The organism is Bacteroides ihuae (genome assembly GCF_900104585.1).
Lineage (GTDB): Bacteria > Bacteroidota > Bacteroidia > Bacteroidales > Bacteroidaceae > Bacteroides > Bacteroides ihuae.
The window spans coordinates 576,717-634,387 of sequence record NZ_FNVX01000004.1 but is presented as its reverse complement, the minus strand read 5'-3'; the positions used below and the strand labels follow the sequence as shown (position 1 = coordinate 634,387).

At 39.9% G+C, this 57,671-nt stretch carries 52 protein-coding genes, 1 tRNA gene and 1 pseudogene (2 of these 54 cut by a window edge); 28 read left to right on the top strand and 26 right to left on the bottom strand.

The genetic code is table 11. The annotated features are described in order from the left end of the window. From BQ5338_RS03400 to BQ5338_RS03365, 8 genes are all read right to left on the bottom strand, one after another. Positions 1 to 635, bottom strand: the 5' portion of a protein-coding gene (locus BQ5338_RS03400; protein ID WP_071145395.1) for a diacylglycerol/lipid kinase family protein. The gene continues 292 nt to the left of window position 1, outside the view; 635 of the gene's 927 nt are visible here — the first part of the coding sequence; its start codon is at positions 633 to 635; its stop codon lies beyond the left edge, outside the window. Further along, positions 632 to 1,549, bottom strand: coding sequence for a tRNA (adenosine(37)-N6)-dimethylallyltransferase MiaA (gene miaA, locus BQ5338_RS03395; RefSeq protein WP_071145394.1), 918 nt, complete (start codon positions 1,547 to 1,549; stop codon positions 632 to 634). Before miaA ends, BQ5338_RS03400 begins: the two co-directional genes overlap by 4 nt. 76 nt (positions 1,550 to 1,625) lie before the next feature. Next, positions 1,626 to 2,831, bottom strand: a complete 1,206-nt coding sequence (locus tag BQ5338_RS03390; protein WP_071145393.1) for a hypothetical protein — start codon at positions 2,829 to 2,831, stop codon at positions 1,626 to 1,628. 52 nt (positions 2,832 to 2,883) lie between these two features. Beyond that, the gene (locus tag BQ5338_RS03385; RefSeq protein WP_071145392.1) at positions 2,884 to 3,528 is read right to left on the bottom strand and encodes an ATP-binding cassette domain-containing protein; all 645 of its coding nucleotides are present in this window, start codon (positions 3,526 to 3,528) and stop codon (positions 2,884 to 2,886) included. 10 nt (positions 3,529 to 3,538) lie between these two features. Then, positions 3,539 to 5,026 (bottom strand): DUF4836 family protein, encoded by a 1,488-nt coding sequence (locus tag BQ5338_RS03380; RefSeq protein WP_071145391.1) that lies wholly within the window; start codon positions 5,024 to 5,026, stop codon positions 3,539 to 3,541. Positions 5,027 to 5,042: 16 nt separating this feature from the next. Next, entirely contained in the window at positions 5,043 to 5,738 is a 696-nt protein-coding gene (locus BQ5338_RS03375) for a 16S rRNA (uracil(1498)-N(3))-methyltransferase (protein WP_071145390.1), read from the bottom strand. 2 nt (positions 5,739 to 5,740) lie between these two features. Further along, the gene (locus BQ5338_RS03370) at positions 5,741 to 6,295 is read right to left on the bottom strand and encodes a bifunctional nuclease family protein (RefSeq protein ID WP_071145389.1); all 555 of its coding nucleotides are present in this window, start codon (positions 6,293 to 6,295) and stop codon (positions 5,741 to 5,743) included. Between the two features lie 7 nt (positions 6,296 to 6,302). Beyond that, positions 6,303 to 7,532 carry a nucleoside permease gene (locus BQ5338_RS03365; protein ID WP_071145388.1) on the bottom strand — a complete coding sequence of 410 codons (1,230 nt, stop codon included), beginning with the start codon at positions 7,530 to 7,532 and terminating at the stop codon, positions 6,303 to 6,305. A 683-nt stretch (positions 7,533 to 8,215) separates the two neighbouring features. On the opposite strand from BQ5338_RS03365, the gene BQ5338_RS03360 reads away from it, so the two are divergent. The 3 genes from BQ5338_RS03360 (at position 8,216) to BQ5338_RS03350 (ending at position 10,620) form a co-directional block, all read left to right on the top strand. Continuing rightward, on the top strand, positions 8,216 to 9,094 hold the full coding sequence (locus BQ5338_RS03360; RefSeq protein WP_071145387.1) for a hypothetical protein: 879 nt from the start codon (positions 8,216 to 8,218) through the stop codon (positions 9,092 to 9,094). An 80-nt stretch (positions 9,095 to 9,174) separates the two neighbouring features. After that, entirely contained in the window at positions 9,175 to 10,041 is an 867-nt protein-coding gene (locus tag BQ5338_RS03355; protein ID WP_078063381.1) for a hypothetical protein, read from the top strand. Between the two features lie 228 nt (positions 10,042 to 10,269). Next, the gene (locus BQ5338_RS03350) at positions 10,270 to 10,620 is read left to right on the top strand and encodes a hypothetical protein (RefSeq protein WP_071145386.1); all 351 of its coding nucleotides are present in this window, start codon (positions 10,270 to 10,272) and stop codon (positions 10,618 to 10,620) included. A gap of 287 nt (positions 10,621 to 10,907) precedes the next feature. Here BQ5338_RS03350 and BQ5338_RS03345 read toward each other — a convergent pair whose 3' ends face one another. The 3 genes and pseudogenes from BQ5338_RS03345 to BQ5338_RS03335 all read right to left on the bottom strand — a co-directional run. After that, a complete protein-coding gene (locus BQ5338_RS03345) occupies positions 10,908 to 12,092 on the bottom strand; it encodes a class I SAM-dependent rRNA methyltransferase (protein WP_071145385.1) in 1,185 nt (394 codons plus the stop codon). Positions 12,093 to 12,117: 25 nt separating this feature from the next. Next, entirely contained in the window at positions 12,118 to 12,768 is a 651-nt protein-coding gene (locus BQ5338_RS03340; protein WP_071145384.1) for a 3'-5' exonuclease, read from the bottom strand. A gap of 9 nt (positions 12,769 to 12,777) precedes the next feature. Continuing rightward, positions 12,778 to 13,329: pseudogene (locus BQ5338_RS03335) on the bottom strand (DUF5063 domain-containing protein); the annotation flags it as partial. A 627-nt stretch (positions 13,330 to 13,956) separates the two neighbouring features. Between BQ5338_RS03335 and BQ5338_RS03330 the strand changes: the two are divergent. From BQ5338_RS03330 to BQ5338_RS03320, 3 genes are all read left to right on the top strand, one after another. Beyond that, positions 13,957 to 14,178, top strand: a complete 222-nt coding sequence (locus tag BQ5338_RS03330; RefSeq protein WP_071145382.1) for a helix-turn-helix transcriptional regulator — start codon at positions 13,957 to 13,959, stop codon at positions 14,176 to 14,178. A gap of 194 nt (positions 14,179 to 14,372) precedes the next feature. Next, positions 14,373 to 14,729: a type II toxin-antitoxin system MqsR family toxin gene (locus tag BQ5338_RS03325; protein ID WP_071145856.1), complete on the top strand. Its 357-nt coding sequence runs from the start codon at positions 14,373 to 14,375 to the stop codon at positions 14,727 to 14,729. A gap of 2 nt (positions 14,730 to 14,731) precedes the next feature. Then, on the top strand, positions 14,732 to 15,724 hold the full coding sequence (locus tag BQ5338_RS03320) for a type II toxin-antitoxin system antitoxin SocA domain-containing protein (protein ID WP_071145381.1): 993 nt from the start codon (positions 14,732 to 14,734) through the stop codon (positions 15,722 to 15,724). 70 nt (positions 15,725 to 15,794) lie between these two features. Here BQ5338_RS03320 and BQ5338_RS03315 read toward each other — a convergent pair whose 3' ends face one another. Genes BQ5338_RS03315 through BQ5338_RS03305 form a run of 3 tightly spaced genes read right to left on the bottom strand, consistent with a single transcriptional unit; the run spans position 15,795 to position 23,660 of the window. Then, entirely contained in the window at positions 15,795 to 18,659 is a 2,865-nt protein-coding gene (locus BQ5338_RS03315; RefSeq protein WP_071145380.1) for a family 43 glycosylhydrolase, read from the bottom strand. A gap of 30 nt (positions 18,660 to 18,689) precedes the next feature. After that, entirely contained in the window at positions 18,690 to 20,408 is a 1,719-nt protein-coding gene (locus BQ5338_RS03310; RefSeq protein WP_071145379.1) for a RagB/SusD family nutrient uptake outer membrane protein, read from the bottom strand. Positions 20,409 to 20,420: 12 nt separating this feature from the next. Beyond that, a complete protein-coding gene (locus BQ5338_RS03305) occupies positions 20,421 to 23,660 on the bottom strand; it encodes a SusC/RagA family TonB-linked outer membrane protein (protein ID WP_071145378.1) in 3,240 nt (1,079 codons plus the stop codon). Between the two features lie 231 nt (positions 23,661 to 23,891). Between BQ5338_RS03305 and BQ5338_RS03300 the strand changes: the two genes are divergently transcribed. Next, positions 23,892 to 28,247: a two-component regulator propeller domain-containing protein gene (locus tag BQ5338_RS03300; protein WP_071145377.1), complete on the top strand. Its 4,356-nt coding sequence runs from the start codon at positions 23,892 to 23,894 to the stop codon at positions 28,245 to 28,247. A 7-nt stretch (positions 28,248 to 28,254) separates the two neighbouring features. Here BQ5338_RS03300 and BQ5338_RS03295 read toward each other — a convergent pair whose 3' ends face one another. After that, complete coding sequence (locus BQ5338_RS03295) at positions 28,255 to 29,499, bottom strand: MFS transporter (protein ID WP_071145376.1); 1,245 nt, start codon at positions 29,497 to 29,499, stop codon at positions 28,255 to 28,257. Between the two features lie 347 nt (positions 29,500 to 29,846). On the opposite strand from BQ5338_RS03295, the gene BQ5338_RS03290 reads away from it, so the two are divergent. From BQ5338_RS03290 to BQ5338_RS03275, 4 genes are all read left to right on the top strand, one after another. Next, positions 29,847 to 30,614 (top strand): GNAT family N-acetyltransferase, encoded by a 768-nt coding sequence (locus BQ5338_RS03290; RefSeq protein WP_071145375.1) that lies wholly within the window; start codon positions 29,847 to 29,849, stop codon positions 30,612 to 30,614. A 94-nt stretch (positions 30,615 to 30,708) separates the two neighbouring features. After that, the gene (locus tag BQ5338_RS03285) at positions 30,709 to 31,128 is read left to right on the top strand and encodes a VOC family protein (RefSeq protein WP_071145374.1); all 420 of its coding nucleotides are present in this window, start codon (positions 30,709 to 30,711) and stop codon (positions 31,126 to 31,128) included. 113 nt (positions 31,129 to 31,241) lie between these two features. Beyond that, on the top strand, positions 31,242 to 32,177 hold the full coding sequence (locus tag BQ5338_RS03280; protein ID WP_071145373.1) for a helix-turn-helix transcriptional regulator: 936 nt from the start codon (positions 31,242 to 31,244) through the stop codon (positions 32,175 to 32,177). A 19-nt stretch (positions 32,178 to 32,196) separates the two neighbouring features. Next, a complete protein-coding gene (locus tag BQ5338_RS03275; RefSeq protein ID WP_071145372.1) occupies positions 32,197 to 32,580 on the top strand; it encodes a YybH family protein in 384 nt (127 codons plus the stop codon). A gap of 360 nt (positions 32,581 to 32,940) precedes the next feature. Here the strand turns inward: BQ5338_RS03275 and BQ5338_RS03270 are convergent. Further along, positions 32,941 to 33,014 (bottom strand) — tRNA-Thr (locus BQ5338_RS03270). Positions 33,015 to 33,142: 128 nt separating this feature from the next. Here BQ5338_RS03270 and BQ5338_RS03265 point away from each other — a divergent pair. Beyond that, positions 33,143 to 33,709, top strand: coding sequence for a TlpA family protein disulfide reductase (locus tag BQ5338_RS03265; protein WP_078063380.1), 567 nt, complete (start codon positions 33,143 to 33,145; stop codon positions 33,707 to 33,709). A gap of 92 nt (positions 33,710 to 33,801) precedes the next feature. Here BQ5338_RS03265 and BQ5338_RS03260 read toward each other — a convergent pair whose 3' ends face one another. Continuing rightward, on the bottom strand, positions 33,802 to 34,536 hold the full coding sequence (locus BQ5338_RS03260) for a class I SAM-dependent methyltransferase (protein ID WP_071145371.1): 735 nt from the start codon (positions 34,534 to 34,536) through the stop codon (positions 33,802 to 33,804). A gap of 104 nt (positions 34,537 to 34,640) precedes the next feature. Between BQ5338_RS03260 and BQ5338_RS03255 the strand changes: the two genes are divergently transcribed. After that, positions 34,641 to 34,832, top strand: coding sequence for a hypothetical protein (locus BQ5338_RS03255; RefSeq protein WP_071145370.1), 192 nt, complete (start codon positions 34,641 to 34,643; stop codon positions 34,830 to 34,832). Between the two features lie 206 nt (positions 34,833 to 35,038). Continuing rightward, positions 35,039 to 36,226: an IS256 family transposase gene (locus BQ5338_RS03250; RefSeq protein WP_205409934.1), complete on the top strand. Its 1,188-nt coding sequence runs from the start codon at positions 35,039 to 35,041 to the stop codon at positions 36,224 to 36,226. An 84-nt stretch (positions 36,227 to 36,310) separates the two neighbouring features. Here BQ5338_RS03250 and BQ5338_RS03245 read toward each other — a convergent pair whose 3' ends face one another. The 6 genes from BQ5338_RS03245 to BQ5338_RS03220 all read right to left on the bottom strand — a co-directional run bounded on the left by BQ5338_RS03245 (position 36,311) and on the right by BQ5338_RS03220 (position 41,133). Continuing rightward, entirely contained in the window at positions 36,311 to 36,688 is a 378-nt protein-coding gene (locus BQ5338_RS03245) for a VOC family protein (protein WP_071145369.1), read from the bottom strand. A 13-nt stretch (positions 36,689 to 36,701) separates the two neighbouring features. Continuing rightward, positions 36,702 to 37,907, bottom strand: coding sequence for a DUF4468 domain-containing protein (locus BQ5338_RS03240; RefSeq protein ID WP_071145368.1), 1,206 nt, complete (start codon positions 37,905 to 37,907; stop codon positions 36,702 to 36,704). A 13-nt stretch (positions 37,908 to 37,920) separates the two neighbouring features. Next, on the bottom strand, positions 37,921 to 38,652 hold the full coding sequence (locus BQ5338_RS03235) for an MBL fold metallo-hydrolase (RefSeq protein ID WP_071145367.1): 732 nt from the start codon (positions 38,650 to 38,652) through the stop codon (positions 37,921 to 37,923). A 105-nt stretch (positions 38,653 to 38,757) separates the two neighbouring features. Further along, the gene (gene pdxH, locus BQ5338_RS03230) at positions 38,758 to 39,405 is read right to left on the bottom strand and encodes a pyridoxamine 5'-phosphate oxidase (protein ID WP_071145366.1); all 648 of its coding nucleotides are present in this window, start codon (positions 39,403 to 39,405) and stop codon (positions 38,758 to 38,760) included. A gap of 10 nt (positions 39,406 to 39,415) precedes the next feature. Next, the gene (locus tag BQ5338_RS03225; protein ID WP_071145365.1) at positions 39,416 to 40,120 is read right to left on the bottom strand and encodes a pirin family protein; all 705 of its coding nucleotides are present in this window, start codon (positions 40,118 to 40,120) and stop codon (positions 39,416 to 39,418) included. An 11-nt stretch (positions 40,121 to 40,131) separates the two neighbouring features. Next, positions 40,132 to 41,133: a 2-hydroxyacid dehydrogenase gene (locus BQ5338_RS03220; RefSeq protein ID WP_071145364.1), complete on the bottom strand. Its 1,002-nt coding sequence runs from the start codon at positions 41,131 to 41,133 to the stop codon at positions 40,132 to 40,134. Positions 41,134 to 41,436: 303 nt separating this feature from the next. On the opposite strand from BQ5338_RS03220, the gene BQ5338_RS03215 reads away from it, so the two are divergent. Then, positions 41,437 to 42,879, top strand: coding sequence for an OmpP1/FadL family transporter (locus BQ5338_RS03215; RefSeq protein WP_071145363.1), 1,443 nt, complete (start codon positions 41,437 to 41,439; stop codon positions 42,877 to 42,879). Positions 42,880 to 43,372: 493 nt separating this feature from the next. Here the strand turns inward: BQ5338_RS03215 and BQ5338_RS03210 are convergent, their stop codons facing one another. After that, positions 43,373 to 44,560: an IS256 family transposase gene (locus BQ5338_RS03210; protein ID WP_205409934.1), complete on the bottom strand. Its 1,188-nt coding sequence runs from the start codon at positions 44,558 to 44,560 to the stop codon at positions 43,373 to 43,375. A gap of 133 nt (positions 44,561 to 44,693) precedes the next feature. Here BQ5338_RS03210 and BQ5338_RS03205 point away from each other — a divergent pair, with 133 nt between their 5' ends. From BQ5338_RS03205 to queF, 4 genes are all read left to right on the top strand, one after another. Next, a complete protein-coding gene (locus BQ5338_RS03205) occupies positions 44,694 to 45,950 on the top strand; it encodes an NAD(P)/FAD-dependent oxidoreductase (RefSeq protein ID WP_078063379.1) in 1,257 nt (418 codons plus the stop codon). A gap of 141 nt (positions 45,951 to 46,091) precedes the next feature. Next, positions 46,092 to 46,772 carry a queuosine precursor transporter gene (locus tag BQ5338_RS03200; RefSeq protein WP_071145360.1) on the top strand — a complete coding sequence of 227 codons (681 nt, stop codon included), beginning with the start codon at positions 46,092 to 46,094 and terminating at the stop codon, positions 46,770 to 46,772. Between the two features lie 103 nt (positions 46,773 to 46,875). Next, a complete protein-coding gene (queC, locus tag BQ5338_RS03195; RefSeq protein WP_078063378.1) occupies positions 46,876 to 47,628 on the top strand; it encodes a 7-cyano-7-deazaguanine synthase QueC in 753 nt (250 codons plus the stop codon). Positions 47,629 to 47,694: 66 nt separating this feature from the next. Then, positions 47,695 to 48,156, top strand: coding sequence for a preQ(1) synthase (gene queF / locus BQ5338_RS03190; protein ID WP_071145359.1), 462 nt, complete (start codon positions 47,695 to 47,697; stop codon positions 48,154 to 48,156). A gap of 25 nt (positions 48,157 to 48,181) precedes the next feature. Here the strand turns inward: queF and rlmH are convergent, their stop codons facing one another. Beyond that, the gene (gene rlmH / locus BQ5338_RS03185) at positions 48,182 to 48,655 is read right to left on the bottom strand and encodes a 23S rRNA (pseudouridine(1915)-N(3))-methyltransferase RlmH (protein WP_071145358.1); all 474 of its coding nucleotides are present in this window, start codon (positions 48,653 to 48,655) and stop codon (positions 48,182 to 48,184) included. Positions 48,656 to 48,767: 112 nt separating this feature from the next. Here rlmH and BQ5338_RS03180 point away from each other — a divergent pair, with 112 nt between their 5' ends. The 7 genes from BQ5338_RS03180 to BQ5338_RS03150 all read left to right on the top strand — a co-directional run bounded on the left by BQ5338_RS03180 (position 48,768) and on the right by BQ5338_RS03150 (position 53,938). After that, the gene (locus BQ5338_RS03180; RefSeq protein ID WP_071145853.1) at positions 48,768 to 49,160 is read left to right on the top strand and encodes a DUF4783 domain-containing protein; all 393 of its coding nucleotides are present in this window, start codon (positions 48,768 to 48,770) and stop codon (positions 49,158 to 49,160) included. Next, entirely contained in the window at positions 49,153 to 49,992 is an 840-nt protein-coding gene (gene nadC / locus BQ5338_RS03175; protein ID WP_071145357.1) for a carboxylating nicotinate-nucleotide diphosphorylase, read from the top strand. Before BQ5338_RS03180 ends, nadC begins: the two co-directional genes overlap by 8 nt. Positions 49,993 to 50,089: 97 nt before the next feature. Then, entirely contained in the window at positions 50,090 to 50,641 is a 552-nt protein-coding gene (locus BQ5338_RS03170) for an RNA polymerase sigma factor (protein ID WP_071145356.1), read from the top strand. Next, positions 50,625 to 51,695 carry a porin family protein gene (locus BQ5338_RS03165; RefSeq protein WP_071145355.1) on the top strand — a complete coding sequence of 357 codons (1,071 nt, stop codon included), beginning with the start codon at positions 50,625 to 50,627 and terminating at the stop codon, positions 51,693 to 51,695. Before BQ5338_RS03170 ends, BQ5338_RS03165 begins: the two co-directional genes overlap by 17 nt. A gap of 27 nt (positions 51,696 to 51,722) precedes the next feature. Further along, on the top strand, positions 51,723 to 52,250 hold the full coding sequence (locus BQ5338_RS03160) for a DUF4943 family protein (protein WP_071145354.1): 528 nt from the start codon (positions 51,723 to 51,725) through the stop codon (positions 52,248 to 52,250). 16 nt (positions 52,251 to 52,266) lie between these two features. Further along, the gene (locus BQ5338_RS03155) at positions 52,267 to 52,941 is read left to right on the top strand and encodes a DUF4858 domain-containing protein (protein WP_071145353.1); all 675 of its coding nucleotides are present in this window, start codon (positions 52,267 to 52,269) and stop codon (positions 52,939 to 52,941) included. A gap of 58 nt (positions 52,942 to 52,999) precedes the next feature. Next, complete coding sequence (locus BQ5338_RS03150) at positions 53,000 to 53,938, top strand: NAD(P)H-dependent flavin oxidoreductase (protein WP_071145352.1); 939 nt, start codon at positions 53,000 to 53,002, stop codon at positions 53,936 to 53,938. Positions 53,939 to 54,055: 117 nt separating this feature from the next. On the opposite strand, the gene ald is transcribed toward BQ5338_RS03150, so the two are convergent. Further along, entirely contained in the window at positions 54,056 to 55,162 is a 1,107-nt protein-coding gene (gene ald / locus BQ5338_RS03145) for an alanine dehydrogenase (protein ID WP_071145351.1), read from the bottom strand. A gap of 397 nt (positions 55,163 to 55,559) precedes the next feature. Here ald and BQ5338_RS03140 point away from each other — a divergent pair, with 397 nt between their 5' ends. Then, entirely contained in the window at positions 55,560 to 56,906 is a 1,347-nt protein-coding gene (locus BQ5338_RS03140) for an ammonium transporter (RefSeq protein ID WP_071145350.1), read from the top strand. A gap of 138 nt (positions 56,907 to 57,044) precedes the next feature. Beyond that, positions 57,045 to 57,671: the 5' portion of a M23 family metallopeptidase gene (locus BQ5338_RS03135; protein WP_071145349.1), read on the top strand. Its footprint extends 1,014 nt past the window's final position; the window shows 627 of its 1,641 coding nt (coding positions 1-627); the start codon lies at positions 57,045 to 57,047; the stop codon falls past the right edge of the window.

The window sequence follows — 57,671 nt, the reverse complement described above, 5'->3', positions numbered from 1 at the left end:
ACACAAACAGTCATGATGCGCCCACGTATATGTTCATCGTTTATTTTTAGATGAGTTCGATACATTTTTCTCTCAAAGAACAATAAGAATAAGGCTGCCAGATAAGATAGAAACTTCACACCCCAGAAGCGTTTTGTCTGATCGGTTATTCTCACAATACGTGCTCCGAGTCCGATGTTTACTGCATTCAAAAAGTAACGTCGTACATGGTTCTCTCCATTATAGAAGTAGCAATAGCCCACATCAATCTTTTTTTTGCGGTTATTGATCACCCAATTCACAGCTTCTTTGTATTCTAGGTTCAGATTCCAATACCGGGCAAAGTCATTACCTATTCCATTGGGAATGATCCCGATAGCAATCTCACTTTTATCCGGTGCATTGGAATTCATGATACCATTGATGGCATCGTTGAGTGCACCATCTCCTCCCACTACCACAATTGTTCGATAGCCATTATTGGCCAAAATGCCGGCTAGTCGTTCCACGGATCCGAAACCTTCAGATTGCACATAGTCGTAAGACACCTTCTTACTATCCATATATTCCTTAATCTCTTTCCACCGCTTTTGAACTTTGCGTGTTCCGGCTTTGGGATTATATATAATTCCCCATTTTCCTGGTTCTACACTCATATCATTCTTAATCTTTTTACTTCTTCTATTTTTTCTTCTATCGGCAGCGAAGCATTTATCCAATGAATATTGAAACCTCTTCGTTGCATGCCTCTGAACCAAGTCATTTGTCGCTTGGCAAACTGATGGATCGCTATTTCCAATTGCGCAAACATCTCCTCGAAGCTAAGCTTTCCTGTTACATAAAGCGTTAGATATTTATATTCAAGGCCGTAGTAAATCAAATCGTCGGCACTGATGCCTTTGGCTAATAGCCTCTTTATTTCGTCAATCATACCCTCGTCGAGTCGTTGGTGCAAGCGTCGTGTTATCTTTTCACGGCGTAACTCTCTGTCTATGTCAATACCGATGATGAGGCTGTTGAGTGAAGGGAATTCCCTTTTTGACAAGTCATTCGACGCATAATACTCTTCAATCTCTATGGCACGTATGGCACGCTTGGCTGTATCTACATCTGTAGAGTTGTGCAACGTTTTGTACTCTTTGAGAATGGCCGTTAATTCTTCCAAACTCTTATCAGCCAATCGATTCCGAAGTTCAGGGTTTTCGGGTACAGGTATTAGTTGATAACCCTTCAGCACCGACTCCAGATATAAGCCTGTTCCTCCACACAAAACAGGCAATTTACCTTTTTGTTTAATGGTCTCATAAGCATTTAAGAAATCATGTTGAAATTCAAATACATTGTATTTATATCCGGGCTCTGCGATGTCGATGAGGTGATAAGGTATTTGCTTGTCTTTTACCGTGTAGTCGATGATGTCCTTGCCGGTACCGAGATCCATACCTCTATATATCTGGCGTGAGTCGGCACTTATGATTTCCGTATCCAGTTCGTAAGCGAGCGCAGCTGCAAAAGGTGTTTTTCCCGAAGCTGTGGGACCTAAGATTGCGATTAAATCATAGTTAGGCATATTCGTCTAAATTTATCATTTGTACAAAGATATAAAAAAGAAAATGAAATATGCCTTCTCTTTCTTAGAGAAGCAATCAGGATTTGTGCATCCAGATAGAGGCTACTTTCTTTTTTATGGCAATAACGTTTATCAATGACACGGCTGCAAATAGAATGATACCCATAATAATAGCCGGCCAGAAGAATTTCACCTCCATTTGAGGGAAAAGTTGTGTCAACACTTCTGTGTAATAAGTACGCATCCACGCTACAGATCCCAAACTCATGAACAGTACAATTAAATTTAGTCCCAAAGTGAGTATTTGATAGGGAATGGCCACTTTGAGCGGGCTGTAGCCGATGAGTAAAAGGCTTTCCAACTTGGTGGTATTCTTTTGTAGCAACAAGAAGATGCTTAGCATCAGGATATAGAACGATAGGGCACTGATAAATAATCCTACCCCTAGTACGATGCCGGTGATTAAGCGCAGGAAGTAGGTTGTTTTGCCCGCATCCAGTTTGTCGTTCTCTGTGTCGTATCCTTTTTGCTGAAAGTACTTTGCAATGGAGGCATCCGCAGGATTGCTCACTTCAATAATGAGACGAACAGGTTGTGCCTCCGCGTTGGGGGCAAACTCATTATTAGCCCATGACATGAATGTTTGGGGTACCAATATCGTGTTCAAACGATTGGAGAAACCAACGATGTTTCCTTTGAATTGTTCTTTCTCTCCGTTTTCACCGCGCAACACGATGTCCATCTGTATCAATCCCATTACGCCTTCTGATAGTTTGGGTAGGCTACGCGATTGTGCAAAACCGAAATTGTATAAGTTCAGGTAATTGCGGGGGAGAATGATGGGGATGTTGCGACTCTCTTTGTCGAAATGCCATTTGTCGAGACTTACATCGACAAACTGATCAGGTACAGATTCGAAGAACATCTCTGTTGATAAATGAATGCCGGCCTCTTGCATACCAAATCCTGCCGATACTTTAAATTGTGAAGGAGTGAAAGCACCCACATTCTTGGTAAACGACTGTTCTTTCAACGATTTGAGGTCCTCGTCAGAGAACGTGTTGCTTTTTCCTGCAAACGAACCAATGGCACTAATTTTCTTTGTGGCAATGATGTAGTCTTTCTTCATGAAAGTGTCACCTTCGGTGAATACCGGAATGATATCAGTGTAGAACTGTATGCTGAGCAATACGATGATCATGCCGAAGAGGTTTGCCAGGAAGAAACCTGCTAGTTGGCCGATGCTTATGTGTTGACGGAGAAGTTTCCAGAGAAGTTTCATTTTGATTTGCGATTATGCGAATTACAATTTAGTCGTTGTCTGCGGAGATTCATCAAAGTTGCAACACCTTGTTATACTCCAGCTCTATATGTTTTCCGATGGATGTTACGATGATGCCGGCACCCTGTTGACGAGCTTCGGCGGTGAGTAGCTCACCCATAATCTGTCCGTTCACATCGTCAAGGTGACTGATTGGTTCATCCAGAAAGATGAAGTCGAACGGCTGAGAAAGTGCACGGATGAAAGCCACCCGTTGTTGTTGTCCGAAAGAGAGCTTACCTACTTTTTTGTCCAGTTTATCAGCGATGCCCAAAGCCTCGAAGTAGGCCACGATCTCTTTCTTACTCTTATATCCGCTCAGGTTGTTCTTTAGTTGAATGTTTTCGATTGCAGTCAACTCAGGGAACAAACGCAGATCTTGAAAAAGCATGCTGATAGAATGCTTCCTTAATTCCACCCATTGTTTTATCTTCATCGCTTTGATGTTTTGTGCATCGAAACTAATGATTCCCTGATAATCCTTTCTATATCCATAGATAAAGCTACAAAGAGACGATTTGCCGGTTCCCGAAGCTGCCTCTATCAGGTAAATCTCGTTTTTGTTGAATGTAAGATCCTTGTGCCATACTTCCGATTCAATCTTGTCGCGTTCGGCAAAAACCTCAGGCAGTGTTTGTTGCAAATGAATGCTATTCATAATTCGTGTTTTATAGTCCGACAAACTGTTTTGCGAAATCAACAATTTGCTTGAGAGCGTTCTTCTCTTTGTTCTTTAACGTCATGTTCAATTCACCTTTTCCATCCTTTTGTCCGCGCATCTCTATGTATGAAATCTGAGATCCTAAGTTTTGGTACATGGCAAATTCTTCTCCAAATCCGGCCATATTGGCTACCAAAGGTAACTTCAACAAACTTTCCGTATTGATTGCCATGTAGTAAGAGTTTCCTTTGATGTTTTCGGCGAAAGAAGTATTGCTGAGTGGGTCAGTCTGCACCTTTCCGGCAACTGCCATCAGCGCTTTATCATTAGTAATGAATGCCAGTTTGCCGCTTTGCCCCACATACATCGGTATCATGGAAATAGCGGCATATTTACGTAGAGATTTCACTGCCACTTCATCATTGATCTCCGCATAAGCGATGAACGAAGGCATCCCCATCAGCGATGCGTTTGTAATGGCAACGGCCACTTCACCGTCGATGTGTGTAATCAAACTCTTTACCTCGCTTCGCTCGGCACCGATAAACGAATTCTGAAATTCGCTATTTTCTGACAACAGCTTGTAGAATTCATCTCCTTTGGCATTCACTGCGATATAAGCGACAGTAGAAGCAGGGAAGTAAGAGGTGAGAGACGCCTTTAGCGTGCCAAAAGCTTTCTGCTGCTTTTTCAGTTGTGCTTGCAATTCTTTGTTCTCCGTATAAGTCTCGTACTTCATGCTAATTTTTCCGTTCTCAAAGCTAAAGCTACCCAGCACGAACAATTGGCTCATATCCATCTCCTCGGAAAGACCGAATCCTATTTGTTGGGTGTAAGTAGTAGGCAGATCCTGCATAGAAGCAAAGAAAATCAGGTCTCCTTTTTGCTCTTTCATCTTGATGAAACCTTTGTTTTTGCTCACACTCTTGTCCGCCTCTTGTTTCATCAACCGGGTTACTGTCTTTTTGGTCGTTTCCAATTGAGTACTTTCAACCGAAAGCACCACTACCAACGCACCTTCTGTGTAAGCACACAATGAACCGTCGGTGAAAGTAGTAAAGTCATATCCATCGCCTTTAGCTACAGGTTTGCATACCTGTTCCGAAGCCATAGCATCCAGAGTAGTCCGTACTTTATCTACATCAGTAACCTTTATGGTGAGAGTAGGGTAGGGCAGTGCGCGTGATGAGAAGCAATAGATCGGTTCATTCAGTGCAAGTCCGCTCTCGGCAGGGTCATTCACTATCTTCTCCACCTGCTTAAATGCCGTAGCATTCAATCCACTCTTGATGGCATCCATCAATTTCTGCTTCACATCTTTGTTCTCCTGATCATTCAGTCCCGATTTCTCGGCCAAAGATTTCAGGTTGATACTGGCTACCGCCGAAGCATCGGCCGGGATAATATTGGTGTATTCAGTTTTACTTGAACAGGCAGCTAAAAATACAATCAGCACTGTGAGTGCCAGAAAGTGATAAATCTTTTTTCTTTCCATACTATATATGAATAAATCAGTTAGCTATAATCATTGTGTGGCAGGCCACTAAAGCAGCCGTTTCGGTACGTAAGCGCGACTTGCCCAAACTGATGGGGATGAATCCCTTTTCGATAGCCTTCTCCACCTCCTTTTCACTAAAGTCGCCTTCCGGACCAATTAGGACCAAAGCATCTTCACCCTTTCGAAGCACATCCTTCAAGAAAGGCTTCTCTCCTTCGTAACAGTGGGCAATGAACTTCTGCCCCTTAAAATCCTGAGCGATGAACTTATCAAAGTCCATCATTTCATTCAACTTCGGTAAGCGGGCTTTCAGCGACTGCTTGATGGCCGAAACCAATATCTTTTCAATCCGTTCGGTTTTTATAATTTTGCGTTCCGAGAAGCGGCAGTTCAGGAAAGTTAGTTCATCAAAACCAATCTCCGTTGCTTTCTCGGCAAACCATTCGTTGCGATCCATGTTTTTTGTGGGTGCCATGGCAATGTGCAGATGGCAAGGCCATAGAGCCTCTTGCGGTTTCGTTTCCTTAACCATTACAGTGCAACGTTTATTAGTTGTCGCTGTTATTTCTGCGAGATAAAAGTTACCCTTCCCATCCGTCAGTGTTATTTCGTCTCCTGCTGAGAGGCGTAGCACACGGCTGCAATGAGCGGCTTCTTCTTCAGGAAGCTCTGCTTTGGTCAATATATCGGGTGTATAAAATACATGCATAATTATTTTCGGCGTAAAATTTCGTCACGTAACACAGACGCTAATTCATAATTCTCATTCTCTATGGCTTTAGCCAATGCTTTTTTCAATGATTGCACGGTTTCTTCCTCTAGATTCTTTTTCTCCTCCGTCTCAATATTTAATTCCGTTGGTGCCAAACATTCTTTTCCGAGAATGGATTCGTAAATATAGATGGGACATTGTATCCGAATAGCCAAAGCTATCGCATCCGATGTGCGTGAGTCAGCCTCAATAATTTCTTCACCTTTCTTTAAATAGATGCGAGAATAGAAAACCCCCTCTTCGGCCCGGTAGATCAGAATCTCAGTTAGTGTAATTGAGAAAGAAGTTAAGCAAGATACGAATAAATCATGGGTCAGAGGGCGAGGATATTGTACTCCTTTTAAATGGAGTGCAATAGATTGCGCTTCGCCTGCTCCAATGATGATGGGAAGTTGACGCTCGCCATTAACCTCACCGAGCACCATTGCAAAAGCATTTGCCTCTGCCTGACTCCTCGTTAAGTTCAGTACCTGTAATTCAACTTTCTTCTCCATACTTCTTTTATATCATTTCTTTTATCTCGTTCGGATGATGTTTAGACTTAAATATAACAGCAAACAAAAGACCTACCACCAACGCATATCCTGCAAAGATAAACCATGAGTCAGGCCATCCGGTTCTGTCCACTACTTCACCGGCAGCGTATGATCCGAAGAACGCTCCGAATCCATTCGTCATAATCATGAAAACACCTTGTGCACTCGAGCGGATAGAAGGGTCGGTTTCTTTATCAACGTATAGCGAACCGGAAATGTTGAAGAAGTCAAATGCCACTCCATATACCAGCATCGACAAAACGAGCATCCATACCCCGTCTCCTGGGTTTCCTGTGCCTAGCAAAGCAAAGCGCAATACCCAAGCAAACATGCTGATCAGCATCACGTTTTTAATTCCAAATCTTTTCAGGAAGAAAGGAATAAGCAAGATGCAAAGCGTCTCGGACATCTGCGAGATGGAGATCAATATGTTGGCGTGTTCCACTCCGAATGTTCCTTTGTATGCCTCGTTGCTTCCGAAGAAATTGGTGAGGTAATCATTGGCAAAAGCATTTGTGATTTGCAAAGACACCCCCAGCAACATTGAGAAGATAAAGAAGACAGCCATCTTCTTTTGTTTGAAGAGTGCAAAAGCACGCAATCCCATTGTATCTACCCACGATTGATTTTTTGCAACTTTGCAAGTTGGGCAATTGGGCAACGTAAAAGAGTAGATACCTAGTATCACAGCCAATGCTGCCGATGTGTATAATTGCATGGATGTCCGGGCAAAGCCAAGTAAGTCTACAGCTATCATGGCACAGATAAAGCCCACCGTACCCCACACTCGTATGGGTGGGAAAGCCTTTACGGTATCCAGTCCGGCGCTAGACAATGCGTTGTAGGCCACAGAATTGGAAAGTGAAATGGTAGGCATGTAGAACATGACACTACATAATATCAACGAATAAAGAGGAAAGTATTCAGTTTGCGGAGCGGCGGCTACTAATAGAGCGGCACCGATGATGTGGCAAATACCCAGAAGTTTTTGAGCGGGAATCCATCTGTCGGCAATGATACCCATGATGGCCGGCATAAAGAGAGAAGCTATTCCCATTGTGGCAAAGAAACTACCGATCTGTCTGCCACTAAACTCTAATCCTCCGCCCAGATAGGCTCCTAAAGAAATCAACCACGCTCCCCAAATGGCATATTGCAGGAAGCTCATGATAATCAAACGATACTTTACGCTCATAGTTTTAAATCTGTTTTATATGTTTCTTCTAAGATTTACCGATACATCACTGCAAATGTATGTATTTTATCGGAAAGCATATGGAATAGGGGCAAAAAAAGATTGATTGTCATCGCGACAATCAATCTTCAAATCTTAATACCGCTATTTTATGATTGTATTTTGGTACGCATTAATTGCTTTGGTGTGGGCTAGGACTAAAATTCGTGTTTTTACTTAATCAGGGAGCCAATTATCTTTGTAAAATCGGAAATATCCCCCTCCACGCTTGCCTTCTCTAATTCTAAGGCTTTCATATACTCTTTTCTCCTTTCAACCGGAACGACTGTCCAATTATACCCACCAGAGGCCAGCATTGTATTGAGGATAAACGGTCTATTCAGTCTTTTATTGATGGATAAATACTAGTCTTTGGATATGTATGAACACTCGTTTTTGTTTATGTGTTGTTACTCGTATTTGCTGCAAAAATACAATGAAGTTTCAAATAATTAGCTATCAGCAAAGACAGCTAGGTGAAATTTGCGATATATCAAAATTCTCTGATTACTTTCTAAGTATCAGAGATTATCTTCATAAAGAAAAAAGAAAATTATCGAAGTTTTGCGGATTTTAGGATGTTTATTTTTAAATTTGTTCGATTTTTGTGATTACAGATTTTTGTTGTCTATACTTATAATAAAATGGAAGTAAAAAAGATTATTAGTAATATTGGTCAATTGATATTAGGTGTTGTGCTGGTTTGCGCTTTTAGTATAATTCAAAAGGACGGATTTATTTATGACATTTACAAAGATTATTTCGTTTACACTAAAAAAATAGGGGATGCTGAGGCAGTGTTTAATGGGAACGAGATATTAGTTAAGAATTTCCCTCATTACACGCAGGGAATTTCAGGTGTTAATGAAATTAGTTTTGGGGACTTTTCATTTGATGAATTAGATAAATTTATATATGAAATCGTTAATAATTCTTCTTTAAATGAAATCTATATAGCCATTCAGTATGCTGATGAAGATATATATGGGCATAAAACTGATGGTGAGAAAATTACAATAGGGAGGGCCGATGTTCGTGAGAGTAAAAAATATATTGACTTTGAACACTGGAATCAGGTCAATAACACAAGCGATATGTTCTGGAAGGATAAGAGAGAATATGATGAGTTAATAGCTCGAAGTACGAACAACTCTTCATTTTCTATTATTCCTGCATATGTGCCAAGGGATATTAAAAACATAACGCCTTGGGTTATTGGTGATTTCTCAAATGTAGTCGCTACAGACATTAGTGATGATTGTGATAATATTTCCAAGGAAGAGGCGTCAAATGATAGTGGTAATAAAGATTCTATAAATGAAAAAGAAAGAATAGCTGGGGAGCTGCGTTGGACTAATCCTGTTTATTTAAAGGCTAGAATGGACGAAATTGTTCTTCAAATACTTGGACAAGAAAATATTGAAACAGGAGCGCAGTTTAACTTTGTTTGCCAAGAGAGTGAAGAATTCTATAAGCTGATTAATAGATATATGGAATTAACAGGAGAAAATGCCTATAATTAAAAGAGTAAAAAAATCAATGCTGAGATTATCCATTTGCTGTTCTTTTTGTCTTTCTGTGTAGATAATTTAAAGACTAATATATGATTGATAAATTTGCATTAGATACTGACGTTGATTCTGAAGATGAACTATTGAGTTATGTGTTTCAACTTGCTTCAGAATATTGCCCAGACGTGGATGTTGATGATGAGGGCAATTTCCATTCTTATCCGCCCAAAGGTGCTCTATATATATTTAAAGATAGATATAATGTCAATGAATTGACTCGCTTCTTTAGTTATCTTGATTATATGAAGAATCAAGATATACAGGATACATTATCTGGATTGGGATTAGACGCTGAAAAGTTTTGGTATCTGTTATTGTTTATAGTTGATTATAGTAATGGGATTTGCCTAGAAGGTTTTGAAATAAAAGAAAGTCCTAAGGAAGAGCTAACTAAATTGATTGATTCTATTGAAAACAACATCAAAGATGTTCGTTTTTTTAGGGCAACTTCCTGTAATTCGATGAAGCTTACGCTAAGCATCGAAGGGAAACGTACTATTGTAATTGATAATCCTACAACTTTATTTCATTTGGCTCGTTCATGTTATAAAGAATTGAATATATTAGAGGGGGTAGAATACAAAAACACCATAATTCTTGGTAGCCTTAATTCTACTGCTATAGGAAATGAATCTGCATCCGAATCTAATTCCGTTCATATTTATTATTTTGCAAAGATGTTTATTCGGTTTTTTGATATGAATCCACAGGTAAGAGCAAAAACAAAAAAAGGATCAAACATCTCATACAATAAACTATTGCTCATTTCTAGGCTCGTATACTTTATTCGATTGTCGAAGAATGATAAATTTCTAAACTCTGATGATACACTAAAAGGTTATTTGAAGCAATACAAAAATAATGAAATAAATAAATTCAATAACTTCTACTTTACCTGATCACAATACCTATTATTCTATTTCTGTATCAATCTTGTTTTCATCCTAATTAAAGGGGAGAAGAAAACAGGATTTTTTTTCTCCATAAAGGTGCGGGCTAAAACAGTGATCTTTGCAGTGTTCTTAAAAACAAGAGGTATACATCTTATTTTAAGACCTAGATTGAAAAGTTTAGTCTAGTATTTTTTTTAATAAAACCTAATGCTGTAAAGGTTAAGCGTAAAAATTATGAAAGAAAAATATTTATTGTTAGAGATTAGCGGTCTTTGTCATAAATTGAAAGAAGAACCTAGGAAATCTTTCCCAAACGGCTATGAGTATGTTCGGATAGCTGATGCTTTAAGAACCAAGGTTGCGTTGTTTTTTGAAGCATTTACTCCTGCTTACTTTGATGAAGCAACACTAGATCAATTTATTCACACATGTGTTAAAGAGGTTTTATATGTAGAGTCTAATTACGAAAGTATTCGCGTAAAAGCTGGTAAAAAGCAAGAAATGGAATTTCTAGAAAGTATGCGTAAGGCAACTAGGCAGATTGAGATAGATTTATCGGCTCTTTTAGAGGAAGCAAATAAATAGATAACTCTTGTTTAAAATGGGATAAGGCCAGATACTGCATTGTGTCTGGCTATCTTTTAGCTAGGATGTTCTAGTTCTTTTCCCGCACAAGACCTTTCTCTGAATTTTCAAATGTGATGGTATAGGGCAAAAAAAAAATTGATTGTCATCGCGACAACCAATCTTCAAACCTTAAATCTAATACCATGAAAAACACAGTGCAAATATATGTGTTTTTATGTTGTGTAACATAGTAATGTGCTTATTTTCTTTCTTGTATTAACTTTATTTATATTTTTAATCCGGATTTATTCTACATAGAGTACCAAGCCTTTGAGGTATTCACCTTCGGGATGATAGATGTTTACCGGATGGTCGGCGGGCTGAGTAAGCTGGTGCAGGATGCGTACGCTTCGGCCTGACATGGCTGCTGCGGTGAATACTGCTGTGCGGAAATTATCTTTCGTCACTACTTGCGAACAAGAGAAAGTGAACAGGATGCCTCCTGGTTTGATTTTCTCAAAAGCTTTGGCATTGAGTTTACGATAGCCTTGCAGGGCGTTGCGTAGTGCTTCTTTATGTTTGGCGAAGGCGGGCGGGTCTAAAACAATCAGGTCGTATTGATCGCCCATGCGGTCGAGGTATTTAAAAGCATCTTCTGCGTAAGCTGTGTGGCGGTCATCATCGGGGAAGTTTAACTCCACATTCTGGTTGGTTAGGCTTACTGCCTTTGCCGAGCTGTCTACCGAGTGAACCAACTTGGCACCACCACGCATAGCGTAGAATGAAAAGCCTCCGGTGTAGCAAAACATGTTGAGTACTGTTCTGTCTTTGGCATATCTTTCCAACAAAGCACGGTTCTCACGTTGGTCAACGAAGAAACCTGTTTTTTGTCCTTTCAGCCAGTCTACATGAAATTTTAGTCCGTATTCCTGTGCCATGTTGTCCGTACTGCCACCTTTCAGAAATCCGTTTTCCGGAAAGAGGTCAGCTTTGAATGGCAAAGTCGTTTCCGATTTATAATAGATGTTGGGCACCGTTTCTCCCACCACTTCTATGAGGGCTTCGGCTATGGCCATGCGGTCAACGTGCATACCGGCAGAGTGTGCCTGCATCACAGCAGTATTAGCGTACACATCAATAATTAGTCCGGGAAGGTTATCGCCCTCTCCATGTACCAGTCGATACGTGTTGTTGGTAGGGTTTACAGCCACGCCAATGCTTTTACGCATATCGTAGGCCACTTGTAACTTCCGTTTCCAGAAGTCATGATTAATCTCTTCTTGTACAAAACTAAGTACACGCACGGCAATGCTTCCTATTTGGAAATGGCCTTCGGCAATAAATTCTTTCTTTGAGGTATATACTTCCACCACTTCACCCTCTTCCGGCTCTCCGTCGAAGTACGCAATGGCACCCGAGAAAATCCATGGATGAAACCTTTTCAATGATTCTTCTTTTCCTGATTTCAGATATACTTTTTTATAGGACATAGCTTGATGTTATGGATTACTTTTCTTATGATTGTTGGTTGGCTGCATCGAGATCCGTCGATTCTTCGGGCAGAGGCTCTACTTCAAAAGAGTGAGTGCGCTCTAGTTCCTGAAGTCGGTTGTAGATGTTCAGGCAGGCCCAGGCATCGGTTGCGGCATAAAGCTTTTGCGCGTCGCTTAGCACGTCTGCCTCCCAGTTTGAGAGACGTTGCGATTTTGATATTTTTTCGCCAAACAAAATCCCGTAGATCTTTTGCAGGCTCTTGTCCTCAATGCCAAACGGATGGACGAAGTCTTGCAACTCAATGCAAGCTTGCTGCTTCAGGGGCGACCGTTTGCGTAGCATCATGAAGTCGTCGCGCAGTGACAGTCCCACTTTGATGATGGCAGGGTTTTCCAGCAAGTCGAGTAGCGACTTTGTCAGCCCTGTGAGGTTGAGGCGGAACAAGAAACAAAACTCCTCGGAAGAGATCTGCAACAATGCTACTTTGTGTGACTGCCCTTTAACGAATGAAGGGCGGGTCTCACTATCTATTCCAAGCACTTGCCTGGATGATAGGTAGTCTACCGCCTTTTCCGCTTCCGCCTCCGTCTGGATAACATAGATCTTTCCCGGAAAGGATGCTTTGGGCAATTGTGATATCTCTTCTTTCGATATGTTTCTTTTTATAACCATCTTTATTTATTCCTCATCATTTTCTTCTTCCTCTTCCGATTCGGCATCAGGATTATACTTCACATCGTGCAATGCACGGAGCGTATTTACAAGCTTCTGTCCCCAGACGTTGCCGAAATTCTCTTTGCAGACTACCAATGCATCGTTCATTGTTTCGTTCAGTCCCAGTTGGAAAACGAAAATGAAATCTTTGATATCCTGATAGATGTCAGCCAGATCTTCGGAGATACATTTTTTTATCGGCGTGTCGCTGTAAGCCATATCCGGCAAGAACACTTCCAGATAATCATCTTTTTCGGCCAATACCGATGCGATGTTCATGCGTAGTATCTCATACGTTTCCTCGGTGACGAAGGTTTCGAGTTCATCTTCGCCTATCATTTCGCACTTGGGCAGCAGTGATGCTTTGAGGTAAAGTAACGGAAGTATTTTGAGGATGGTGTCAACAAATTGGCTGCGCTTCATGCTCTCAGATCGTTCCAAGAATGCACAAGCCTCAGCAGCAACGGTAACAAACTCCACCACATTTCTATCGAATATAACTTGACTGTCTGTTTTCATATAAAAGGAAAATTGAAATGCAAAGGTATGAAAAAGTTGCATTAAGGCAATGAATCGCCCTTTATTATTACTCTTCAAAGGTTGATTCCATCGTCTGCCTCGGCTTTGCCATGCTATTTAGCTTATCTCCCATGAAAAAAGGTGTTTTACTATCACGCTTTTGTGGTTTTGGTGCATGTTTTGTAGCTTTTTTAATCAATCACTTACACTAGTAAAACACATCAAGATCAACTGTTTCTTGGGCACTACAATTGCTATTTGTAGGTGTAATATTTACAAATTACCCCAATTTTGTATATCATACTAGATCAGCGTGGTGAATTAACTACTTCACCACGCTGATCTAGTTAATTCACCGCGGTTAACTAGTTAGTTCACCAAACCTCTCTCAGAAGGCTTGTAGGGGCATGTCTGAAATGCTGACATTATGGCGCTGCAAAATTAAAAAATTCGCAATTCAGGCACTCATCGAATTAATTTAGATGTAAGTATTCGTTGTACATCTTTTCATCTTCAATAGCATATAATACCTTATCGGGTATAATTAACTACTTAAACTATGATTTTATACCCGTTTGGGTACAAATATAAATTAAATAACTATATTTGTACCCAAACGGGTATAGTATGGAATACACTACATTATCAGATTATGTAAAACGGATGCGTAAGGAGTATAATCTTACGCAGATGGAGCTCTCTGAAAAGTCAGGCGTGGGCTTGCGATTTGTGCGCGAACTTGAACGTGGCAAGCAGTCGCTGAGATTGGATAAGGTGAATCAAATACTAAATTTATTTGGTTCCGAAGTTGGTGCTGTGCCTATGGATAAAAGCAAGTTTGACGTATGAAACAGGCTCGTATATATATGTGTGAACGGTTAGTTGGTGTGCTGACAGAGGATGAGAATAGATGTGTCTAGAAACAATATGTAACAAGATAGGGAATCAATGATCGCCCAATAATTCAACTTTAAAGTTGGATTATTGGGCGATCATTGGCTATTTTAAATAGAAATACTATCTTTGCATGAAATATGATTGGTATGGTCACGAAAGAAGAAGTTGAAAGATTCCTTCATTTATTTCACGAAAAACTTAAGGTGTTCCAAATAGTATTTCGTGATGATAGAGGCAAGAATATGGAAGCATTAGCTGCGCTTGAAATAACGCCTAGGTATAGAGAATCTATAATAAGAGACCTTAAATCGGAGGATTATTCCAAAGGGCCTATTGTCGATACATTGAACAAAAATGGCGATATGTGGGTTTTTGGAAAAGATGTAAAAGGTAATGAGGTCTATATTAAGATATCCTTAGGCAACAGTAATAGCCAAACTATCTGTATTTCGTTCCATGTGGCTGAATATAAAATGAAATATCCATTTAAAATAGGAGAATAATTATGAACAGTCCTTTCACTGGAGGGAATGTTACCCTCCATCAAGAAAAATCGGAATTGCTCTTCCGGAAAGAGAAATTTCAATATTGGAAACTGTATTATGAGTGTGAAGATACTCATGAAACGTTCACTACTACCGAGTTAGACGAACTAAATATTGGTCAGGTTTACAATCAGTATCGGGTTAAATATGGAATTCCTTTCCCCGATGAAATTGGAGCAGTAAGAACCAAGTATGGCTTATCTGCGTCAAAAATGTCTGAAATATTGGGCTTTGGCGACAATCAGTACCGGTTGTATGAAAATGGAGAGATGCCTAGCGAAACAAATGGAAAGGTCTTGCATAGTATTATGAGTCCACCCATCTTTGAGGTTTTTGTAGATAATGCAGAATATCAGTTCTCTCCTAAAGAATTCCTTAAAATAAAAGAGAATTTGGAGAAAGTAATAAGAAGGGATCCTACTAATGAGTTGGAATGCTTTGTTTTTGATGGTTACTTTCGCTCTATAAATAATGGCTACGCAAAACAGTCATACAGTAAGTTGAAGAATATTTTGCTTTTCTATATAGATAGATGCAATGATGCTTTTAATACTAAGATGAACAAGTTGCTGTTTTATACAGATTTTTTAAGTTATAAAAGTTTTGGGGTCGGAATGAGTGGCCTTGCTTATAAAGCAATAAAATATGGTCCGGTTCCTTCCAAATGGGATAGGGTATATGGTATGATGGATGATATTTACCCTGAAATTATAGAGTTTTCTTCAGGTAATTCAGGTACAAAACTATGTTCATCGTTAAAACCTGATATGAGCAAATTCACCACAAATGAATTGGCTGTTTTGAATGCGGTAATTGATAGATTTAAAGATATAAATTCTAATGAGATTTCTAGAATTAGTCACGAAGAAGATGCTTGGATTGAATTTAATGAAACCAATGTATTCATTGATTTCTCAGAGGCTTTTACATTGAAAGCTATTTCATTAGACTGATTGCCAACATATAATAACCCACATATAATTGATCTTAAATGATCAAAGATATGTGGGTTTTCTCAATAGATTAATAGACATCTAGCGTTACACGCTCTTTATGTTCCTCTGGATACTCGGGCAAACTTTTACCATTTACGGAAGCATCTTTCAAATGGACGTTCTCAATACACCTTAAATAATAAGGATAAGTGGCTTTCTTTACATGGAAGTTTTCTATCTCAATATCTTTAATAGGCTTTTCTTCATAACCATCCATAAAGATGGCATAATTATCAGAACAGTCGGCTTCTATGTTACTGATATGAAATCCCTCATATTGCGATGCATGTTGGCCACCTCTGAAACCGAAATAATTTGTTTCAAAACGTAGGATTGCGCCTTTTGCACGTTCTACAGATATATTACTTACCTGCACATTACGAATGTATCCTCCTCTATCACGGTTTGACTTGAAATAAAGGGCATTCTTCACAGTGCCAATCTGAATATTGTCCATATATACGTTTTCTACGCCGCCAGACATTTCACTCCCAATGCAAAGACCGTTACATTCAGAATGGAAGATGCAGTTTCTGATAACGATATTTTGGGACGATCTTCCAATAGATATTCCATCTCTGTCTCGCCCGGATTTAATTGCTACCGCATCGTCACCCGTCTTAAAGGTACAGTCTTCAATTAAGACATTTGAGGTTGACTCTGGATCGCAACCATCATTGTTGGGATAATGGCTCTCTATAGTTACTCCACGCACTATTACATTGTCGCAATATACAGGGTGAATAGTCCAGAATGGTGAATTCTTAATGGTAATTCCTTCAATCAGGATTCTGGAACATCCTAGAAACTGTACACAGGAAGGTCTGAGTATCGTTCCTTTTCCAAATATTCTTTTTTGTACCGGAATTAATTGTTCCCCCATCTTTCTTAGCCTGTCTCTGTCTTTGGCTTCGTGTAGGCTCCAATCGGCAAATTCTAATCCTCCTTGCGCATCAATGACTCCTTTTCCTGTAATCGCAATATTATTTGCGTGGTAGGCATAAACCATCGGTGAATGCCCGTATAGTTCAGTGCCTTCCCAGCGAGTCAGCACTACAGGCAGAAAATCATCTGCTTTCCCACTGAAAAGCAGACAAGCACCTTCTTGTAAATGCAGGTTGACGTTGCTTTTTAGAATTAGATTACCGTTTAATCGGTATATGCCTTTTGCTACCACTACGCGTCCACCACCTAATAGAGAGCAAGAGTCTATGGCGTGTTGGAGCATCTGGCGTGAAGACTTTTGATGATCCAAAGAATCAGGGCAAGTAACATAAATATCCTTGTCAGGGAATGATGTATGGGCAATGTCGGCAATAACTCGATTCATATCGCTGTTCAAAGTACTTTGTGGCCCATCGTGCTTGTAGGTAAACCACGAAAAGGATGCTGCACCTGCTTCTTTCTCTACATTGTAACAATACAGAGCTATGCGGGCACCTTTCCAATATCCGAAATGGATAAAGAACGGATCTCCACAAGCAACAAAAGTAATATTGTCTGTGCTGTATGAAAACTGAAACTGCTGACGAAGCATATCAATCGATACACGTAAGTAGAGTGTCGTTCCTGTAATAGGTGCTATTGTTACTTCCGAAGTATCGTTGGATATATACAGGCTCTTTTGTCCTCCGCTCGTTTTAATTCCAAGCAGTTTATTCTCTTTGCCCATGCAAGCCAATCCGCAACGCTGTCCTTCAGCTATTGATGAAAAGTCGACAGCCACGGTTGCTTCACTAACGTATCCCATCACTTTTTGAGTTAGCGTATTATGAGCCAAGCGGAAAGACGAAGACTTGAGCGCTTGCAAGGTAAGACTACCCGGAGGAGAAGATAAAGACCAAGCCTTATCAACCGGATTATGGTTAAATTGCCATTGTGGTGACAACGTTTGCGAAGAGAAATCATCATCGGTTTGTGGAGCGAATATTAGTGAACTCTGAATCGGTTTCTTCCATACATATACGGGCTCACCAACTCCATTCTTATCTAAATCGACTCCGATTACCGGCCAACCGTCTTGCCAATGCATTGGTTGTAGGTGAACTACACGGCCTAATGAACCATTGTGTTGGAAATGGAAGAAACACCACTGTCCGTCTGGAGTATCAACAATAGCACCTTGATGAGGGCCATTAATTGAAGTACTTCCTTGTTCCAAGACTATTTTTTTCTCGTAAGGCCCATAGATGTTCTTTGAGCGTAGAACCGTTTGCCATCCGGTTCCAACACCACCTTCAGGAATAGAAATGTAGTAATAGCCCTCTCTTTTGAATATCTTAGTTCCCTCGGCTACCGGACCGGAATATACCGTGACTCCATCATCAAGCAAACGGGTACCGTCAGCACTCATTTTGTGAATAATGATAGGGCCGGCACCGTGTTGACTCCGTCCTAAATAAGCTTGTCCATCGTTATCCCAAAAGGGACAGGGGTCTTCCCACTTTTCAATGCCTTTCACTAAATGCAAAGGACTCCATGGTCCGGCCGGATTGATGGCATTGGACATAAATAAGCCCTCTTTTGGCGTACAAAAGAAGACCCAAAACTTATTATCATGATAGCGGATAGACGGGGCCCAAGATCCTCCGGCGTACTGCTGATTATCGTCCCATCCGGAGAAGTCAAAGCGATGATAAATCTGAGAGACTAGTTTCCAATTTACCATATCTTTCGATTCTAAAACTTGCATGCCCAGGAAGTGGAAGTCCGAGGCTACCATGTAATATTTGTCTCCAACCCTTATAACATCCGGATCGGAATAATCTGCATTTAAAATCGGATTAATATAGGTCCCATTGCCCTGGTCGCCCCATTTGCTGGGGCTACCTTGGGCTAACAGGATAAGAGCATTGCTTATGAAGCAAATAAACAATATCAGAGGTTTGGTCATTAATATGAACTTTAAGTTATAAATAGGCTACTAATATCCGGGATTCTGTTCTACATCAGCTTGGTTCAAATCAATAGCAGCCTGAGGAATCGGACGAAGAGTCTTGTATTTCCCATCAGTTCCCTTCATAGCGGATTCCTTTATGCCATCTTCATTGTATTGGGTGACATATTCAACCAGCTTGTGCGTACGCTTCAAGTCCGTCCAACGAACATACTCACCAGCTAATTCACGAGCACGTTCATCTAAGATGAAGTTAATATTGATATCACCGGCAGAAACAGCCATTTGTGTTGTATAACCTTCCCTAATTGTACCCGGACGTTTACGGAGGTTATTAATCATTTGAGCAGCCTCTCCGGTTTTGCCCATTTTGAAATAAGCCTCTGCCGCAATTAAGTAAGCTTCGCCCAAGCGAGCAACCACTACATCGTGCATACTACAAGTGCTGTTACGGTTGGAAATAGAAGCATCCGAATAATCATCAAACTTTTTGATGCAAGCTACACCGTAATCTTGAGAACGACGATCTTTATAAGTCGCAGGAGCTCCATTTGAAGGAGCAATGCCGCCATTAACTATTGTCTTACTTACTATTGTATTCTTCTTGATACCATATGGATCATCCATTTTCCAAGCAGTAATATCTTCATCGGTAGCCCAAGCGGGTGCGTAATAATAAAGAATTGATGAAGAAGTTGGAGCTGAATAATAGTCGAAATAGCTTTGATGGAATTCAAGCATGAAAGTTTGTTCCAGGCGGGCGTCGCCACGAGTATATAACTGTTGTAGGCGGAGCGAAGGAGCAAAATTACCATCTATGGCTTTATTTCTTGGTTTTTCAGAACCTCCCAAATAAGAACCGAACTGCGCTTGTTGGTAAGAACCATCTCTAACCGGGTCTTCTACAGAAGCAGCACTAAACTGAACGCTCCAGAAGATTTCATTATTCTCTTCATTTTGAACATCAAAAGCTTTTTCAATTGAAATGGAAGGAATTTCACTATTGATAGCTTGTATAGCATATTTTGCTGCATTTTCAAAGTCGCTTGTCTGGGCAATATTTTCCTCCTGAGATTCGTAGTCAGAACCATTCAACCATCCACGTGTCAGATAAGCTTTTGCCAGATAAAAAGCAGCGGCTTGTTTATTTGCGCGTTCGGTGCCGGAACCGGAACGCTCCAACAATTTAGAGTCAGAAGATATGAGATAGGTAAATTCATCAATAATAAATTTATAGACATCAGTCAAACTAGTTCGCTGATGATTCATTTCGGCATAATCAAACATCTTAGTGTTCAGCGCAACAGGGCCAAATTGTTGAACTAGTTGAAAGTAGTACCAAGCACGAAGGAAACGAGCTTCATCTATGTACTGTGCACGTACGCTTGATTCTGCAGTACTCTCGCCATATGCGATTACGCTGTTAGCTAATTGAATGCCCTTAAAGCAATTCGCATAGAAGTCTTTCACAATGCCTTCATCAGCAGTAAATGTATATTGCCCCATAGCAACTCCTTGACTTTTTCCGTCGGCATACAGGTCTGTACCAGCAACAAACAATTGTGGCTGCATATTATATAAGTCACGCAAAGTAGAATATGCGCTATTAGTCAGACTGGCAAAGCCTGTTGTTGTCTGATAAAATTGTGATGATGGAACATTGGATCTATTATCTTGATCAAGGAAGCCGGAACAACTAGAAAGAGTTGCCAGAGCTAGTGCTACAATGAAATATCTTTTTTTCATAATTGTTCTTTATTAGAATTTTAAATTTACACCAATCTGATAAGTTCTTGAACTAACACCACCTTTGCCATCTCCTACAGATGCATCAGCCCATTCAGGATCGAATCCTTTATAGTTCGTGAATGTAAACGGATTTATTAAATTAGCATAGATCCTCAAATTAGCAACATTAAGCTTAGATAGCCATTTTTGAGGGAATGTATAGCCAAGAGTAATGTTTTTAATTCTGACAAATGAGTTGTCGACGAAGTTTTGTGAGCGATCTTCACTGCTACCGCTTGTCCAGTAAGAACCGCCACCTTTACCATTGCCGCCATTGGTTGGAAAAGGATATTTTCCGTAATGAGTGGCATCTTGATGGCTAATAGATCCGTCTGTTCCAAGTATTGGCGCTCCTTCCGGAATGTAGTAATCCATATTAAGACGCATCATACCGCGCTGACCATAATCGACGAACTCACCCATAAATGGAGAATAGACCGTACCTCCTTGACTTGTATAAATGCTTACTGAAAAATCGACGTTTTTGTATGAAAGATTAGATGCAAAATTACCCGTCCAGCTCGGAGCGCTATGGCCTAGAATCATTTTATCATTTGCATCGATTGTTCCATTTTCATCTTTATCTAAGATTTTCATCTCACCCTCATAAAACTTTGTTTTCATGTTAGGATCTGCAGCATAAGCTTGTGCTTCTTCTCGTGTACAAACTCCAGTGTATTTATAGCCATAAACCACATCGATTGGATGGCCTATAAACCATTTATTACCAACAAGATCTTCCTTTGCATCATTCAACTCTTTAATGGTATTTATGTTACGGGCGAAAGAGAAGGTAGTCTCCCAATTCCAATCTTTATTACGCACATTAATGGTGCTTAATTGAATCTCTATTCCCTTATTATTTACTTTACCAACGTTGCTTACAATTGAACCTGTATTAGAACCTAGTTCAAGCGGAGTTTCCATTTTCATGAGTAATTTTTTGGAATCTTTATTATAAACATCTATAGAACCATTAATCCGGTTATTCAAGAAACCAAAGTCAAGGCCCAAATTCAGTTCAGTGGTTTTCTCCCAAGTTAAAGCAGAGTTAGTCATTGTATAACCATAGCCATTGGCTATCGATGACCCCATATTGTAGTAGTACTTTATGTTGGCTAAAGCTTGAGTATCATATGGACCGACACCTGCATTGTTACCTGTAATACCAAAGCTGGTGCGTAACTTCAGGTTGCTTAACCATTCATTCGTTGGTTTCATGAACTTCTCTTCAGAGATACGCCATGCTAAAGCTGCTGAAGGGAACATTCCCCATCGGTTGTCTTTCTGGAATTTAGAGCTTCCATCCCAACGTGAAGATACTGTTGCCATATACCTTCCTTTATAAGAATAGTTAACGCGCGCTACATATGAAAGCATAGCAAGCTTTTTATAATAGCTAGACTGACTTTGAGTTGTGCCTGAAGCAAGATTGTACCAATCAACATCAAAAGGCATATCTACAACATTGATGTAATCGCCTTCTAGTTGCTGTTGATAAACACTGAATAGAGCTAATGCATTGAAACTATGATCACCAAAGGTCTTTGAATAGTTTGCTTGAGTATCCCAAGTATAAGAAAAAACTTGGTCGTTATAGTTCTCAGCCATATTGGTCTTGCCTGAGCGAGCTTGTGTTTGACTATTATAGAAAGTGCCGCGGTGTGTCTTTGAATACATTGGAGAGAAAGTCGTCTTTAAAGTTAGTTCTTTAATCGGATTGTACTGAAAATATAGATTAGCCATGGCATCATAAGCACGGGTGTTATCTTTTGAATTTTCACGATCTACAACCGGATTTATATTGGAAGTTGGGCCTCCACCATTAGGATAAATAGCAGCATCCTTACCTGGTTGTACTATTAGTTGACCAGCATTTTCTCCTTCCCAATAATAACAAGGCATAGTTGGTGTCATACGGAATCCTTGCAGTATGGAGTTGCTGCTGCCACTTCTCTTTATCGAAGTTGACATGTTGGCAGAGAAACCTGCAGATATTTTATCTGATATTTTATGATCAATAGCAGCTTTCAGATTCCAACGCTCATAACCATCATACAGAATACCGTTCTCATTTTGATAACCTAAACCGATACGATAGCTTATGTTCTTAGCATTTCCTGCGATATTCAAAAAATGGTTTTGTTGTTCACCATCACGAGTCACGATATCAGCCCAATTCGTGTAGTTCTTATTGGTATACATGTCTTTAATTACCTGACTGTTCCCTCCCCAAAAATTCAAGAAGTTAGCCTGCGTCATATCCCATTGTGTCAGACCGGTTGACGAATCCATTGATGATACTAGATAGCGGGAGAAACGAAATTTTAAGAATTCATCTCCACTCATGAAGTCCGGCATGTTAGCTGTTGTTTTCACTCCATAATAGCCATCGTAACTTACGGTTGTTTTTGCAGCATTGGAGTCTCCCTTTTTAGTCGTGATCATAACCACACCATTGGTCGCTCTGGAACCATAGATCGCAGTAGAAGAAGCATCTTTTAAGATGTCTACTTTCTCGATGTCCATTGGGTTTAGAAAGTTCATGTTATCACAGACCACTCCGTCAATAACATATAATGGCTCGCCACCATTCAATGAACTCTTACCACGAATCTGAATATTAAAGCCATCTCCGGCACGGCTGGAAGATTGGGAAATATTCACACCTGCAACCTGTCCCTGCAAGCTTTCCATTAGTGAAGTAGAGCCTTTGGCTGATATATTTTCAGCTTTCACACTACCAACGGAACCTGTTAAATCGGATTTTTTCACAACACCGTAACCTACGACTACTACTTCGTCCAATAATTTATTATCAGAGAGCATGGTTATAGATAATTTCTGTTGATTGCTAATTTTTACTTCTTGCTTTTTGTAACCAACATAAGAGATGACCAGTGTTGCATTAGTAGGTACATCTAATGTAAAATTGCCATCAAAGTCTGTGATGATTCCATTACTCGTTCCTTTCACCAATATGGAAACTCCAATTAATGCTTCGCCGTTTTCGTCGACAACATTGCCATTGATTTTTCGATTTTGATGGATGGATTGTTCGATAGAAGAATTTTGGATTTTGCCTTCAGCTTTGGCCGACAATGGCAAAGAGATTAATCCAAGAGAAAGTCCATAAATGAACCAAGCTCTTTTTGGAAAATGCCCCTTATTAGTAGATAAGGACAGCTTTAATTTACCTTTTCTTTTCATGTTCTTCGTATTAGAGGTTATTTGGGTAACTATATTGAATGCCAAATTTAGGAAGAAAAGATTCTCTGGCGGTGTAAAATCTAACAGGTTTAATGGAAAATCTATCAAAATAGGACAGAGAATAGATGAAACAGGTTTTTTGAGTCTATTTTAACCACAATGAATTTTGATTGATGGGCATTTTGCTCTATTTTAGCCAACTGAATAAGAAAACGCATCGTTAACGTCTTTATGAAAAATCAATTTTATCATCTTCAACCTGCTCTCTGCATAGCTTTACTCTGTTTACTCGCTATTGCTTTACCTGCTGCCGGGATCAATGTGCCTCAAAAATACTCTGTAACTTACTTCTCTGCTCAGAATGGAGTTGAAGACGGATTGGTGAATGACATAATTCAGGATCAAAAGGGGTTGTTATGGTTTGCCACATGGAATGGACTCTATCGATTTGATGGGTATAATTTTGAAAACTATAAGTCGAGCACAGAAGATAAGAATGGTCTTACAAATGATCGCCTACTGCATATTGATGAAGATAAATATGGTTGTATCTGGGTGCTGTGTTATGATTCAACAACTTATCGCTTCAATCCAAGTAAAGAAATCTTTGAACCTATACAGAGAAGGCCATTGAATCAGTTCCAATCCATTCAGGTATTCTCAAGTGGAATAACCTGGCTTTTAAGAAAAGACGGTAGTGCAATACGTGCACAAACAAATCCTACGGATTTATCATTGACTCTTCAATCTTATTCAATGAAAGAGAAAACGATACCTTCAGGTAAGATTCATTCGGTGTTTATGGATTCAAGACTTCATGAGTGGATATTAACGGATAATGGACTTTATTGTTTGCACGATTCTCTACTTACGACTATTGTTTCAGGAAACTCTCAATCACGAAAGAGAACGGCATTTTATTCAGTGACTGAGCGAGATGGAGAACTCTCATTTGGAACTAACTATGGGCAAATTTATAGCTACTCATTGGCGAAGAAAACGCTAAAACGTACACAGCTAAAAACAATAGCATCCGTCATTTCTATTTTAAATGTACAACACAAAACGGCGTATGTTACAGATAAAGATGGATTTTTCATTGCTGATTTAAAGGGGTTGTTTCCCAAACATTTTACACTTAATGGCTTGCTACAAGTAAAAGACAAAGCGATCGTATCAGTTCAGGTTACTCGTAACGGACTTCTTTGGCTAACCCATTCTGTTCCGGGGGTTACTCTGTTTGATCTGCAAACACAAAAACTAACGTTTATTGAAAGTAAGGATGAGCTAGGTAGGCCGCTTAATACTGAAAGTGGATTCTTTGCCATTGAAGATAAAAATGGTATATTATGGGTTCATCCCAAAGGAGGAGGCTTTTCTTATTATGACCCTCAGCGTAAACAACTGGTTCCATTTAATACGACGGATAAAAACATTAAATGGAAATCGAATGATCGTTGTTTCGCCGCCTTTGCTGACAGACAGGGCAATCTATGGATGAGCACGCAACTGGATAGACTTAAGCGTATTACACTGGTACCCGATAAATTTCATATCTATACGCCAGATGCAAAAGATATCGAAATGCCTGATAACGAAATCAGAGCTCTTTATATTGATCAGAAAAGCAGAATTTGGACGGGTACCAGAGATCAGAATGTGTCTATCTATGATTCACAATTGAAGCTGATTCATCAATTTAAATCCGGAAAGATATACGCAATCATGCAAACTGAAGAAGGCTCTTTTTGGATATCAACCAAAGGAGAAGGCCTGACTAAAGTTGTGGAAACTGCTCACAATCAATTTGAGTTTAAACAATACAGATACAACGCGAATGATCCATTTACACTTAGTAGTGATAATATTTATTATACATTTCAGGATAGTAAAGAAAGAATTTGGATTGCCACTTATGGTGGGGGATTGAATTTAGCTTTAAAGAATTCGAACGGCTCTCTACGTTTTATCAATTACCGAAATCGATTAAATAAATATCCCATCGATCGCTTTTATAAAGTAAGGCATATCACGGAGGATAGCAAAGGGCGTATCTGGGTATCGACAACAGCAGGTATCTTATTATTTGACGGAACGTTTAAGAGACCTGAAGATATAACATTTCATGTCATCTGTCGGAAACAGGGCGATCTTAATAGCCTTAGTAATAATGATGTGCAGATGGTTAAGTGCACAGACAAAGGAAAGGTGCTGGCGATTACCTATGGGGGAGGCTTGAATGAGCTTATTAAAACAGGTGATTATTCGTATAAATGTAAATCGTTTACGCAGAAGAATGGACTGATCTCCGACATTATTTACTCCATGCAGGAAGATCGATATGGGAATTTGTGGTTGGCTACCGGGGGTGGCCTAGTGAAGTTTGTAACTTCGCAAGAGCAAATACAGTATCCAAGTGAACATATTGCTTTTAATATGCACTTCAGCGAAGGGGTTGGGGCAACAAATGGGAAGCAAATATTTTTTGGAACGAATAGAGGTTTATTCTATTTTACGCCAGAGAAAATTCGTAAAACGACTTTTGTACCTCGTATATTCTGTTCTTCTATATGGGTGGATAATCAAGAACTAACTCCAAAGAGCGCACCTTCAATTCTTACAAGCAGTCTTGATAATATCTCTCACCTAACATTGCCCTCAAATAACCACTCTCTAAGATTAATTTTTTCTGCTTTGGATATGACCAATACGGAATATATTCAATATGCTTATATGCTTGAGGGATTTGATACTAACTATCGTCAGGCAGGTAACGGACGTGAAGCTAATTATACCAACTTGCCACCCGGCAATTATACATTCCGTGTTAAATCGACCAATAACGAGGGTGTGTGGGTTAATAATGAGAGAACTCTGTCCATCGAAGTTCTGCCTACTTTCAATGAAACACTGTTTGCCCATCTGCTCTATTTTGTCTTGGCGTTGCTTGTCATCGTAGGAGGAGTGTATATCTATACCGTATTCTATAGAATGAAGCATAAAGTTAGAAATGAAGAGTATCTTACACAACTAAAACTGAGCTTTTTTACCAATGTTTCCCATGAGTTACGAACTCCATTGACGCTCATTACAGGCCCCTTGGAAATCGTTCTTAAAAACGAAAATTTATCTGAAAAGGTGAAAGAGACATTAAATGTGATAAAGAGGAATAGCGATCGTATGCAACGACTTGTGGGGCAGATACTTGACTTTAGCAAAATACAAGATAATAAAATGAAACTTAGAGTTCAGCGTGTGGATATTGTAAACTTTACCCGAGAGGTTGTGCACTATTTTGTCGCTCTGGCCAAAGAGAGGCATATTACTCTGACATTTACTTCCGAACCGACAAGTTGTTATATCTGGCTTGATACAGACAATATAGAAAAGGTCCTTTTTAATCTGTTGTCCAATGCATTTAAATATACTCCTGACGAGAAGCGTATCTGTGTACATATCTTAGATAAGACCGATTGTGTCATCATCCAGATTACAGATCAGGGAGTTGGTATACAAAAAGAAAAACAAAAAAACATCTTTAATCGATTTGAAAATCTGGTACAGGGAAACATGCACACGGCAATGAGTTCAGGTATTGGACTATCATTGGCTAAGGATCTTGTAGAGATACATCATGGGGAGATTTCTGTTGAAAGTGAACCGGGAAAGGGGAGTACTTTTTCTGTAAGATTGTTGAAAGGCAAGGCGCATTATCCTGCTGACACTGAATATATATTATCTGACTTAGATGGATGTGCTGACATTGAACAAGCTTCAGACGAACAATCGTTAGGAACCGCTGTAGCCAACATGCTACTCATGCTCATTGTAGAAGATAATCATGAACTTAGAGCATTCATTAAGCAAATCTTCCAAGAGAAATATCGTATCATAGAGGCACAAGATGGAGATGAAGGGCTCGAAAAGGCATTCTCTTGTCTGCCGGACGTGATTATTACAGATATTATGATGCCTGTAAAAGATGGCCTTCAGATGCTGCAAGAACTAAGAAATGATGAACGTACTTCACATATACCTGCAATCGTGTTAACAGCCAAAGCCGATACCGATAGTATTCTGACGGGAATTCAGACGGGTGCGGATGATTATATTACCAAGCCATTTAGCGTTAGCTATCTAGAAGCGAAAGTCGACAGTCTTTTAGCTCAGCGGAAAAGGCTGCAAACTTATTATTGTAGTAATAAACCCATTTTGGAGGATACTCTACAAGAAGAAAAGACCCCTATGCTATCAGGTAAAGATGCTGCTTTTCTAACAAAACTGGCTCAGATAATGGAACAACAAATAAGTAATTCGGATTTAGATGTGGACTATCTGGTTAGCTGCTTCAGTCTGAGCCGGACAAACTTCTTTCATAAGCTTAAATCTTTAACAGGACTTCCTCCTATTCTGTATATTAAGGAAATACGCATGCGAAAGGCCGCTGAACTGATAAAAGAGAAACAGTACTCTATGGCAGAAATAGCTTATATGGTTGGTTATAGCGATCCTCATTATTTCAGCAAAAGCTTTAAAGCTTTTTGGGGCGTAAATGCTACTGAATACGCTAAACAGGTAAATGAATAATGGCTGCTTAGTTGGGTTTGTCGGTTTGCTTCATTTCAACTGTACTTTTCTTTTTGCCGAACAAGAAGGAGAAGAATAAAACGGCAATGATAATGGCTGCAATGCTTTGTGCCAATATAGTGTAAGGGGCTCCGATGTATTGAGAGATGGTACCGGTAAGTAACCCTCCCAGCGGCTGCATGCCGAAGAATGCCATGGCAAAGAAGCTGAGAGCTCTTCCTCTCATCTCAATAGATGCCTCGGTTTGTATAATTGTGTTGCAGATGGTTGTTTGAGACATCATGGCAAAACCGGCCAATGAGGCTGTGCATAGCGCAATAGAAAAGTTACTGATGTGAGAAAAAACGAGTAATGCGATACTCAATATCACCATGTTAATGAATAAAAGCCGTTTCAGATTGGTACCTGACTTTAACGAGGCTAGCAGAATGGCTCCGACCAATGCTCCGAGGCCTATGGCACTGTTCAGGTAACCATAGGTTGAGGCTGTTCCGTGAAAGATCACTTTGGCATATACAGGCAGAAGTGTATTGAATGGGAGTACGAAGAGGCTAACGCATGCCAGCATAATTACGATTTTGCCCAGAGAAGGGGTATTCTTTAGATAGTTAAACCCTTCTTTAAACTCTTTCATTATTTTTTTAGTATGCGGCTGTGGCACGTAGGGCGTGATTCTCATCAGTAGTAAGGAGGTGATTACGGCAAGATAGCTAAAAGCATTGATGAGGAAACACGTACCTGCGCCTAGTTTCTCTAATATAATACCCGATATAGCAGGTCCTATCAGCCAGGCCAGCTTTCCCATCGAAGAATTTAGTGCTATCGCATTCTGTAGATTACTTTTGTCATCCACTACCTCGTTTACCAATGATTGTCGAGCAGGTAAATCGAACGCATTTACGATTCCCATCACTACGCTAAGAAGAAAAATTTCCCAGATAGAATAGTCGGTAAATAGTACTACAATGGAGAGGATAGCCGCTTGTATCATAGAGCAAGTTTGCGTAGCCAATGTAACGCGATAGCGATTGTAGCGATCGGATATTACCCCTCCCAGCGGCGAAAACAGGAAAGAAGGAAATTGTGTGGCGAAGACTACCAGCCCCAGCATAAAATTAGAATGGGTTTGATCGAACACTAACCAATAAACGGCTGTGCGTTGCATCCATGTCCCGATTAATGAAACAGATTGTCCCGAAAAGTATAGTCTGTAGTTGCGGCTTTTTAAGGAATTGAAAGTTGTAATCTTCATCTTCTAATCGGTGTTTATTCTATGATCTTTGCTGATAGAGCAAGGATCAAGTGGAGCGTTCTGTTATAGAAAGCAACTTGTCATGTCTCTCTATAACGAAATGTACTTATTATCTGATATAACAAGTTTGCTATGCAAAGTAACTTTGTTTTTATTGAAGATTATTATTTGCGTTCTTTTTTTCTTTGCATTTAACAATGTTTATTCTGTGAGGTGCCTCGTCTGTTTTTATTAAAGTGATTAGCAGATCAGATCAGAATAGCTTGCATATATCAACTGTTTTGTCTAATATTGTCTTCAATTTACGCCGATAGGTGCTACAATTTAATAGATAACGATAGATTATTATGGAAGGAAAGTTTATTACATTAACAGCAACTAAGATTGATAGAGAGCACATTTGTTGTGCTATATCCGACAAGAAATGCAAAGAGGGTTACGAGCTGAAAAAAGAATGGCTTAAAAAGGAATTTAATAACGGATATGTTTTTCGAAGATTAGACGAAAGAGCGAAAGTTTTTATTGAATACGGGCCGGCAGAGAATGCCTGGCTTCCGGTTGAGGCTCCAAATTATCTCATGATCAATTGCTTCTGGGTATCGGGACAATATAAAGGAAAAGGATATGCTAAAGCTTTGTTGCAATTTGCTCTAGATGACGCTACGCGAGAGGGAAAAGATGGTTTGGTAACAGTGGCAGGATCGGCTAAGCGCCCATTTATGAGTGATACTAAATGGCTTTTGCGCCAAGGATTTGAAGTGGTGCAGAGTCTATCTTCTGGCTTTGTCCTCCTTGCTAAAAAGATCAATCAGGGCGCTACTAATCCTAAGTTTAAAGAAACAGTACTGACTGGCGAATGCTCTGAAGCAAAGGGTTTAGTTGTGTATTATTCTAATCGCTGTCCGTTTACCGAATATCATGTGCATCACTCTTTGGTGGAGACAGCACAGAAAAGACAGCTCCCATTGACGGTTATTAAACTTGAATCGGTGGAACAAGCACAGGAAGCACCTACTCCTGCCACAATCTTTAGTTTGTTTTATAATGGCAAGTTTGTGACGACGGATATTAGTGCTTGCATGGATAGCCGATTTGATAAGATTGTTGGCATTTAATGTTTTTTTGCAGATTGAGTGACATAGGGTTGTCACTATTGCCTTCTATTTTTGCACTTGTCAAATAGATTATTCATTAAAAAAAACAACAGTTATGAAATTGAATGTGCATTTAGTTTTTCCGGGTACTTGCGAAGAGGCTTTTAATTTTTACAAAGAAGTTTTGAATGGAGAGATCACTTTCTTATTCAGAAAGAAAGAAGATAGATCCCTCCAATTAAGTGAGACTGAGAAAGAGAAGATTTCTCACATGATTCTTAATACGGAGCATTTTAATCTGGGAGCTGAGGACGCGCCTGAAGGCGAAGTGGTTGCAACGGGCAGTAATTGCAAACTGGTGCTTGTCTTCACGGATATAGAAAAACTTCGTAGGGTGTTCGATCTACTATCTCAAGGTGGTGAGGTAGTAGCTCCTTTGGAGAAAACATTCTTTTGTGATGCCTTTGGTGAACTGATAGATCAGTACGGTGTCCGTTGGCTAATCATGATGGATGATGAAGGTTATTCTGCATAGAAAATTACAGATTTCTTGATTTTCGAGTTAGGTGGGCACTATATTTATCTTGTATATTGTCTCACCTAATTCTATTTTTGTACATTTGTAATAGTAATTCATTGCCCTCATTTATGAACCGTATTGATCGATTATCTGCTATTCTCATTATGCTACAATCTTCGTCTTTGGTAAAGGCGAAAGATATAGCTACCCGTTTTGATATTGGTCTCCGAACGGTGTATCGAGACGTTAAAGCTTTGGAAGATGCAGGTATTCCTTTGGCGGGGAATTCCGGCGCGGGTTATTCTTTGGTAGAGGGGTTTAAGTTACCACCATTGATGTTTACTAAGGAAGAAGCCTTTGCCTTTTTGCTTGCAGAGAAGTTGGTCGATCAGTTTACCGACTTTGGTTTTAAAGAGAGTTACAAATCCGGTATTGATAAAATTAGAGCTGTGATGCAATTGGCAGAGAAGAAATCAATCGAATTGCTCAATGATAAAATAGATGTGATGCATTTTCATGGCATTAAGCCGACTGCTAATCAAGATATTCTGAAGGATGTGTTGTGTGGCATTGCTGACAAAAGAAGGATTCAGATTACTTATTCCAACTATAAGCAGGAAATAACAGAACGAAAATTAGATCCTATTGGTTTATTCTTTTCAAAATCCAATTGGTCTTTGGTGGCTTATTGTGACATCCGCAAAGATTATCGAACGTTTCGCGTAGGGAGGATACAGCATGTTTACCAAACCAGTGAGACTTTTGAAAATGAACATCCACCGCTTCATTCTTTTCTGAAAGAGATAGAAAAGATGGAGGGACTGCACGAGGTCTTGATAGAAGTCGAGAAAGCGAAAGTATCTTTGCTTGATGAGAATCGTTTTTATGAGGGGCTGATTTATGAAGAAGAGAAAGGGGACAGAGTGATTTTACATTTCATGGTTTTCTCATTGGAACGTTTTGCACGCTGGTGTTTGTCTTATATTGACATTGCCAGAATTCTGTCTCCTGATGTTTTGAAAGGTGAAGTGACTAGTTTGCTGAATAAAGGAAATAAATACTAATTTTAAAAACACAATTGTTATGGAACAGAGCATTGCAGAAAAGATTATTGCATTAGAAAAAGAGGCTTTGACAGAATGGAATAAAGGAAATCCATCTGTTTATTTGGCGTTATATTCTCAGGAAATAACTTACTTTGATCCGTTTGCAGAGAAGCGCTTTGACGGTTTTAAAAAGATGAAGGCTTTTTATGAGACTTTGCGGGGAACAATCTCCGTGGATAAGTCTGAAATGAATAATGTGCTTGTGCAGGGGAATGATAGCATGGTGGTACTGACTTATAATCTGAATTCTTATTCAGACGGTAAATGGAATTGCACGGAAGTATACTGTCTGGAAAAAGATGGTAAATGGCGGATAATTCACAATCATTGGTCGTTTACGAAGCCTAATTTAGGACTATAAGAATTTTGTGTTGACACACCCTTGAATCAGTTCGATGCACCGGGCATCATCCGAGTTATCGGTGATTTGTTTCATACGCTTTTTCTTTTTTATGCACTTGTAAAAATGGGACATTCTTCAACGAATAAGCAAATTTGTAATTATCTTGCACCTATCGCTACAGACCTTCTGAGAGGGGTTTGGTGAACTAACTAGTTCAGCGTGGTTAATTAACTAGTTCACCGCGGTGAACTAGTTAATTAACCACGCTGAAGTTATATGATGTCTGATAAGAATGTTATTTGTAAATATTATTAAATCTATGCCTGGTTATAAATAACAAAGCACCTCAATCAATGAAAGATTGAGGTGCTTTACTTGAGCCTCTTGTCGGATTCGAACCAACGACCCCGAGATTACAAATCACGTGCTCTGGCCAACTGAGCTAAAGAGGCGGTTTTTGTTTTGCGGATGCGAAGGTAGAAACTATTTTTTAATCTCGCAAGAGTGTAAATACCACGAATATGCTATTTGTAGTCTCGATAGCTTTGCTTACTTTTGTAAATCAACAAGTTATAATGAAATGATGAAGATAAAATTATTCTGTATTTCCTGCATTTTTCTGTCTTTTTGGGTTGGCAGCGTATCTGCTAAAGAGTTTAAATCTCCAAATCAAGGTGAAGTGAAGGCTGATAGTACAGGTTATATTGTTCGGGTGGGAGAGATGGCCCCCGATTTTACGGTGACTCTGACCGATGGAAGAACAGTTGCTCTTTCTTCCCTTCGTGGCAAAGTTGTGATGTTGCAGTTTACTGCCAGTTGGTGTAGTGTGTGCCGCAAGGAGATGCCTTTTATTGAAAGCGATATCTGGCAAAAGCATAAAGAAAATAATGAATTCATGCTTATAGGTGTTGACCGTGATGAGCCGCTGGATAAGGTTGTTGAGTTTGGTAAATCGGTCAAGGTGACCTATCCGCTGGGCTTGGATCCCGGAGCGAATATCTACTCGAAGTATGCTTTACGTGACTCTGGTATTACCCGCAATGTGCTTATCGATCGTGACGGACGTATCGTGAAACTTACCCGATTGTATAATGAACCAGAATTTGCTTCATTGGTTCAGAAGATTGACGTGATGCTGAAGAAGTGATTCATTACTTCTACACGTCTTTATTATCAGCTGAGATTCGTTTGAAATATAAGTGCATGGAGTAGCAGTGGTGAGGTGTGGCCTCTAAGATTTTATTTGGCTAAACTTAATTTTGCCAAATAGTCATAGTGGCTACCTTCTTTTACCAGCTCCGCTTTGAATCCGTGTTGCATGGCGTACATGTTGAGCGTCTGGAAATCAATGTAGAGCCAATCGAAGACACTTCCTTTGATGTCTTTATATTGCATCTCGAAGTCAATTTCACCATAGTAATCTCCTGCTAAGTCGACAAGATAACTGCCGTCTTCTTCTTCAAACAGATAGCGAAGATCGCTTGAATCCATCAGTACATATCCGTCTGGGTTGAGTAATTGCTTCATCTTAAGGAAGAAGGCAGGTAGATTTTCTATTTTTCCTATAATTCCCGAACCATTCATCAGCAACAGAATGGTGTCGAAGTGTTCATAGAAAGTTTCATCAAAGAGGTTGACTAACCGTGCATCCTTCACTCCACGTTGCTTCATAACCTCTACTGATAGAGGAGAAATGTCAATGGCACAAACCTCTTTACCGGCTTCTTGAAGTGCCAGAGCGTGGCAACCACTGCCTGCTCCTACATCTAGTATCTTACCTCCGGCCAATTTCAACGCTGTCCGCTCTAGTATGGGCATGCTTGTGGCAGTGCGAAATAAATCTTTTACAGGTATCTCATCTTCATCGAATAAAGAGGAAAATACGCGTAAGCGATCTGCCTTGTGGTGGGTAAAATAATCGGTGATGGCTGCACCCATAGGGTCTATGTTGGCTGTGAGCAGAGTTGCTTTCATTAATAGGGTATTATAAGTTAGCAGCAAAGATAAGTATTTATACTGTCTATCCACAAAAAATGCTTATCTTTGTAGCTTAAATTATGAATGAATAAAGGAGTTGTATGAGCATAGAAGATGCAATAATGGGTGGTATAGTCTTTAAAGGTAAAGCTAAAGAACCGGAAAGAGGGAAAGAGAAACCTAAGGTAAAGACTAAGGCCAAGAAAACAACCTACATGAAAGGTTTACATAATTCCGGCTCTGCGAAGATGAAAGCTGAGATTAGACAGAAACGTGCCAACAGGCATAAATAATAGGCGGTTGTCGCTAATAACAAGAAAAGTAGTTAAGCATGTTCTCTGATGAACCATTGCTTAACTACTTTTTTTGGCACTATCCAATATATTGTGTAAACTCTAGCTCGGGTCTTTAGATTCGAGTTATTTTTTTTATCTTTAAAAATAAAAATATGGATAGTGTTATGTCAAAACGAGAAAAGCGCCAGGCAGTTCCTGCCGAGATGCTCAGTAAAGAGTTCTTGAGTCAATTCAAGACAGAGGAAGATGTTAGTCAGTTTCTCAAAGATCTTCATTCTCAAGTATTGGAACAAATGCTTCAGGGTGAGATGGATGCCCATTTAGGTTATGACAAGCATAGTACTGATGGTTATAACAGTGGCAACTCTCGCAATGGAAGCTTTAGCAAGAAGATTCAGAGCGAGCATGGTGAGCATCTAATCGAAGTTCCTCGTGATCGCAAAGGAGAGTTTGAACCTATTGTAGTTCCCAAACATCAAAGTCGTGGTTTATCTATAGAACGCCTGGTTATCTCTCTTTATGCAAAGGGAATGAGCGTATCTGATATTGAGGATGAGTTACGAGACATTTATCAAATAAACCTCTCTACCAGTGCAATATCAATCATTACCAATAAAGTCACTCAGGCTGCAATTGAATGGCAGAATCGCCCGCTAGAACGATTATATATGGTTGTTTGGATGGATGGCATCGTATTCAAGGTTAGAGAATCTGGGAAAGTGATAAACAAGACTGTTTATCTATGTGTGGGGCTTAATAACCGTGGCTACAAAGAAGTTCTTGGTATGTGGATCGGGAAGACTGAAAGTTCTTCTTTTTGGATGTCTGTTCTAACGGATCTCAAAGCACGTGGTGTGGAGGATATACTTATAACGGTAACTGACAACCTAAATGGCTTTACCGAAACCATACGTGCTGTATTTCCCCAATCCACAACTCAAATATGTGTGGTACATCAAATACGTAATTCATGTAGATATGTTGTATGGAAGGATTTAAAAGAGTTTACGGCTGATATGAAAGAGATTTATACCTCCGTCAATCGAGACCAAGCAGCCATCGCATTGGAAGAATTTGAGCGAAAATGGGGTGCTAAATATCGTCATGCCGTACAAAGTTGGCATCGCAACTGGAACGATCTGACTGCTTTCTTTGATTTTCCCATAGAGATACGTACTATCATTTATACAACCAATTTAATCGAAAATCTGAATGGCAAGATACGGAAATATACCAAAACAAAATTATCATTTCCTACTGACGATGCCCTCAGAAAGTCCGTTTGGTTGGCTATTAGTGAGATTGAAAAGAAATGGACGATGCCTATAAGAAATTGGGGTGTGGTTATGAATCAATTTTTAGTTATCTTTGAAAACAGAATCGAACTTTAGCACTCGACTAAAGCTCGAACCCGAACATAGTTTACACAGAATTATGGATAGTGCCCTTTTTTTATGGGTAATGCTTGATAGACTTTACTTTACCGGTAGAATCTCGATCCAGTAATCATCCGGATCGTTGATGAAATAAAGTCCCATATCTGTATTTTCAAAGCAAACGCAGTTCATCCCTTTATGATATTTGCGAATCTCGTCATAATCTCCTTCCAGACGGAAGCAGAGGTGACTTTCATTCTCTCCTAATTCATACGCTTGAGTATGATCGCGCAAGCAAGTAAGCTCCAATAGGAAGCCTGTTGCGTTATCTGTCAGGTAAACGAGGGTAAAAGAACCGTCTTTCGCTTCTTTGCGGTGATGCTCTTTAAGTCCCAGTGCTTTTTCGTAAAAAGCAATGCTACGTTCCAGATTCGTTACGTTGATATTAAAGTGGTCAAATCTACTCTTTATTTCCATAGTTTTCTTTTTTTTATTTCACCCATACATTGATGATTTCACCAATATACATTTTGTGCATTTGTTTGCCAGCCCATTGCTCCTTGATTTTTTTATCAGAAACAGCTTCGGGAGTGAGTGATTGCGATACCAGTTTGCGACATTCTATGATGAGCCAAGCCTCAGAAAAAGCTTTGCTTCCGTCAGGAGTCGTGATGGGAGTTAGTCCTGCACCTTTTACTTTGTCGCCATCTTTTCCGGAATTATTCCCGCAATAGTTTAGCGCCTCGCGGTAAGCTTCTGTATAAAATGTCAGTGTATAGGTGTCGTTTGTTTCCATTAACTGATAGGTATAGCGAGTAGGATTGATAAAGCAGAAAGTAACGGGCTTGTCATAGAGTACTCCTAATCCACCCCAACTAGCTGTCATCATATTAAATTTCTCATTACTACCGGCTGTTATCAGCATCCAGTCTTGAGAAAGCATTTTGATGATGTTACCCGGAATCTTGTTTGGCGCAATCTGTTTGTATCCTGCCAGATTTGCAACAGATTTGGTCGCTTCTTGATTTGTGGTAATGGCAGGTATTGAGCTCACATCAGGTCTCGTAGTGGCAGATACAGCTACTGTTGCCGCTGAGGCTGCTTGTGCAGCAGGAGCTACTCCCATGGCTTTTTGGGCATGCTCAAAAATTTCATTGACAAAATCAACTGTTTTCATGCGGAACTTGGATAATCCACGTACCAGTTTCGTTTTATCTTTATTTAATGCATATTTATCAGTTATCCACTCTTCAGCAGTGTATTTCTCTTTTTCTTGATAGGTATAGCGTATCTTCTCAATATCCAATAGACATTTTCCGGGTAAACAGGTAGCTGTTAGTTGGTAATTGACCAATGTTCGGTCTAGTGAGAGAGCACCTGATTTGAATACAATGTATTCTTCTCCCATTCCGGCTATCATGCCTCTTTCTTTGTCGGTATATACTACTCTGCTTGTGTTTTTATTCTTCAGCAGGCGCTTTTGCATCCACTCAAGCATCTTATCAAATACTTGTTGTTTGGACATTCCCGGAAGATCATACTCTTCGGAGAAAACAACTCTTCCTTCTTTCTCGGGAACTGCACCAACTAAATAATTGGTTGAATTTACTTGTTCATCCTCATCTTCTTGCGCTTGTACGGCTGCAGGCAGACAGACAAGAAACAGCACGACTAAGAGGTGTGTTAATTTGTTCATAATGGTATCGTCTTTATTTATTGATTTTGAATTTTTCTCCCCGATGTGTTATGTTGATAAACTTGCATCCATGAGCTTGTGCTGTTGCGCAGAAGGCATTGCCTCCTGTATAGTCTTCGCCAAAGTGCATGGGCACAAATATAGAAGCTTTTATTTGTTCTACGAACTGCTTAGCTCCTCTAAAGTACTCTTTTCCTAACCTTGAATCTACGGGGAACATGACTAAGTCAATAGCGGGTGCTGTCTGTTGCAAGAACTTTAATTCCGCTAAAAAATCTCCTTCAGCCTTGCGAACCTCTTGCTCGGTCGATTCTTCCATCCAATGCCAGTTATTGAGGTCTCCGGCGTGGAATATCTTCATGCCCTGTAGTTCAATGAGAAAGGAGATTCCGGCATCGGTAGAGCCGAATGCCTGAATACGCAAGTTCTCGTCTTCAAATACTTCAGGTTTGTCGATATAGGTGCCATCTTCTTTGGATGCTCGCTTACTTTGTAAAATATCTTTAGATAGGATGTATTGTATATCCGGTCGTTGCTTCTTCCAATCCAGTATGTCGCGGTTAAAGTGATCTGGATGGAAATGGGAGGAAAGGACATAGATTTTACCCGGACGTTGGAGAAGCTCATCGTGCACAACGCCTTGATTCAGTTCTGTCTCGGAGGAATCTTTGTAATAGTCAATAATAATGGTTACATTGTCGGCTTCAATGGCAAAACCACTGTGATAGATATAGATCAATTCCATAAATTAACAATTTAGCTGTAAAAATACAAATAATAGCGAAAGAGCTTGAATTCATTAAGCCAAAATTCTTTAATTGTAGAGTCCTAATTCAGTGTGCGTTTTTGATCAAGGTGCCAATCGTTCATGCTGCCAGCTTGACTTATCTTCCTGTAGAACATATAGAAAACGATCATGGAGTCTGCTGGGACGCCCTTGCCAAAACTCTATGCGAGTAGGAGTTACTTCGTATCCACCCCAGTTTTCAGGGCGTTCTACTTCTCTACCTATCCAACGGGCTGCTTCGGCAACGAATAGTCGCATGATCTCTACCCGACTGCTGATAGGTTGGCTTTGGGGAGAGATCCTTGCGCCGATACGACTTTTGTAAGGACGTGTTTTGAAGTAATTATTTGACTCTTCAGAGGATACTTTAGAAGCGATACCTTCTATATGTACTTGTCGTTCCAATTCGTGCCAAACGAAAGATAGAGAGATGTGCGGATTTTGGGCTAAATGACTTCCTTTGCGACTGTGATAATTAGTATAGAACACAAACTTGCCTTCACGCAAGGCCTTTAATAACACTGTGCGTGTGGAAGGGGTACCCTCGGGAGACACTGTGCCAACCAAAACGGCAGTGGGTTCCTCCACTTTGGCTTCTACAGCTTCGTTTAGCCAACTTTCAAATAATGTGAGTGGGTCTGCAGGTAGATCGCGCTCTTTCAGCCCACTTTTGGTATATTCTTGTCGAATATTTGCAAGGTTTATTTTCATGTTCTTTTTATCACATAGGGACTTCAATCAGTAGTATATGTGCATCTTCTAAAGTCTGTAATTCTATGGTGTTTGTTTCTGAAATCCCAACCCCGTCTCTTCTTGATAGAATGAGGTTATCTATTTGGATTTTTCCTTCTATGATAAATGCATATACTCCGTTGTTCGGTTGATGCAGTTTGTAGTTTACCGTTTTCCCGGCTTCAACTTCACCAATTGAGAACCATGTATCTTGGAGTAATTTAGCATCTGTACTTCCATCTGGGGACACAATAAGAGCCAATTCATTATCTTTCTTTAACTCTCTGATGCTGAAGTCTTTATATAGAGGCTGTGTACTTTCTTTTTTGGGCATAATCCATATCTGAAGAAATTCAACAGGATCAGAGGCACTACCGTTTTTTTCACTATGAAAAATACCAGTTCCGGCGCTCATTAGCTGAATATCTCCTACAGTGATTACTCGTTCGTTTTTTGTACTATCTCCATGTTTTAAATGGCCACTTAATGGGATGGAAACTATTTCCATGTTTTTATGTGGATGCGTTCCAAAACCTTCTCCGGGAGCTACCCAATCGTCGTTTAGAACACGTAAGGCTCCAAATCCCATCCGTGCAGGGTTATAATAATTATCGAAGCTGAAAGTATGATAGCTGTTTAGCCAATTGTATTGAGAATGGCCACGGCTGCTTGCTTTATCTATTATTGTTCTCATGTTTTTTACTTTTATTTTATTACTTCATTGGCTAAAGGCTTCTTTTCTATAAAGTCTTTTATATTTTGTAACGTGGTGGTTGCTATGTTTCCTAAGGCTTCTTGCGTAAAGAAAGCTTGGTGTGAAGTTACAATGACATTATTGAAAGAGAGTAATCGAGCCAATACGTCATCATCCATGATGCGGTCGGACTTATCTTCATAAAAGTAATCACCTTCTTCCTCGTACACATCTAGTCCGGCATACCCCACTTTTTTGTTTTTAAGTCCTTCAATCAATGCGTTGGTATGTATTAATTGCCCTCTTCCGGTATTGATGATCATCACACCGGCTTTCATCTTGCTGATAGAATAATCATTAATGAGGTATTTGGTTTGTTCGGTGAGGGGACAGTGTAGTGAAATGATATCTGAACTATGATAAAGTTCATCGAGTGAAGTATATACCACCTGATGCTCTCTGGCAAAATTGTGATCCGGATAGAGGTCGTAAGCTAGGATATTCATTCCGAAACCTCGAAGAATTTGAATTAATATTTTGGCTATTTTGCCTGTTCCAATAATGCCCGCAGTCTTTCCATGCATATCAAAACCTAGTAGTCCGTGGAGTGAAAAATTACCATCTCTTGTTCGCCATGTAGCGCGTGGGATTTTTCTATTTAGCGATAGCATAAGAGCGACTGTATGCTCTGCTACTGCGTATGGTGAGTAGGCCGGCACGCGTACCACTTTGATTCCGGCGGCGATAGCGGCATCCAAGTCTACATTGTTATATCCGGCGCAGCGTAAAGCCAATAGTTTTACTCCATTCTGGGCCATTATATGAATAATATCAGCATCAGCCGTATCATTAACAAAGATGCAGACTGCGTCAACTCCTTGTGTCAGGATTGCGTTGTTTTTGTTGAGATGCCCTTTGAAATATTTAATATCAAAGCCAAAGTCGGCATTCTTTAAGCTGAAAGAGGATTCGTCGTATGGTTGTGTACCAAAAAAAGCGATTGTAAATGCCATAGTTGTATTGATTAATTTAATAGTTGCCTTGTCTTCTATAATCGTTCTAACTAAAACACTTGTTGGCGCAGAATTGTTTTCTTGTTTTTTTGCTCATTTGTATTGCCTTTTTGGTTTTGTTTTCTTCTGTAATATTCCTTTTTCTTGTTGATTTTTTGCCTTCTTGATTACTATTGTTTCAAATGTAACTGTTTATTTTTAGAATTAAAATGCTCTGTATGAGCAAATATTTAGCACAAAAATAATTTGTGTGTGCATATTTATGCTACCTTTGCGGCCTGATTAACTTAAAGAAAGAATTAGATGAGAAAATTAACCCTGATTAGTGTAGTGTTGCTAATCGTTTCAATTCCAACTTTTGCAGGTGGGCTCCTGACAAATACCAATCAACACATCTTGTTTCTAAGATATTTGGCAAGAGATGCTTCTACGCAGATTGATGCTGTATATTCTAATCCGGCAGGACTGGCTTTCATGGAAGATGGTTTTCATATGTCATTCAATGTGCAGAGTGCTTTCCAGACAAGAACAATCACTTCCACATTTGCTCCGTTTGCGGGTAACGGTGGAGAAGCAACTAAAAACTTCAAAGGTGAGGCTTCGGTACCTTTTATTCCTAGCTTGTATGCTGTTTATAAAAAAGGAAATTGGGCTTTCAGCGGGAGTTTTGCTGTAACTGGTGGTGGTGGTAAAGCTACATTTAATGATGGGCTTGGCTCATTTGAATCGGGTGTGGCTAAGGGTGTTAAAGACCTTTATGACGCCAAATTAGCAGGAACAGATCAATATTCCGTGCAGAGCTACATGGATGGTTCTCAGATTATTTATGGTTTGCAAATTGGTGCAACTTATAAATTGAATGAAAATTTCTCTGCTTATGCTGGTATGCGTGCAAATTATGTGAATAATAGCTATTTTGGCTATTTGAGAGATATTCGCGCAAAAATGGGTGGCGAAGATATGGTAAATGTGTCTGGTTATTTTGCAGGTCTATCAACTTATTTTACTCAGCTAGCTGCAAGTTATGAGGCTGATGAAAATACTGCTGCCGCAGAAGAGTCTCGTGCAAAGGCTAAGGCTATGTCGGATGTTGGTGTTAAATTCGAAAATAAGGAACTTGATTGCAATCAAACTGGATGGGGTATAACGCCTATTTTGGGCATTAACTTCAACAAAGGAAAATGGAACGTAGGTGTGAAATATGAATTTAATACGAACCTGAATATTGAAAATAAAACTAAAATAAATACAACAGGTCTTGTTGCTTATAAAGATGGAGTAAATACACCACATGATATTCCTAGTTTACTTACTGCTGGTGTGACTTACGAAATTCTTCCTGAACTGCGTGCATCTATTGGTTATCATCATTTCTTTGATACTCATGCCAAGATGGCTAATAATAAGCAAGATTATATTAACGAAGGAACAAACGAATTTCTAGCTGGTGCCGAATGGGACGTATGCAAATGGGCGCAAGTGAGTGCTGGTATGCAACGTACCAAATATGATGTTGGAGATGGTTATCAGAATGACATGAGCTTTGCTGTAAGTTCATACTCCTACGGATTTGGTGCAGGATTTAATATTGCCAAGAATGCCAAAGTAAATGTAGCTTATTTCTGGACCAACTATGGTAACTATAAAGAAGATTATGATAACTACAATGGCACCAATATACCCGGAACTGACGTTTACAGTCGTACTAATAAGGTTTTTGGTGTTGGTATAGACTATAAATTCTAGTCTGCCCTACTCGAAAATGGTTTAAGTGGTTTCTTAAAAGGAGTCCTCCAAATAAATAGTAAATTGTTTATTTGGAGGATTTCTTTTTTCTATGAATGTTCATGTCTGAGAACAAAGAATCTATGCTTCGTGTTAGAATGCAGTCTTTACTTGAGAGAATGACTTTCTCAATGTTTGCTAGGTACTTTTGGAATGTCAGCATAGCAAAAAAACGAGGATTGATTTTTTTCTGATGTGGATTATAGATTTGGATAATATTTGAGTAATCAGCATATTTAAAGGTATTACCTTTGCAGCCTCAATAGGAAAAAGTTATTAATGAAGCTATGTCATTGTCTATAATAGATAGTGGTATTTGCTGTTTTGTTTCAGTTAAAAAATAAATCAGATATGAATTTTAATATACCTAAGGTTGAAAAGAAACGTGTCGTAATTGTTGGCACTATCCATAATTCTGTGTAAACTATGTTCGGGTTCGAGCTTTAGTCGAGTGCTAAAGTTCGATTCTGTTTTCAAAGATAACTAAAAATTGATTCATAACCACACCCCAATTTCTTATAGGCATCGTCCATTTCTTTTCAATCTCACTAATAGCCAACCAAACGGACTTTCTGAGGGCATCGTCAGTAGGAAATGATAATTTTGTTTTGGTATATTTCCGTATCTTGCCATTCAGATTTTCGATTAAATTGGTTGTATAAATGATAGTACGTATCTCTATGGGAAAATCAAAGAAAGCAGTCAGATCGTTCCAGTTGCGATGCCAACTTTGTACGGCATGACGATATTTAGCACCCCATTTTCGCTCAAATTCTTCCAATGCGATGGCTGCTTGGTCTCGATTGACGGAGGTATAAATCTCTTTCATATCAGCCGTAAACTCTTTTAAATCCTTCCATACAACATATCTACATGAATTACGTATTTGATGTACCACACATATTTGAGTTGTGGATTGGGGAAATACAGCACGTATGGTTTCGGTAAAGCCATTTAGGTTGTCAGTTACCGTTATAAGTATATCCTCCACACCACGTGCTTTGAGATCCGTTAGAACAGACATCCAAAAAGAAGAACTTTCAGTCTTCCCGATCCACATACCAAGAACTTCTTTGTAGCCACGGTTATTAAGCCCCACACATAGATAAACAGTCTTGTTTATCACTTTCCCAGATTCTCTAACCTTGAATACGATGCCATCCATCCAAACAACCATATATAATCGTTCTAGCGGGCGATTCTGCCATTCAATTGCAGCCTGAGTGACTTTATTGGTAATGATTGATATTGCACTGGTAGAGAGGTTTATTTGATAAATGTCTCGTAACTCATCCTCAATATCAGATACGCTCATTCCCTTTGCATAAAGAGAGATAACCAGGCGTTCTATAGATAAACCACGACTTTGATGTTTGGGAACTACAATAGGTTCAAACTCTCCTTTGCGATCACGAGGAACTTCGATTAGATGCTCACCATGCTCGCTCTGAATCTTCTTGCTAAAGCTTCCATTGCGAGAGTTACCACTGTTATAACCATCAGTACTATGCTTGTCATAACCTAAATGGGCATCCATCTCACCCTGAAGCATTTGTTCCAATACTTGAGAATGAAGATCTTTGAGAAACTGACTAACATCTTCCTCTGTCTTGAATTGACTCAAGAACTCTTTACTGAGCATCTCGGCAGGAACTGCCTGGCGCTTTTCTCGTTTTGACATAACACTATCCATATTTTTATTTTTAAAGATAAAAAAAATAACTCGAATCTAAAGACCCGAGCTAGAGTTTACACAATATATTGGATAGTGCCTAATTGTTGGTGGTGGCTTTGGAGGTTTGGAGCTAGCTAACAAATTAGCAAAAAGTGGTTTTCAGATAGTACTGGTTGATAAGAATAATTATCACCAGTTTCTTCCCATGATTTATGAAGTGGCTTCGGCCGGAGTGGAACCTAGTTCTATTGCTTTCCCTTTTCGAAAGATCTTTCAGAAAAGAAAGGATTTTTATTACCGTTGGGCAGATGTAACTGGTGTTGATTCAAAAAATAATCTCATCGAGACCTCTATTGGCCCGTTGAAATATGATTATCTGATTCTTGCTACCGGAACCACGACTAATTATTTCGGCAATGAGAATATCGAGAATGCTGCCATGCCTATGAAAACGGTGGAAGAAGCGATGGCTATGCGTAATGCGTTATTAGCTAATCTCGAAAAGTCGCTTACTACGGAGGATCTGAAGGAGAGACAGGCGCTGCAAAACATTGTGATTGTGGGTGGTGGTGCCACCGGGGTGGAAGTGTCTGGTGCACTTTCGGAAATGAAGAAATTTGTTATTCCTAAGGATTATCCCGAAATGGAGATTCACAAGGTGAATGTATATCTCATTGAAGCCGGACCGAAACTACTCGCTGCCATGTCTGCCAATGCTTCAGAAAATGCAGAAAAGTTTCTTAGGGGAATGGGAGTGAATGTGATGCTGAACACGCTAGTGCAAGATTATAAGGATGGCAAAGTAATATTGAATAACGGAATGGATATTCCTACACGGACTTTTATATGGGTGAGTGGTGTTATTGCAACTTCTTTTGATCATATTGATGCTGAAATGCTAGGTCGGGGAAGACGAATTTTGGTGGATGAGTTCAATCGGGTGAAGGGAATAGAGAATGTGTTTGCTATTGGTGATGTTTGCTTGCAGACGGAAAAGGACTATCCTAACGGACACCCACAATTGGCACAGGTTGCTATTCAACAAGGTCATTTGTTGGCTTCTAATTTGAAAAAGTTAGAAAAGGGTAAAGCACTATCTGCTTTTCATTATCGCAATCTTGGTTCTCTGGCTACAATTGGTAGAAACAAAGCGGTAGCTGACTTTAAGAAGGTAAGAATGCATGGATGGTTTGCTTGGGTGATCTGGCTGGTTGTTCACCTTCGCTCTATTTTAGGTGTCAGAAATAAAGTGGTTGTGCTACTTAACTGGGTTTGGAGTTATCTTACGTACGATCGTTCTATCCGTCTTATTATGGCAGCCAAGAGGGTGAAAAAGAACCCTGTAGATCGTAAATAAAGTGTTGTTTACCTCAAATAAAAAAGCAGATGATAAATCGTCTGCTTTTTTATTTCATAAAGATTACCTATCTTTGCGGCTTCAAATAGTAAGTGATTAATAACCACCGTGTGCTTGAATACCACGTAAAAAACAAGATTTATGAATAATAAAGTATCCGTTCCTTTCATGCTGCTTGGCATTCTGTTTAATGTATGTCTTATCGCAGCCAATCTCCTCGAAACAAAAGTAGTTCAGGTATTTGGCATTACTGTTACCGCCGGACTGATTGTATTTCCCATTTCGTACATTATCAATGATTGTATTGCAGAAGTGTGGGGGTTTAAGAAAGCTCGTCTCATCATCTGGAGTGGTTTTGCAATGAACTTCTTTGTTGTTGCCTTAGGGCAAATAGCGGTGGCTCTGCCGGCTGCTCCGTTTTGGGAAGGCGAAGCAAGTTTTAATTTCGTTTTTGGCATGGCACCTCGAATCGTGGTGGCTAGCTTGATGGCTTTCTTGGTTGGCTCCTTTTTGAATGCTTATGTGATGAGTAAGATGAAATTGGCTAGTGGTGGAAAGAATTTCTCCGCTCGTGCCATCTGGTCCACTGTAGTGGGTGAAACAGCCGATTCGTTTATCTTCTTTCCCATCGCTTTCGGAGGGATTATTGCTTGGAGGGAGTTGATGATTATGATGGGCGTGCAGATCGTTCTCAAATCTCTCTACGAAGTGATTGTTCTTCCTGTTACTATTCGTGTAGTGAAGACTATTAAGAGAATTGATGGGAGTGATGTCTTCGACGAGAATATTTCATATAATGTACTCAAAATAAAAGACGTATAAAAGGATTGTGAAACGTGCACGAAACGTTCGGTAAACGTGTACGTTTTATATACGTTTCGTGCACGTTTATCAAATCGATAATTCATCGCTTAAATCTTAGTTTATGCAAAGTGATATTCAACGAAATGTTGTAACTGAAACTGCTCAAAGTGAAAGTGGTTTGAAATTACAGACTGATGCTTTAATAGGTAGTTCGGCAAACAGTTCCGCAGTGGTTTTATTTAGTGGTGGGCAGGATTCTACTACTTGTTTATTCTGGGCGAAGAAACATTTTAAGAAAGTCTATGCTTTGAGTTTTCTTTACGGGCAAAAGCATGCTCATGAAGTAGATTTGGCTAGAGGAATAGCCGAGAGAACGGGAGTGGAATTTCAAGTGATGGATGCTACATTTATCAGCCGGTTAGGACGTAATTCGTTGACGGACACTTCTCTGATGATGGATCAGGAGAAACCTGTCGATTCTTTTCCAAATACTTTTGTGCCTGGACGGAATCTCTTTTTTCTCAGTATTGCTGCTGTTTTTGCTCGTGAACGTGGAGTGAGGCATATTGTGACTGGTGTGTCGCAAACTGATTTCAGCGGTTATCCTGATTGTCGGGATTCATTTATTAAGTCGCTCAATGTTACACTTAATCTGGCTATGGACGAACAGTTCGTGCTTCATACCCCATTAATGTGGATCGACAAGGCACAAACATGGGCATTAGCTGACGAGCTAGGCGTGTTTGATATTGTACGCAATGAAACGTTGACTTGCTACAATGGCATTCCGGCTGATGGATGTGGGCATTGTCCGGCGTGTAAATTACGCAGGCAAGGCTTGGAGGAATACTTAAAGTCAAGAACGCTTCGCTAACTAAGGGCTAGTAGTTGAGCAAATCTGTTGCTGGAAATTAAATGAGAAAATAAACGATTAGAAAGTATGGAAGAATTAAAAGATCAATTGTCTCTGTTAGGGAGGAAGACAGAATATAAGCAAGACTATGCGCCGGAAGTGCTTGAGGCATTTGATAACAAACATCCAGATAATGATTACTGGGTGAGATTTAATTGTCCGGAGTTTACAAGTTTATGCCCTATCACCGGACAGCCCGACTTTGCAGAAATACGCATCAATTATCTGCCCGATGTGAAGATGGTGGAGAGCAAGAGCTTGAAGCTATATATGTTTAGTTTCCGTAATCACGGAGCTTTTCATGAAGATTGTGTGAATCTTATTATGAAGGATCTGATTAAGTTGATGGACCCTAAATATATCGAAGTTATAGGATTGTTTACCCCACGTGGTGGTATTTCTATTTATCCTTATGCCAACTATGGTCGTCCCGGTACAAAATACGAAGAAATGGCAAATTATCGCTTGATGAATCACGATATGCGCTAGAATCGCTTATCATCATGAATAACATCTATTCGTGATGATAAGGTCCACCATTCAATATGGTCATGGCGCGATAGAGTTGCTCTACAAAGATAAGTCTTATCATTTGGTGAGAGAACGTCATTTTGGAAAGTGACATCTTTTCGTGGGCAGCCTGATAGACTTTTTGTGAGAATCCATAGGGGCCTCCAATAACAAAGATCAATCGCTTATTTACGTTGGCTAGCTTCTTCTCCATCCAGGTGGCAAAGTCTACCGAGCGAAATTCTTTTCCAAATTCGTCCAACAGTACGATGACATCACCGGGCTGAAAGGCCTTACAGATTAATTCTCCTTCTTTTTCCTTTTGTTGGTCGGCCGTGAGATTTTTAGTGTTCTTAAGTTCCGGAATCACCTCTATTTCAAATGAGATGAAGTGTTTGGTACGTTCTGTATAATCATTGATGGCAGTGATGTAGTGTTGTTCTACGGTGCGTCCTACTACGAGTAATGTTGTTCTCATTTTTTATGTTTTAATTGCTCCTTGCAAGGCTTTAAGTCCACAAAAGTAGTCCTTTTTTGTTGTATTTATATATAAATACTTACCTTTGCTTGTCATTTAATACTTGTATATGATGAAAAAAACAGTATTTCTATGGATTAGCAGCATGTTCTTGCTTATGTTTACACTTTCTGCTCAGGAAGTTCCGACTGGTATAGATGTGGCATTTAAGAAAGGAAGTGCTCAAGAACTCGCCAAATATATGGCTGACAAGGTTGATTTGATTGTTCTCAATAAAGCTTCAAATTTCGGCAAATCGCAAGCAGAGAACGCAATGACTACTTTTTTTGCAGAAAATAAGGTCAACGGGTTTACCGTGAATCATCAGGGTAAACGTGATGAATCCAGTTTTATAGTTGGAACTCTAACGACCAGCAATGGCAGTTTTAGAGTGAATTGTTTTCTTAAACGTCTTGAAAATAAATATTTAATTCATCAAATAAGAATAGATAAAACCAATGAATGAGCTAATAGATAAATTGATTGATCTCGCTTTCGCTGAAGATATAGGAGATGGAGATCATACCACACTGTCTTGTATTCCTCCGACTGCTATGGGTAAGTCCAAACTTCTTATTAAAGAAGCAGGTGTGCTGGCTGGAATAGAAATAGCAAAAGAGATTTTTCATCGCTTCGATCCGGAAATGAAGGTAGAAGTATTTATCAATGATGGTGCTGAAGTAAAACCGGGAGACATAGCTATGGTCGTGGAAGGTAAAGTGCAGTCTCTGCTACAAACCGAACGCTTGATGCTCAACGTAATGCAACGCATGAGTGGCATCGCTACTATGACTCGCCGTTATGTGAAACAACTCGAAGGAACGAATACTCGTGTACTTGATACCCGCAAGACTACTCCGGGTTTGCGCATGCTCGAAAAGGCTGCTGTCAAGATTGGAGGAGGTGTAAATCACCGTATTGGTCTTTTCGATATGATTCTGCTGAAAGATAATCATGTGGATTTTGCCGGTGGCATAGATAAAGCCATCTCTCGTGCCAAAGACTACTGTAAGCAGAAAGGTAAAGACCTGAAAATAGAAATTGAGGTGAGAAACTTTGATGAGCTGAATCAGGTGCTTGCTATTGGTGGAGTAGATCGCATCATGCTTGATAACTTCACTCCTGTAAACACTAAAAAAGCAGTGGAAATGATTGGCGGACACTATGAAACTGAATCTTCGGGGGGCATCACTTTCGATACATTGCGTGATTATGCTGTGTGTGGAGTGGATTACATCTCCGTGGGTGCACTCACTCACTCGGTGAAAGGTCTTGATATGAGTTTTAAGGCTTGTTGATTTAATATTCTTTAATACTTTTCTTTGCAGCATTCATTTAGTCACTGCGTCTAATTTACAAACGACGCAGACATACGACTGGTAAAAAGCACTTAAGTTGGAAAATGAGATAGAACTAATTAAAGGTTGTAGGGCGGGAAACAACCTGGCTCGCAAGCAACTTTACACCCTCTATTCCAATAAAATGCTAGCGGTGTGTTACCGCTATACCGGCGATATGGATGCAGCTCACGATGTATTACACGATGCTTTCATTAAGATATTTACCGGATTTTCTTTCCGGGGTGAAGCATCGCTTGGTACATGGATAACTAAGGTGATGATAACTCAAGCAATCGATTATCTGCGGAAGCAGAAACGTATAAGTCGAACGATTGTACACGAAGAGGAAATCCCTGATATCCCTGATCTTCCAGAGAAGGACAATGCTAGTCAAATAACGGAAGAACAGCTGATGGCTTTTGTAGCTGAGCTGCCTGATGGTTGCCGCACGGTTTTCAACTTGTTCGTTTTCGACGAGAAATCGCACAAAGAGATAGCAGAGATGCTTCATATAAAGGAGCATTCATCTACCTCACAGTTGCACCGAGCCAAGTGTTTGCTGGCAAAAAGAATTAAAGAATATTTGAATCATGAAGAAAGAAAATGATGAATTAACTGAATTGTTTCGCTCACGGCTGGCACATGCTGAAATGCCGGTGAGAGATCATTTCTGGGAGGAATTAGAGAAGGATATTCCGGTGGCTGTTCATCGTCGTCGGTTATATCTTTATCGTTTCACTGCAGCTGCTTCTGTACTGCTTGTGCTTATGGCTTCGTCGGCTGCTTTTTGGTTCTTCTCACCCAAAGAAGAGATTGCTGATGCTTTTACTAAAGTAGAGATCTCTGCCGGAGCTGAGGGTCAACTGAATGCGGATGTTGTGAGAGACCACTTACCTCCTATACATACAGCGTCAGTCTTACCAAAACCTGCTCCTCGTTCGTTTGGAATCTTAGCATCACCCGATAATAATAGTGAAGAAGGACAGAATGACTCAACCGTTTCTATAACAGTTTCCATGTCGTTCTCTATTTCTTCATCTTCTTCCTATACTTCTCGTAATAAACAGCGAACTCAACAACAACAGCAAACTGCGATGGCTTCTAGTGAGAGCACAGAAGATCCATCTACTTTTACTGATGTGAAACCTTCTAAAACGAGAAACTCTAATAAAGAAAAAGAATCTTCTTGGGCTGTGAAGGCGGGTGCCGGACTTTCATTGGCTGCTGCCGACAATCTGCGTCTTCCTGTTGCTGCAAGCGTTACGATAGAAAAACAAATCACTAAGCGCTTCTCTGTAGAATCCGGACTCGCTTACTCTTGCGAGCAAAGTCCCGAAAATGGCAATATGCATTATTTGGGTATTCCTGTTAAAGTGAACCTTCTGATAGCAAACAATCGTAAGTTGGATGTATATGCCTCCTTGGGAGGATTACTAGATAAGTGTGTGGCTGGCGCTCCACGGAATGATTTCAATAGCGAGCCTATTCAACTATCTCTAACTGCAGGCTTAGGAGTGCGATATAAAATCAGCGATAAATTTGCTTTATTTGCCGAACCTGGTATTGCTCATCACTTTAGCCCTGATTCAGACTGGGAAACTGCACGTTCTCGTAAATCTACCAACCTAAATCTGCTTTGCGGAGTGAGGATGACTTATTAATCAACGTATTATCAAAAACACAAAAGTATGAAAAAAACTTTATTTGTGATGCTGACAGTACTGTTGGCAATGTCATGCACAAGCTGCAATGAAGAAGCGGTAGATTATAACAATCCCGACGTGGACCTTTTTGTAAAGCAACTTAAGGACGGAACATATAAAACTAAAGGCCCTGAAGGATATGTTGAAGTGCCTCGGTTTACTAAGGAAGATATTCCTGAATTGTTGAGCTACTCAGAAGACCTTACTGTTATCCCTTCATTTCCATTACCGCCCGTCTCTGTGTATTTTGGTTCCAAAGTTCGTTTGGGAGAATGCATGTTGTGGATCGTAGAGAGTATTCGGTTGGGACAATATGCTTCTTTAGGGTGTAAAATGGTGCGAGCTGATGCTCTAAACTATGAAGGAATTTATTTCCTTTCCGACCAAGAAGTGCATGATGCTGCAAAGCGTTATCGTTACTGGTGGGAGAATGTTCGATATCCAAAAACAGAGTGGTCAGTAAGCCCCTGTTTTGACGACCCTCTTTGTGGAAGTGGGTATCGTTGGTGGTAAACTAATGATGATGTAAATGACAAAACGCATATTTCTCTTTTTACTTCTTAGTTCATTTTATCTGTTCGCACAAGCACAATGGACCAAGAAGGATTCAATCAATTTGCATCGTTTGCTGGAAAGCGATGGAGAAATTAAACTCAATCCGAATGTCTTAAAACAATTAAAGATAGGGAAGGTGATAGGTGTGCCTCTATATATAGATGATGAATCCGCTCTCAAGGCTAATGAAGCTCTTCCGTCTGCCTTGCCCGAGAAAAAGAAAATGATGCTAACGTTGATGCCTTATAGTGCCAACACAAAGTTTAATTATGACCCTGTTTATAAGAAGAGTATTAGTGTGAAAGAAAACACTTATAAATCAAATCCGTTTGAGATGTTGTACTCACTAACTATTCCTTCCAATTGGGCTAAACATCCTCTTGATGGTGGTTATCGCAGGTCGCTTGAAGAGATAGAAGCGACTGGGTTGCGCTATAATCCTTTGGCTGCTCGGGCCAATAACATGGCAGTGGGTGCATGGGAGGGTACTGGTGCCTCAGGTTATGATTTTAGTAAACCTTTTACGAAAGAGTTTTGGGATAAGAAGGGGCGAAAACGTCGTGCTCGTACGCTTGATGTGTTGAACCAGTATGGTGATTCCACAACAGTCTTCTTTCGTGATGGTGTGCCGGGAAATAAGGTTCGTTAATATTTGGTTGTTCTGTGTCTGTGCTTTACTTTTGTAACTCATTTAAAAGAATAGCGCTATGAATAGAATATCTTCTCTTTTTGGTATCCAATATCCTATAATACAAGCAGGAATGGTGTGGTGCAGTGGCTGGAAATTAGCTTCAGCAGTGAGTAATGCCGGTGGACTTGGTTTGATTGGTTCCGGTTCTATGCATCCTGAAGTATTGCGTGAGCATATTCGCAAATGCAAGGCTGCTACGGATAAACCTTTCGGAGTAAACATCCCATTGATGTATCCCCAAATAGACGAAATAATGAATATTATTGCCGATGAAGGGGTGAAAATAGTCTTTACCTCTGCCGGAAATCCTAAGACATGGACTTCTTGGCTCAAAGAACGCGGTATTATTGTTGCCCATGTGGTTTCATCTGCTAAGTTTGCTGCGAAGTGTGAGGCTGCGGGAGTAGATGCCATTGTAGCCGAAGGATTTGAAGCCGGTGGGCACAACGGTAGAGAAGAGACAACCACTCTTTGTTTGATACCTTCTGTAAGGAAAGCAACTACTTTGCCTTTGATTGCTGCCGGTGGTATTGCTACTGGCGAGGCTATTTTTGCTGTCTCTGTGCTTGGAGCCGAAGGTGCGCAAATAGGAACACGTTTTGCTCTCACTACAGAGAGTTCTGCAAGTGACGCTTTTAAAGAATACTGTCTAAAGTTGGATGAAGGTGATACTAAGTTACATCTTAAAAAACTAGCACCTACTCGTTTGGTAAAGAACGCTTTTCGTGATGCAGTAGAAGAAGCTGAAAATCGTGGAGCGTCAGCTGAAGAATTACGAGAGATTCTAGGAAAGGGTCGTGCCAAAAAAGGAATCTTTGAAGGAGAGATTGATGAAGGTGAGTTAGAGATTGGTCAAATCGCCTCTTTGTTTAGCAAGATTGAAACAGTTGATGAGGTTATGCACGAACTAGTGGATACTTATCAGATAGCAGTGGCTAAATCATACTTGTGGTAGGCGTAAAATCGTTCCCAGTCATAGCATCTTGATAGATAAGACATTGTGATATAAAAAATAGAGGATGGTCAGTTTTTGACACACCCTCTATTTTTTTTAAGGACCCTTCAATTCGAACTACAAGGTAATTGGTTCGTATTTCAAGCCATAGATATCTGCTACAGCTTTGAAAGTAACTTTTCCTTCTACAATATTTAGTCCGGCTGCAAGTGCAGCATCTTCTTTGCAGGCAGTTTTCCATCCTTTTTCAGCTAATGCCATAGCATAAGGCAGTGAAGCATTGGTCAATGCAAGTGTTGAAGTATAAGGCACAGCTCCAGGAATGTTTGCTACGGCATAATGTACTATTCCGTCTACTACGTAAATAGGTTCGCTATGGCTTGTAGCGTGTGATGTTTCAAAGCAACCACCCTGATCGATAGCTACGTCGACCATTACAGTACCCGGTTGCATCAGTTTCAACATTTCCTTAGTAATAAGGTGTGGAGCTTTGTCGCCCGGAATAAGCACAGATCCTACAACAAGATTCGTTGAAGGTAGTTCGGCCTTAATGTTGTGCTCAGAAGAATAAAGCGTTTTCACGTTCTTAGGTAACACTTCGCTTAGATAGCGCAAACGTGGAAGAGAAATGTCGGTGACTGTAACATCAGCTCCGGCTCCCGCAGCCAACATGGCAGCATGTGTACCCACTACACCCCCACCTAGAATTAGCACTTTTGCCGGTCTTACTCCCGGTACTCCTCCTAGGAGAATACCTTTTCCACCTTGTGGCTTCTCAAGAAAGCGCGCACCCTCTTGTACGGCCATGCGTCCTGCTACTTCACTCATCGGAATAAGTAAAGGCAATGATCCATCGGCCTTCTTGACTGTCTCATAAGCTAGGCAGATGGCGTCACTAGCAATCATGGCATGCGTTAGTTCTTCGTCTGAAGCAAAATGAAAGTAAGTGAACAGCAATTGACCTTTCTTGATGAGCTTGTACTCAGGTGCAATAGGTTCTTTTACTTTAACGATCATTTCGGCAGTTGCATATACCTCTTCAATAGTGGGGAGTATGGTTGCTCCGGCTGCCACATATTCTTCATCGGTAAATCCACTTCCTTCACCAGCTGTGTGCTGTACATACATTGTGTGGCCTTTCTTGGCCATTTCACGAACTCCGGCAGGTGTCATACCTACTCGATTCTCATTGTTTTTGATTTCTTTTGGGATTCCAATTATCATAATGATTTGATTTGGGGGTTAAAGATGGCGCAAGATAGTGATATTCTATATTTGTTGTTATTCTGTCATTCTGTTTTTTGATCAAAGTGTTATAAATATTTCGATTTGGTAGATATGGTGCCCGTTTTGTTTTAAAATGTAGGTTTATTGGCTTTCGAATTGACTATATATATGTTTATTGTCTTTCTAAATTATAATTCATAATGGGTTATTTGGGTTAATATGATACTGATTCTATCTTTATTCCTTCTTTATGTTTGTTTTATCCTGATTTTATTTTTGTATTATCTATATGTTTACTACTTTTGCGGTCGATTTATAAAAATGGAATAGATACGCTTTAATATGTGTCAAAATGAAATTGAATAAGCAATATAACCAATAAAAGTAGTATTAGATGAAGAAGCGTTGGATTATTCTGATGACCCTTATGGTCATCATTAGTATTATTGGAGTCTTTACTCCTGAGTCGGCCGATTTGTGGGAACCAGATGCAAAAGTGAACTATGCTGATGTGGCTTGGATGATAACTGCCACTATCTTTGTATTAATGATGACTCCCGGCCTCTCATTGTTTTATGGGGGGATGGTTCGCCAGAAGAATGTAATCTCCACCATTCTGCAGAGTTTTATTGCCATGGGGGTGATTAGTGTTATTTGGGTTGTGTTTGGATTTAGTCTGGCTTTTGGCGATGATATAGGCAGCTTTGTTGGCAATCCCGCTACTTTCTTTATGTTTAGTGGAGTAGGGGCCAAGACTAATGAACTGTTAGCGCCAACCATTCCACTGGCCCTTTTTGCATTGTTTCAGATGAAGTTTGCCATTATCACTCCTTCTTTGATTACAGGCTCATTTGCTGAGCGCGTTCGCTTCTCTGCATATCTCGTATTTATGATGCTTTTTTGCATTTTTGTTTATTGTCCCTTGGCACACTGGACATGGCATCCCGATGGATTTCTTCGTCAGATGGGAGTTGTCGATTTTGCCGGTGGTATAGTGGTGCATGCTTCTTCGGGTGTGGCGGCGCTGGCTGGTGCCATGTTTCTAGGCAAACGCAATGATCAAAAGGTTTCTCATGCTCCGGCGAATATTCCTTTCGTCATTTTGGGAGCTGCTATGCTTTGGTTGGGATGGTTTGGCTTTAATGCAGGCTCTTCTTTGGCTGCAAATGGCGTTGCTGTGAAAGCTTTCTTAAATACCAATACCGCATCGGCTACGGCTATGTTGGTCTGGGTATTTTTCGACTGTTTGCGTGGACGTAAACCTTCTGCCATGGGAGCTGCTATCGGAGCAGTAGTCGGTCTGGTTGCCATTACTCCTTCGGCTGGTTATGTAACTATAGGGCAGAGTATCTTTATTGCTTTGGTTACTACAATTGTTTGTAACGTTGCCGTTCATTGGAAAAACAAGAATTTTGTAGACGATGCGCTTGATGTTTTTCCTACACATGGTGTCGGTGGTATTTTAGGAACAATTCTGACTGGTGTATTTGTGAATGGTTTGGTAGCCGGACATATCCATGTTTTCTTGGTTCACTTACTTGCTGTGGTAATTGTCTCTGTGTATACTTTTGTGGTAACATACGCTTTGTATTGGCTTACAAACAAGATGATTCCGATGCGTGTTTCTGCAGAGAGTGAGCAAATTGGCTTAGATATCAGTCAACATGATGAGCAATATGGTATTGGATCCGGTGAGCGCGAACTCGCTGAATACTTGGAAGATGAGCCCGAAAAGCATTAAATATTGAACTGGTAGCATGATGAATCAGGTTAATATACTCTTAAAATAGGGCTTTTTAGCGTGGTTTTATTATAATTCAAATGTACTCTTTGGATTAAAATCATTAAGTTTGCAGTTCTGAATTAAAACTGCATTTACATGAAAAAATATATAGTGGCTTTGCTGTTGTTTGGTAGTGTCGAAGGGCATTGCCAAACAAGTGCAGTCACCACTTTCGTTCCTCCTCTTGATATTCCTCTTACACTTAGTGGTAACTTTGGAGAATTACGCCCTAATCATTTTCACGGCGGGCTCGACTTTAAGACGGGCAACGTAATAGGTAAAAAAGTTTTTGCGTTAGCTGATGGTTATATTTCGCGTGTATTGGTTACTCATGGCTCGGGTTGCATGCTTTATGTGCATTATACTAACGGGTATACGACCATTTATCGACATCTTTTAAACTTTGTTTCTTCGATTGCTCAACGTGTTGAGGCTTACCAGTATGAACATGAAACATGGGAGGTTGACTTTACGCTTGATCCGACGGAGTATCCTGTACATGCTGGGCAGCAAATAGCTTGGAGCGGAAACTCCGGTTACTCTTTTGGACCTCATCTACACGTTGATTTGATTGAAGATGCTACGGGTGATCGAGTTGATCCGATTCCTTTCTTCAAAAATTATATAAAAGATAATCGTGCACCGCAGGCTAGTGGAATCATCCTTTTCCCCCAGCTAGGTAGAGGAGTGGTTGAAGGCAGGCAGCAGAAAAAACGAATTATG

Bases quoted from the DNA above. Each gene is read 5' to 3' on its own strand.
- BQ5338_RS03165 (WP_071145355.1), top strand. From the start codon at position 50,625: ATGAAGAAAGAAAATGATGAATTAACTGAATTGTTTCGCTCACGGCTG.
- BQ5338_RS03365 (WP_071145388.1), bottom strand. From the start codon at position 7,532: ATGAGCGTAAAGTATCGTTTGATTATCATGAGCTTCCTGCAATATGCC.
- BQ5338_RS03240 (WP_071145368.1), bottom strand. From the start codon at position 37,907: ATGAACAAATTAACACACCTCTTAGTCGTGCTGTTTCTTGTCTGTCTG.
- pdxH (WP_071145366.1), bottom strand. From the start codon at position 39,405: ATGAAAATAAACCTTGCAAATATTCGACAAGAATATACCAAAAGTGGG.
- BQ5338_RS03375 (WP_071145390.1), bottom strand. From the start codon at position 5,738: ATGCATGTATTTTATACACCCGATATATTGACCAAAGCAGAGCTTCCT.
- BQ5338_RS03360 (WP_071145387.1), top strand. From the start codon at position 8,216: ATGGAAGTAAAAAAGATTATTAGTAATATTGGTCAATTGATATTAGGT.
- BQ5338_RS03285 (WP_071145374.1), top strand. From the start codon at position 30,709: ATGAAATTGAATGTGCATTTAGTTTTTCCGGGTACTTGCGAAGAGGCT.
- BQ5338_RS03210 (WP_205409934.1), bottom strand. From the start codon at position 44,560: ATGCTCAGTAAAGAGTTCTTGAGTCAATTCAAGACAGAGGAAGATGTT.
- queF (WP_071145359.1), top strand. From the start codon at position 47,695: ATGGAAGAATTAAAAGATCAATTGTCTCTGTTAGGGAGGAAGACAGAA.
- nadC (WP_071145357.1), top strand. From the start codon at position 49,153: ATGAATGAGCTAATAGATAAATTGATTGATCTCGCTTTCGCTGAAGAT.
- BQ5338_RS03325 (WP_071145856.1), top strand. From the start codon at position 14,373: ATGGTCACGAAAGAAGAAGTTGAAAGATTCCTTCATTTATTTCACGAA.
- BQ5338_RS03385 (WP_071145392.1), bottom strand. From the start codon at position 3,528: ATGAATAGCATTCATTTGCAACAAACACTGCCTGAGGTTTTTGCCGAA.
- BQ5338_RS03300 (WP_071145377.1), top strand. From the start codon at position 23,892: ATGAAAAATCAATTTTATCATCTTCAACCTGCTCTCTGCATAGCTTTA.
- rlmH (WP_071145358.1), bottom strand. From the start codon at position 48,655: ATGAGAACAACATTACTCGTAGTAGGACGCACCGTAGAACAACACTAC.
- BQ5338_RS03350 (WP_071145386.1), top strand. From the start codon at position 10,270: ATGAAAGAAAAATATTTATTGTTAGAGATTAGCGGTCTTTGTCATAAA.
- BQ5338_RS03265 (WP_078063380.1), top strand. From the start codon at position 33,143: ATGATGAAGATAAAATTATTCTGTATTTCCTGCATTTTTCTGTCTTTT.
- BQ5338_RS03330 (WP_071145382.1), top strand. From the start codon at position 13,957: ATGGAATACACTACATTATCAGATTATGTAAAACGGATGCGTAAGGAG.
- BQ5338_RS03160 (WP_071145354.1), top strand. From the start codon at position 51,723: ATGAAAAAAACTTTATTTGTGATGCTGACAGTACTGTTGGCAATGTCA.
- BQ5338_RS03275 (WP_071145372.1), top strand. From the start codon at position 32,197: ATGGAACAGAGCATTGCAGAAAAGATTATTGCATTAGAAAAAGAGGCT.
- BQ5338_RS03290 (WP_071145375.1), top strand. From the start codon at position 29,847: ATGGAAGGAAAGTTTATTACATTAACAGCAACTAAGATTGATAGAGAG.
- BQ5338_RS03305 (WP_071145378.1), bottom strand. From the start codon at position 23,660: ATGAAAAGAAAAGGTAAATTAAAGCTGTCCTTATCTACTAATAAGGGG.
- BQ5338_RS03310 (WP_071145379.1), bottom strand. From the start codon at position 20,408: ATGAAAAAAAGATATTTCATTGTAGCACTAGCTCTGGCAACTCTTTCT.
- BQ5338_RS03355 (WP_078063381.1), top strand. From the start codon at position 9,175: ATGATTGATAAATTTGCATTAGATACTGACGTTGATTCTGAAGATGAA.
- BQ5338_RS03245 (WP_071145369.1), bottom strand. From the start codon at position 36,688: ATGGAAATAAAGAGTAGATTTGACCACTTTAATATCAACGTAACGAAT.
- BQ5338_RS03340 (WP_071145384.1), bottom strand. From the start codon at position 12,768: ATGGTTATAAAAAGAAACATATCGAAAGAAGAGATATCACAATTGCCC.
- BQ5338_RS03180 (WP_071145853.1), top strand. From the start codon at position 48,768: ATGAAAAAAACAGTATTTCTATGGATTAGCAGCATGTTCTTGCTTATG.
- miaA (WP_071145394.1), bottom strand. From the start codon at position 1,549: ATGCCTAACTATGATTTAATCGCAATCTTAGGTCCCACAGCTTCGGGA.
- BQ5338_RS03250 (WP_205409934.1), top strand. From the start codon at position 35,039: ATGCTCAGTAAAGAGTTCTTGAGTCAATTCAAGACAGAGGAAGATGTT.
- BQ5338_RS03260 (WP_071145371.1), bottom strand. From the start codon at position 34,536: ATGAAAGCAACTCTGCTCACAGCCAACATAGACCCTATGGGTGCAGCC.
- BQ5338_RS03225 (WP_071145365.1), bottom strand. From the start codon at position 40,120: ATGAGAACAATAATAGATAAAGCAAGCAGCCGTGGCCATTCTCAATAC.
- BQ5338_RS03370 (WP_071145389.1), bottom strand. From the start codon at position 6,295: ATGGAGAAGAAAGTTGAATTACAGGTACTGAACTTAACGAGGAGTCAG.
- BQ5338_RS03150 (WP_071145352.1), top strand. From the start codon at position 53,000: ATGAATAGAATATCTTCTCTTTTTGGTATCCAATATCCTATAATACAA.
- BQ5338_RS03140 (WP_071145350.1), top strand. From the start codon at position 55,560: ATGAAGAAGCGTTGGATTATTCTGATGACCCTTATGGTCATCATTAGT.
- BQ5338_RS03380 (WP_071145391.1), bottom strand. From the start codon at position 5,026: ATGGAAAGAAAAAAGATTTATCACTTTCTGGCACTCACAGTGCTGATT.
- ald (WP_071145351.1), bottom strand. From the start codon at position 55,162: ATGATAATTGGAATCCCAAAAGAAATCAAAAACAATGAGAATCGAGTA.
- BQ5338_RS03315 (WP_071145380.1), bottom strand. From the start codon at position 18,659: ATGACCAAACCTCTGATATTGTTTATTTGCTTCATAAGCAATGCTCTT.
- queC (WP_078063378.1), top strand. From the start codon at position 46,876: ATGCAAAGTGATATTCAACGAAATGTTGTAACTGAAACTGCTCAAAGT.
- BQ5338_RS03390 (WP_071145393.1), bottom strand. From the start codon at position 2,831: ATGAAACTTCTCTGGAAACTTCTCCGTCAACACATAAGCATCGGCCAA.
- BQ5338_RS03320 (WP_071145381.1), top strand. From the start codon at position 14,732: ATGAACAGTCCTTTCACTGGAGGGAATGTTACCCTCCATCAAGAAAAA.
- BQ5338_RS03345 (WP_071145385.1), bottom strand. From the start codon at position 12,092: ATGTCCTATAAAAAAGTATATCTGAAATCAGGAAAAGAAGAATCATTG.
- BQ5338_RS03215 (WP_071145363.1), top strand. From the start codon at position 41,437: ATGAGAAAATTAACCCTGATTAGTGTAGTGTTGCTAATCGTTTCAATT.
- BQ5338_RS03235 (WP_071145367.1), bottom strand. From the start codon at position 38,652: ATGGAATTGATCTATATCTATCACAGTGGTTTTGCCATTGAAGCCGAC.
- BQ5338_RS03155 (WP_071145353.1), top strand. From the start codon at position 52,267: ATGACAAAACGCATATTTCTCTTTTTACTTCTTAGTTCATTTTATCTG.
- BQ5338_RS03220 (WP_071145364.1), bottom strand. From the start codon at position 41,133: ATGGCATTTACAATCGCTTTTTTTGGTACACAACCATACGACGAATCC.
- BQ5338_RS03280 (WP_071145373.1), top strand. From the start codon at position 31,242: ATGAACCGTATTGATCGATTATCTGCTATTCTCATTATGCTACAATCT.
- BQ5338_RS03200 (WP_071145360.1), top strand. From the start codon at position 46,092: ATGAATAATAAAGTATCCGTTCCTTTCATGCTGCTTGGCATTCTGTTT.
- BQ5338_RS03255 (WP_071145370.1), top strand. From the start codon at position 34,641: ATGAGCATAGAAGATGCAATAATGGGTGGTATAGTCTTTAAAGGTAAA.
- BQ5338_RS03295 (WP_071145376.1), bottom strand. From the start codon at position 29,499: ATGAAGATTACAACTTTCAATTCCTTAAAAAGCCGCAACTACAGACTA.